Origin of the sequence: Kribbella sp. NPDC003557 (assembly GCF_040610805.1) — a bacterium.
In the GTDB taxonomy this organism is placed as follows: domain Bacteria; phylum Actinomycetota; class Actinomycetes; order Propionibacteriales; family Kribbellaceae; genus Kribbella.
In genome coordinates, this window is record NZ_JBEXMY010000001.1 from 224,548 (window position 1) to 278,231 (window position 53,684).

Below are 53,684 nucleotides of genomic sequence, written 5' to 3' on the forward strand. Positions count from 1 at the left end.
CCTGCCCGGGCCGGGTGACGTGAAGGCCGATGTCGACCGGGACGCGTTCGTCGACGACGTACGGCACGCGCTGTACTCGTCGAAGCTGGTCGCCTACGCGCAGGGCTTCGACGCGATCCGTGCCGCCAGCGACGAGTACGGCTGGAACATCGACCTCGGCGCGATGGCGACGATCTGGCGCGGCGGGTGCATCATCCGGGCGCGGTTCCTGGACCGCATCAAGGAGGCGTACGACCGCAACCCGGACCTGCCGTCGCTGCTGGTCGACGACTACTTCCGGGACGCGGTCGCGAGCGGGCAGGAGGCGTGGCGCCGGGTGGTGGCGACCGCGGCGACCGTCGGCGTACCGGCTCCGGGCTTCTCGGCGGCGCTGTCGTACTACGACGGCCTCCGCGCCGAGCGCCTGCCGGCCGCCCTGATCCAGGGCCTGCGCGACCTGTTCGGCGCCCACACCTACAAGCGGGTCGACCGTGAGGGCAGCTTCCACCTCGAGTGGTCGGGTGACCGCTCCGAGAGCACCCAGTAGACGGCGACCGCAGCAACACAGAGGAAGCCTGCAGCTCCGACGCCGGCCACGTTGAACCCGTGGACGGCGTCGGAGCGGGCCGCCACTGTTCCGGCGACGGTGCTGAGCAACGCCGTGCCGAGCGATGCGCCGACCTGCTGGGACGTCATCACCATGGCGCCGGCCACTGCACTGTCGGGGCCGGCGCCGAGTGTGGCGGTGCTGTTGGCTGTGACCAGGACCCATCCGGTCCCCAGTCCGACCAGCAGGAAGACCGGCATGACCTGCAGCCAGTAGTTGCTGTCCGGGCGCAGAAGACCGATCAGTGCGAGACCTGCTGCGATCGTGAGCAGCCCTGGGCAGATGAGTGCGCGCACGCTCGCTCTGGCCAGCAGCCGGCTCACTGCGCGCACTCCGACCATCAGTCCGACCGTCAGTGGCAGGAAGCTGAGTCCGGCCCTGATCGGTGAGTAGTCGCGGACTGTCTGCAGGTAGAACGCCAGGAAGAACAACGCGGCGAACATGCCGATCGCCAGGCTCAAGACGGCCAAGTACGAGCCGCCTCGCTTGCGGTCTCCCAGGACCCTCAACGGCAGTAGCGGATTTGCAACGCGCGCCTGCGCAGCCAAGAACCCGGCCAGCAGCGCCACGCCGAAACCCAACGATGCATACGTCACCGGCGCACTCCACCCGTCCGACTCCGCCCGGCCGAAGCCGAACACCACCGCCATCAGACCTGTTGTAGCCAGCACCGCACCTAGTACGTCGACGCGCACGCCGCTAGCACGCTGCACGGGAGGTACGGCGTACAGGACACCTGCTGCGGCCAGTGCGGCGATCGGCAGGTTCACATACATGGCCCAGCGCCAGTCGAGGTACTGCGTCAGCACGCCGCCGGCCAGGATGCCCAGTCCGGACGCACTGCCCATGACCGCGCCGTAGATCCCGAACGCCTTGCCACGCTCGGCCGGCGACGGGAACGAGGCTGCGAGCGTCGCCAGCACGGCCGGCGTCAGCAGCGCACCGAAGACGCCCTGGAGTGCACGTCCGGTGAGGAGCATGGCCCCACCGGTCGCTGCGCCGCCCAGCGCGGAGGCCAGTGCGAAGCCGGTCAGTCCGGCCAGGAGCGCTCGCCGGCGACCGATCAGGTCGCTCATCCGGCCGCCGAGCAGCAGCAGACCGCCGTACCCGAGCGCGAACAGCGTGATCACCCACTGCCGCGACGGATCCGAGAGGCCCAGGTCCTGCTGCATGGACGGCAACGCGATGTTCACGATCGTCAGATCGATCCCCACCATCAACTGTGCCGTCGCCACCGCCCCGAGCGCCCACCAGCGGCGCGCTGCCTGCTCATCCACTGTGCTTTCGATCATCGTCATCCTTAAGTGAACAGCTGTAGTGCTACGACTGTAAGGCAACGTGCGTTGCAATACAATCGCCGGTATGGACGCTGGGACGACGCGGAGCCGGAACCGGCGCGGGCAGGGTGAGCTGCTGCGCCGCGAGATCATCGACGCGGCGCTGCGGATGCTCAACGAACTCGGCGACGACGAGGCGCTCTCGCTGCGCGCGGTCGCCCGCGAGGTCGGGATCGCGGCGACCTCGGTGTACATCCACTTCGCCGACCGCGACGAACTCGTGTTCGCCGCGCTCGAGCAGTGCACCGCCGACCTCCTGCGCGACCTCGGGGAAGCCGAGACGAGCGCCGGCGACGATCCGGTCCGGCGGCTACGCGCCCGGCTGCTCTTCCTCGCCGGCTGGACACGCGACTACGCCGGTCTCTACAAGGTGCTGCACGAGAGCACGCTGAACCGGCGGATGCACCTGGTCTTCAAGGAGGAACTGGCGGTCCGCGCGAAGGCGGCCGTCCAGGCCTGCATGGATGCCGGACTCGCGCCGGCCGACGACGCGGCGGCCGTGGCACTCGATCTCCGCGCGGCCGTGCACGGCGCGGTCTCGATCCGGATCAACGAGCCGGAGGCGGAGCTGCCACCACTGGAGGCGCAGATCGATCGCTTCCTGGTCAGGCTTGTTGGTGTGCGAATCGAACATGTGTTCTAATGGTCGCACAGTGCCAGTTCCGAAGGAGATCGCCGCAACGATGACTGTAGACACTCTGGCAGTAGAGACGCCGTCCGACGTCGCCGACACTCCCGACCTGATGAACTCGTCGGCCGCCGCGGCTCCCGAGACCCCCGACGCGTCCGACGCCGCCTCGGCCGAGGTCGCGAAGCCGAAGAAGGCGCCGGCGAAGAAGGCTGCGAGCAAGAAGACCAAGACCCTCGAGCTCACGCTGACCGTCACCGGCACGGCGGACGGCGAGTGGCGGGCCGAGCTGAAGCAGGGCACGACCTACCTGGCCCGCGACCTGGCCGTCGCCGCGGCCGCGGTCTCCCGTGCGGCCAAGGAGTTGCACGAGGACCTGTCGACGCCGATCGACGAGGTGATCGAGGAGGCCCGCGCGCAGCAGGCCGCGAAGGTCGCCGCCCTCGAGGCCGAGCTCGAAGCCGCCCGCAAGGCCCTCGCCGACCTCGACTGAAGACTTCCCGTGGTCGGTCACCTTCCCTGACCACCACGGGCAGAAAAATGCAGAGCCCGTCCGCAACCGTGTGAGGTGGTTGCGGACGGGTTCTGACGTTTCAGGCTGCGGCACAGCCTCGCCGGGCCCGCGACACTTGCCTGCGGCAACCAGGTGGGTCAGCGGTCGGCGGTTGCGGAGGAGGGCGTGGTGGGGCGGTTCTCGGCCGCGGCCAGGGCGTTGGTGACGGTGATGGTCAGCAGGAGTACGGCGGCCAGCACGGCGACCAGCGTCCAGCGGGCTGCGGTGTTGCTCATGTCCCGATCGTCGCGCCGACTCCCGCCGGGCGGAACCTTTGCGGGCCGGTTTCAGGGCTCGCTCCGGGGTCGCCTCCGGCGGACTCCTGAGCAGCGAACGGGACGTGAACCAGGACATGAACCGGGACATGAACACGGTGTGACTGAAACGGCACGCCGTAGTGCTGGGCGGGCGTCGGTCATTGCCCTTACCGTGGGTGCCCTGCGGGATTTGGCCGCTCCGGGGTGAGAAGGGGTCAGATGAGCACTTTCCAGGACTTGGGTTCGCTGCTGCTGGTGCGCGGCGCCGACGAGATCGACCATGCGGGCGGAAGCCTGTACGTCCACCTGCACCGCGTGGCCAAGCGCCTCGGCTCCGTGGGTGCGTCCGACACCCTGGTGCTGGCCGGCCTCGCCCACGCCGCGTACGGCACCGACGGCTTCCCGACCCACCTGTTCGACTGGCAGGCCGAGCGCGCGGTCCTGGAGTCGGTGATCGGGACCGAGGCCGAGCTGATCGTCTATCGGTACGGCGCCTGCGACCGGGAGACCACGTGGCGCGACCTCGCCGAGCACCGGACGGTGACGGACCGCTTCACCGGTACGTCGGAAGAGCTCGGCACCGAGGACCTCCGCGACTTCGTCGACCTGACGATCGTCAACGAGCTCGACGTCCTCGACCACGACGCCGAGCGGGCCGTGCGGTTGCGCCCGTTCCTGCAGGAGCAGATCCCGCGGTGGCAGTCGCTCGCCTCCCCCGCGGTGCTGACCGAGTCCCAGCGGATCCTGCAGCTCTAGCACTGTCAGACTGGGGACCGTGAAACGGTTCCTGTGGCGGGGGTTCCTGGGACTTCTCGGGCTCTGGCTGATCGTCACCGCGGCATCACTCGGCTACAACCTCGCCACCAAGGGAACCGCCGCGCCACCACCCGGCCTCAAGTTCGTGCGGGCGGCCGACGTCAACACCCGCTACGAGACGTGGGGTACGTCGGGTGCGCCCGTCATCCTGGTGCACGGTTCGGCGGAGTCCGTCGACACCTGGTCCCGGCTCGTGCCGCTGCTCGCCACCCACCATCGCGTGTACGCGTACGACATGACCGGCTACGGGTACTCCGAGCGCAAGGCGCCGTACACGGTCGAGCATCTCGCGGCGCAGTTGCTCGGGTTCCTCGACGCGATGCACCTCGGCGGGCCGGGTGAACCGCGGCCGATCCTGGTCGGGCACTCGCTCGGCGCCGGGATCGCGGCCGAGGCGACGCTCGAGGCGCCGGAGCGGATCGGCGGGATCCTGTTCCTCGACGGCGACGGGCTGCCGTTGCCGGGCGGTCAGGCCGGGCCGCCGCGCTGGCTCGTCGTCCCGCCGTACCGGACCTCGCTGTTCCGGCTGGTGCTCGACCAGGGCTGGCTGCTGAAGCGGATCTACAACAGTGTCTGCTCCCCGGGCTGCCCGGAGATGGACGTCGACGAGTGGACGCGCCCGTTCCGGCAGCCCGGCGCCGAGCAGGCGGTCTGGCAGATGACCGCGCACGGCATCCCCGCGGTCTCCCCCGACCGGCTGGCGAAGCTCAGCGCACTGAAACTCCCGAAAGCGGTCGTTTTCGGCGCCGACGACACGAACGGCGGGAACCCGACGGAGACCGCGACGCGCATCGGCGCGCCCCCGCCGACGCTGATCCCGCAGGCCAACCACCTGACGCTGATCTCGAACCCGGGTGAGGTGGCGGCGGCCGTCGACCGACTTCGCTGATCGCAGATTCCTGGAATTCCGGCGACCGGCGGCGGATCATCGGAGCATGGCCCGATACGAAGTGGTAGCGCGCGCGAAGCCGGACCGCCGACTGTCCGACGCCGACTACCTCGACCTCGCACTGAACTCGTGCTCCCTGGACAAGGGCCTGCGGTTCCGGCGGATCGAGGACCTGCCGGACGGGACGATCGCGATCGTCCTGCAGCAGAAGATGTCGCCGCGCAAGCACGACGCCGCCTGCGCGATGGCGAACCGCAGCCTCGCGCAGCTCGGGATCCCGGCCCGGCAGGTCCAGCAGATCGACCTGCACCGGATGACCCGCAAGGGCGGCCGCGCGTTGGTCCGCTCGTGGGTCGGCCCGGACAACCCGCCCGGCCCGGACACCGCCGGCGACCGCGAGCCGCGGCGCCCGAAGCCGACCCCGCCGCACCTGCGCGCCTACCTCACGGAGTGACGACCTCGAACCTCGTGCCGTACTTCGTGCCCAGCTGGGTGCCGGCCGGGCGCGACGTCCCTTCGAGGAACTCCTCGGCGTCGAAGCCGCGGTTCAGCCCGTCGATGTAGGCCTTGTGCGCCTGCAGGGACCGGACGCCGGCCTCGAACGTGCCGGTGGTGTCCACACCGTGCCGCGAGTTCGGTGAGCCGGCCGCCCAGACCTGGCGGACGCCGTCCCACTTGTCGCCGGCGTCCGGGAAGATCCACCGGTTCGCGGCGTCGCGGACCGCGTCGAGCGTGGCCCGGCCGGTGCTGATGTGGTCGGCCTGGTTCAGCAGCACGTCGCCGTCCCAGGTGTCGCGGAAGTTGTTCGTGATGACGATGTCCGGCTGATGCCGGCGGATCGCGGCGGTGATCAGCCGGCGCAGCGCCACGCCGTACTCGATGGTGCCGTCCGGCTGGCCGAGGAACTCGACCACGGACACGCCGACGATCCGGGACGACTCGATCTGCTCGGCCTCGCGCAGCGGGCCGCACTCGGCCGGGTCGACGCCGTCGATCCCCGCCTCGCCGGAGGTCAGCAGGCAGTACACCACCTGCTTGCCCTGCCCGGTCCAGCGCGCGATCGCGGCCGCGGTGCCGAATTCCAGGTCGTCCGGGTGCGCGACGACGGCGAGCGCCTTCTGCCAGTCCTCGGTCACCGGTTCGAGCGGTTGCGGTTCACTCATGTCCGCAGGCTAGCCTCCGAAGACCTGGCGGGTGTAGGGGTTCTCGAACGTTCGCTGCGGATCCAGCCGGTCGCGGACGGCGAGGAAGTCGTCGAAGCGCGGGTACCGGCCGCGCAGGCTGTCGGCCGTCAGCGTGTGCAGCTTGCCCCAGTGCGGCCGCCCGTCGTAGTCGGCGACGATGTCCTCGAAGGCCCGGAAGTACGGGTCGTGCGGCAGCCGGTGGTACTGGTGGATCGCGACGTACGCCGTGTCGCGGCCGGACGCCGTGGACAGCCAGATGTCGTCCGCCGCGGCCACCCGGACCTCGATCGGGAACGGGATCCGCGACCCGGACGCGTCGATCCACTCACGCAGCCGGCGGATCACGTCGACGACGTGCTCGCGCGGCACGGCGTACTCCGACTCGCGGAACACCACGTTGCGCTCGGAACAGAACACCTTGTACGACGCGTCCACGTACTCGCGGGCGGACAGCGCCCTGGACGCGAGCCGGTTGATCCGCGGCACCATGCCGGGCTGCCGCACCGCTAGCCGGTTGGTCAGCTCGAAGACCTTGTTGGACAGCAGCTCGTCGTCGATCCAGCCGCGGACCCGGCCGACCGGCGAGGCGCCGACGCCCGGCCCGACCCGGTTGTTCCGCTTGGTCAGCGCGATATCGGTGTGCGGGAACCAGTAGAACTCGAAGTGGTCGTTGCCGTCGGCAAGCTCATTGAACCCGTCCAGCACCTCGGGCAGCGGCAGCGGCATCTCCTGGGCGCGCAGCAGGAAGGCCGGCACGCACTGCAGGGTGAGCGAGCTGATCACGCCGAGCGCGCCGACCGAGACCCGGGCGGCGGCGAAGACGTCCGGGTTCTCGTCGGCCGAGCAGTGCAGCACCGACCCGTCCGCGGTGACCAGGTCGAGCGCGACGATTTGCGTGGCCAGGCCGCCGAGCCGCGCGCCGGTCCCGTGGGTGCCGGTGGAGATCGCGCCGGAGATCGTCTGCTTGTCGATGTCGCCGAGGTTCGCCATCGCGAGGTCGAACGCCGCGAGGCCCGCGTTCAGCTTCCGCAGCCCGGTGCCCGCGCCGACGGTCACCCGGCCGGACTCCCGGTCGGCGTGGGTGATCGAGGACAGCCCGTCGAGGCGGATCATCGCCTCCTGCGGCACCGAGCAGCCGGTGAACGAGTGCCCGGAGCCGACCGCCTTGAGCTTCTTGCCCTGCTCGGCCGCGGACTTGACCGCCGCCGCGAGCTCGTCGACGGAGCCCGGACGCAGGGCCTCGACCCCGGTCGCGGACTCGGTGCCCGCCCAGTTCCGCCAGGTGCTCATCCGAAGTTCTTCCCTTCGCCGCGGTAGGTGACCAACTCGCTCACCTGCTCGCCGTCAATCGCGTGCACGACGTCGAACCGCTCCAGCATCTCGCCGGCCTTCGCGTAGCGCATCCACACTCTGTCTCCGAGACGCAGCCGATCGGCCGATTGTCCCTGGACCGGGGTCTGCACCTCGCCGGCGCCTTCGGTGCCCAGGAGCTTCAGTCCGGACGGCGCGGCGGGCAGCGGCAGGCGCGACTTCTTCGCCGGCCCCGACGCGACGTACCCACCGCCGAAGAGCGTGGCGATCCGCGGCGCGGGCCGTCGTACGACGTCCAGCGCGTACGCCATCGCGTGCTCCGGCTGGAACACGTCGTACTTGTCGAAGAGGGTCGGGCCGTAGAGACCGGAGCCCGCGGTGACCTCGGTGACGACAGGATCGGCGCTGCTGATCTCCAGGCTGCCCGTACCGCCGCTGTTGACGATCCGGAGCGGCGCGACCTGCTTGACCGCGTCGACAACGGCGCCGCGCCGCTCGGCGAGCTCGGCGGCCGAACGGCGCTTCACCCAGCGGACGGCCGGCGACGTGTCCGGGAGACCGGCGATCTGCGCCTCGTAGAACATCACACCGGTCAGCTCGAACGCGTCGTCGGCGGCGACCGTGCGCGCGAGCGCCGCGACCTCGGCCGGGGTGCGCAGCGGGGACCTCCGGACGCCGAGGTGCCGGCCGAGAACCCGCAGCGAGGCGTCGACGTCGAGGCAGACCTGGATCCGGGCAGGGCCGGTCGCGACGGCCTTGATGTACCCGAGGTGCTCCGGAGAGTCGATCATCAGCGTGATCCGTGCGGCCGCCGCCGTGTCCTGCGAGAGCTCGCGGAGCGCGGCCCGGTGGGTCGTCGGGTAGCCGATCAGGATGTCGTCGACCCCGTTGCGCGCCAGCCAGAGCGCCTCCGGCAGCGCGTAGCTCATCAACCCGTGGAAGCCGGGCCGCTCGAGCGCGGCCGAGATCAGCGCGCGGCAGCGGACCGACTTGGAGGCGATCCGGATCGGCGTCCCGGCGGCGCGCCGGACCAGGTCGTCGGCGTTGCGCCGGAACGCGGCGAGGTCGATCACCGCGTACGGCGCGTCCAGCCGCGCGGTCAGTCGGGCATACCGGTCGAAGTCACCCATAACCGGAGTGTAGGACACGAAATACTGAAAGGTAATACAACTTCTGCGGTGGTGTGTGGACCGACCAGTGGATCTCACGGGTTCGACCGGGTTCCCACCCGGGCGAATCTGAGGGCGTACCGAACCTCGCCCGACCAGAAAGGTCCCTCATGAACGTCAGCCGCCGCACCCTCCTCCGGACCACCGGCGCCGCCGCCCTCGCGGCCGGTGTCGTCCCGCTCGTCACCGGCGGGGCGGCCGCGACACCCAAGCTCCCCTTCGGCCCGGTGAAGCAGATCGACGCCGGCGTCCTCAACGTCGGGTACGTCGAACTCGGGCCCGCGCACGGCACGCCGGTGCTGCTGCTGCACGGATTCCCGTACGACATCCACAGCTTCGAGGAGGTCGCCCCGCTGCTCGCCCGCCGCGGCTACCGCGTCGTCGTGCCCTACCTGCGCGGCCACGGCAGTACGACGTTCCGCTCGGCCGGTACGCCCCGCAACGTGGACCAGGCGGCGTTCGCGCTCGACATCCTCGCGCTGATGGACGCACTCGGGATCCAGCGTGCCGTGCTGGCCGGCTACGACTGGGGCTCGCGCACCGCGGACATCATCGCGGCGCTGTGGCCGGAGCGCGTGCAGGCGCTCGTCTCGGTCACCGGGTACCTGATCACCAACCTCGAAGCGAACAAGGGCCCGCTGCCGCCCGCGGCCGAGAACGCCTGGTGGTACCAGTACTACTTCGCCACCGAGCGCGGCGTGCAGGGCCTGCACCAGTACAAGCAGGAGCTCGGCGAGTTCATCTGGAAGTTCAACTCGCCGACCTGGAAGTTCAGCGCCGCGACGTACGCCCGGACCGCGGCGGCCTTCGGCAACCCGGACTGGGAGGCCATCGTGATCGGCAACTACCGGTGGCGGCAGAGCCTGATCCCCGCCGAGCCGGAGTACGCCGAGCTCGAGGCGAATCTGCAGAACGCGCCGAAGATCGCGGTGCCGACGATCACGATCGACGGACGCCACGACCCGTTCACGCCGGCCGGCGACGGGTCGTCGTACCGGGATCACTTCATCGGGCGCTACGAGCACCGCACGTTCGACGTGGGGCACAACGTGCCGCAGGAGGCGCCGCGGGAGTTCGCGCGGGCGGTGGTCGACGCTAGCCGATGACGGCTTCCAGGGCTGGTACGACGGTGTGCGCCCAGTCGGACTGCTTGTCCGCCTGGGGGGAGCTTGTCGCAAGCAGGGCCACCGTCGCGCCCTTCACTACCGACACGTCTACGTAAGACTCGGCTCCGGCGTACGAACGCACTGCGGTGGCGGCTGTGGCGTCGGCCCAGAGCCCTTTGACGCCCAGGTCGCCGCCGGTGCCGCAAGCCTTCATACGGGCTTGGTAACCGGCGTAGTAGGCGCCGGCCTGCGTCGAGTTGGTGAAGCGGAGCAGGAGCGCGGTGGCAGGTAACGCGTCCGCGGTGCGGTAGCTGCCGGTCAGCGCGTAGGCCGGGATGGGCAGTGAGCCGTTGACCGTGCGGCCGGCGCAGCCGGAGGGCAGGGCTTCGTAGGCGGCCTGGTGTGGGTCACGGCGACGGGTCCAGGTGTTGTTGCCGATGAAGCCGGCCTCGGCCCCACCTGGGTCGGTGTAGGTCTTCCAGCCCGCGCCGAGCTTCTCCGGCGCCGGGAGGTTGGCTGCTGTGAGTGGACCGGCGTTGGGCGGCGGCGGTGCGGTCGCCTGCTCGGGCAGCTCGGGTGGGAGCGCGGCGTCGGTCGGCTTGGTGCTGGGCAGCGTGGTCGGTGGCACCGGCACCGTCCCGCTGACCGTGGAAGGAATCACCGGCGTCGGTCTGGGCGTTGAGCTCGGGGCCGGTTGCTCCGCAGCCGAGTTGGAGCTGCAGCCGACGAGGACTGCGGCCAGGACACCTGCGACTACTGCGGTTCTCACTTGGGCTCGAAGTGCTGGTAGTCGGGCTTGGACCAGCCGGCGCCCCAGAAGTACCCCTGTCCGACCAGGGCCTTCGTGGCGACGCTGCTGGAGAACAGCATGCCGGGGCGCACCACGGACCGGTTGCGGTAGGCCAGCCCGTTCGACGGGTACCAGACGCCGTTCGCGGCCAGGTACGGGTTCTCGACGGTGTTGATGTCGATCGCCCAGCCGTAGGAGTGCGGCGACAACGAGTACGGATCGCCGGTGACGCGGCGGCAGTTGAACGCCGACGTGTTGTCGGCCGCCATCGACTTGATGTCGCTGCCGCCGAACACGTCCACCCGGCGCATCTGCCGGATCGGGAACTTGGAGGCGAACGTCGAGGTCCACACGGTGATCATCTTCGCCACCGCCGCGTCACGCAGGATCAGCTCGCCGCGGTGCACACGGCCGTCGAAGCCCCAGTAGTTCAGCTGCAGCAGCCGCAGCGACGAGGGCCGCACCGGGCAGCCGCTGCGGTACGTGTACGGAACCATCGCGGCGGACACGGCGTACACCTTGGGGTTCAGGGCCGCCTTGATCACGATCGTCGCGAGGCCCGAGTACTCCATCGCGGCCTGGGTGACGTAGCGCGTGACCACGCGGACGGTCCGGGTCTTGGGCAGGTCGTCGGGGACCCTCAACCGGAAGTTGCCCGCCGCATCCATCTTGGCGATGTTGAGTAGTCCCCACCGGCCGCTGCCGAGGTACTCCTGCAGCGCGAGCTCCTTGCCCGGCTCGGCCGGGACCATCCGGCCGGTGACCGACACGCCGGTCAGCGTCGCGTACCAGGACGCCGGGGTGTTGAGCAGGATCTTCCGGTCCTGGATCGGCACGGTCCGGTAGTCCGAGATCGCGAGCGCCGTCTCGGCCTTGACGCCGATCATCGTGCGGAACGCCCAGGTCCCCGTGTACGCCGAGACGTAGCTGAAGCGGTACGCGCCGCCGGTCGTGGTGCGGGTCGACGCGCGCAGCACCCAGGCGCCGGGAACGCGCTGCCACAGCGTGATGTACGACCCGGTGATCGGCTGGCTGATCTTGCCGGTGAAGATCGTCGGCTTGTCCTCCCACGAGGCAGCCGGCTGGTCCAGCGTGATCGACCAGGCCGCCGCGGGAGTCACAGCAGCCGACTGCGTGGGCGTCGGCTTTGGCGTCGGAGTCGACGTCGGTGTTGGAGTCGGTGTAAGGCTCGGAGCCGGTGTAGGCGTCTCGGTCGGAGTCGCAGACGGCGTGACGCTCGGCGAAGGAGAGTCCTCCGCGTGCGCTACGCCGACAGAGCCGAGACTCAGCACAACAGCGACTGCTACCCCCACGAAGCGCTTCATCCGCCCCACCCTCCCTGGACATCACGTACCCCTTATAAGAGGCAGTCACACAGGAAGACGTCACACGAAGACGGGAAGTTCTTTCATTCCTGCAGTCGTTTCACCGCGGCGTCGACGCGCTCGTCGGTCCCGGTGAGCGCGACACGGACGTGCCGCTCGCCCGCGGCGCCGTAGAACGCACCGGGTGCGACCAGGATGCCCCGGTCCGCCAGTGCGCCGACGGAGCCGTACGCGTCGTACTCCGGGTGCGACGCCCACAGGTACAGCCCGCCGTTCGACAGGGTGATCTCCCAGCCCGCGTCGGTCAGCGCGTCCCGCAGGACGGCGCGGCGACGCAGGTAGCGGGCACGCTGCTCCTCCACGTGCGCGTCGTCGGCGAACGCGGCGGCCATCGCTGCCTGGATCGGCGACGGCACCATCAGCCCGGCGTGCTTGCGGACGGCGAGCAGCTCCGCCACGACCGTCTCGTCGCCGGCCACGAAGCCACCGCGGTACCCGGCCAGGTTGGAGCGCTTCGACAGCGAGTGCACCGCCAGCAGGTTGTCGAAGCTGCCGCCGGACACGTCCGGGTGCAGCACGGAGACCGGCTTCTCGTCCCAGCCGAACTCGGTGTAGCACTCGTCGCTGACCAGCAGGACGTCGTTCGCCCGGGCCCACTCGACGGCGCGCCGCAGGTCGTCGGGCGAGGTGATCTCACCGGACGGGTTGCGCGGCGAGTTCAAGTACGCGACCCGGACCGGGCCGTCGTACGTCGTCGGGTCCACGACCGGCACGCTGGCCGCCCGGGCGAGCGCGGCGCCCGCCTCGTACGTCGGGTAGGCCAGGTCCGGGATCAGGACGGTGTCGCCGGCCCCGATGCCGAGCAGCGTCGGGAGCATCATGATCAGCTCCTTGGTGCCGATCACGGGCAGGACGCCGCGCTGCGGGTCCACGCCGGTCACGCCGAGCCGTCGCGCCATCCAGTCCACGGCCGCCTGCCGCGCCGCCGACGTGCCGATCGTGGTCGGGTAGGCCGGGGCGTCCGCGGCGTCGGCCAGCGCCTGCTTCACCAGCGCCGGCACCGGGTCCACCGGACTGCCGACAGACAGGTCGACGATGCCGTCCGGGTGGGCGGCCGCCTGCTGCTTGAAGGGGTCGAGCTTGTCCCACGGGAAGTCGGGCAACCGGCTGGAGGTCTCGAAGATCACCCGCCTATTCTCCCCTACCCGCTCGGCAGGTGAGATCGACTGTCCACTTCACTACGATCTGTGCGGACAGGGGGTGACCGGATGACGTACGACGTGGCGGTGGTCGGGGCCGGCGCGATGGGGTCGGCCGCGGCACGCGCACTGGCCGGGGCGGGACGAGAGGTCGTCGTCCTGGAGCAGTTCACGCTGGGGCACGAGCGGGGCGGGTCACACGGCGCCACACGGCTGTTCCGGCCGGCTGCGGACAACGCGGAGATCGCTGAGCTGACCGAGAGGGCCCGGCCGCTGTGGCGGGAGCTGGAGGCGGAGTCGGGCGAGACACTGCTCGAGGAGACCGGCGGGATCGACCACGGGATGAGTGAGGCGGCCGTCGACACCTTCCGCTCGTTGCACGCGGCAACCGGCGCGGTGCTGACCGCGGCGGAGGCCACGGAGCGCTGGCCGGGGTTCCGGTTCGAGACCGCGGTGCTGTACCAGCCGGGGTCGGGCCGGTTGTACGCCGACCGGACCGTGCACGCGCTACAGGTCGTGGCTGCTCGACTGGGTGCCGAGTTCCGCGTGCAGTCGCCGGTCCGAGCGCTACGGCCGTACGACGGGATGGTCGAGCTCGACGTACCGGGGGGTGCGGTGCGCGCGCGGCACGTCGTACTGACGGCCGGTCCGTGGACTCCGAGGCTGGCCGACGGACTGGTGTCGCTGCCGCCGTTCAGGGTGACGCAGGAGCAGCCGCGGTTCTTCACGCCCGTGTCGGCCGGACTGGAATGGCCCAGCTTCGTGCACCACGGCCCTGAGAGCTACGGCCTCTACGAGCCCGGCTCCGGCGTCAAGGTCGGTCTGCACGCGAGCGGGCCTGAGGTCGACCCGGACACGCGGGACTTCCAGCCGGAGCCGGAGCGCGACGCGGCCCTGCTGCGGTACGTCGAGGAGTGGTATCCGGGGCTCGACTCCGGCAGGTCCACGGCGATCAGCTGCCTCTACGACAACACCCCGACGTCCGACTTCGTCATCGACCGCGCGGGGCCGGTCACGGTCGCGGCTGGATTCTCCGGCCAGGGCTTCAAGTTCGTGCCGCTGGTCGGCGCCTTCGTCCGCGACCTGGTCACCGGGGCGGGAAAGGCGCCGACGCGCTTCGGCTTCCAGAAGTAACTCAGAGGTAGTTCAGAGGTAGAGGCCGGTCTGGCCGTCCTCCAGGCGGCCGGCGGCCACCGCGTGCAGGTCCCGCTCGCGCAGCAGGATGTAGTCGTCGCCGCGCACCTCCACCTCGGCCCGGTCCTCCGGGTCGAACAGCACCCGGTCGTCGACCTCGACCGTGCGCACGTTGGCGCCGATCGCGACGACCTTGGCCCAGGCCAGCCGACGGCCCATCTGCGCGGTGGCGGGGATCAGGATGCCCGCCGACGACTTGCGCTCGCCCTCCTGCTCGAGGGAGACCAGGACGCGGTCGTGCAGCATCCGGATCGGCAGCTTGTCGTCGGAGAGCCGCTTGCGTGGAGTCACCGGCGACCCACCAGGCGGCGGATCACCAGCAGCACACCGACGACACCGGCGACGGCCCCCGCGACCGCGAGGATCTTCTGGGTCCGCAACTGCCCCTGCTCGTCGAAGACCTGGGACTTCGCCTGCTCGACCTGGCGCAGTGCGAGGTTCTTCGGGCTGGCCCGGTCGACCAGCTCGTCCACGGTCGAGGCCAGGCGCGCACGGGTGGCGGCGATATCCGCCTCGATCTGCTCGGCGGTCCGAGCGTTCGGGTCCGACACGAGTCGGCGCTCCCTTCCATCGCGGGGCAGCTCGGGGCATGGCCCGGTCTGCCCTTCGTCATCCACCATCCTCGCAGGTCATCGCCGCAAGTCCACGACCACCTTGATGTCATCCGGTTCCCGCACCAATGCGGCCGGCCAGTCGGACAGCGGCACGCTCCGGGTGACCAGCCCCTCCAGCCAGGCCCGGTCCGCCGCCAGCAGCACGTCGACCGCGCTCGCATAGTGGCGCTTCCCCGCGTTCACCGTCCCGACCAGTGCGGCGTTGCGGACGACCAGCTGCCGCACCAGCGCGTCGAGCTGCACGTTGACCGTTGCGGGGCCGGGGTGGATGCCGGCCAGGCACATGACACCAGCCGGCGGCAGCAGGGATGCGCAGTCGAACACCAGCTGCCCGGCACCGGTCGCCTCGATCACCACGTCCGGTACGACGTCCAGCTGCCCCAGGTCAGTCAGGTACGTCCCGCCGAGCGCCCGGACCAGCTCGGGCTTCGGCCCGTCCATGACCCGGTCCAGCACGTGTACGTCGTACCCGCGCTGCTTGGCGATCAGTGCGGCGAGCAGCCCGATCGGACCGGCGCCCGTCACGAGCACGTGCCGCGGGGCGAACCACGACCGGGCGCCGACCTGGTCCACCTGCTCCCACGCCTTGGTGAGGATGCTGGCCGGCTCCACGAGAACCCCGAGCTCTCCCAGCTCAGCCGGCACCGGTACGGCGAAGTAGGGGTCCACGCGCCAGCGCTCGGCGCCGTACCCGTCCATCTCCTTGATGCCGCGCTCGGTGTACTGCCCGTTGCGGCAGAAGTCCCACTCGCCACGCGCACACGCCACGCAGGGCACCGGGTCGGGCCGGCGTACCACTCCGGCGACCAGGTCGCCGGGTGCGAAGCCCGAGCCCAGCGGCGCCTCCAGCACCTGCCCGACCGACTCGTGTCCGATAACGAGCCGGTCCGCGCCCGGGCGGCCGCTGCCGAACGCGCCGGAAACCAGCTCGAGGTCGGTCCCGCAGATGCCTGTCAGCAGGCCCTGCACCAGGATCGATCCGTCGGCGACGGGTGGCTCCGGGACGTCACCCACTGTCGCCGAGTCAGACTTCCCCGGCGTGACTGTCATGGCCCGCATCGGCTCAGGCTAGCCGGGTCATGTCGACGGTCACCTCGATGGCTGTCGCCGCGCCGCCGGAGTAGATGCCCTTCAGCGGCGACACGTCCGCGTAGTCCCGGCCGGTCGCCACCCACACGTGCCGGTGCCCGATCGAGATGTCGTTGGTCGGGTCGAAGCCCCACCACTGCCCGGTCCAGGCCTCGATCCACGCATGGCTCTCGCCGACGACCTTCTCGCCCACCGCGGCGTCCGGCTTGGTGTGCAGGTAGCCCGACACGTAGCGGGCCGGGACACCGACCGCGCGGAGCATGGCCAGCGTCAGGTGCGCGTAGTCCTGGCAGACGCCCTCACCGGCCTGCCAGGCGTCGACGGCGGACGAGTGCACACCGGTCGTGCCGCGCTGGTACTTCAGCTTGTCGTGGACCCACTTGGAGACCGCCAGGACGGTCTCCTCCGGCGTACGGCCCTTGCGCAACGAGCGGGCGACCGCAGACAGCTCCCGATGCTTGGGGACGTAGCTGGTCCATTCGAGGAACTCGGCGTACGTGTCCAGGACCTCAGGTGACTTCAGCTGGACCCAGGTCACCTCGGCGGTCGGTGCGGCCTGGTCGGTCGTCTCGACGACCGAGGCCGCAACCACCTTCAGCTCGGTGTGCGGCGTCTGCAGGTCGAACGCGTTGACCTCAGTACCCCAGTAGTCCGTGTACTTGTAGGCACGGGCCGCCGGAACGGTCTCCAGACGAGCAACCATAAGGTTCTGCCGGTTGTCGTGCCGCGGGGTCAGTCTGGCCTCGTTGTACGACTGCGTGACCGCCGTCGCGTACCTGTAGCCCGTCGTGTGGACAACGCGCAGACGCCAGTTCACAGGTTCACCTCCGCGTTGTTCCACTCGATCCACGGCACCGCGTGGAAGTACTGCCGCGACACTGCCTCGCCCACCTCGCGGACCGTCGTCTGCAGGGCCTGGAGTCTGCCGGTCAGGTCGTCCAGCAGGTCAGCCGGCCGCAGGAACTCCAGATCGCTCCGCGCCTTGCCCAGCAACCGCGACGCCTCCGCCCCGGCGCCTATCCGGGCCGAAGGCCCGTGGTCCAGGTGGTCGAGACAGGACTCCGCCTGCTGCAACGCGTGAAACACGGACCGCGGGAACAGCCGGTCCAGCAGCAGGAACTGCACCACCCGAGACGCGTCGAGCGCACCGCGGTACGTCCGCAGGTACGTGTCGTGAGCGCCCGCGGAGCGCAGTACCGTCACCCAGCCCGGCGAGGTCGGCCGGTCGCCGACCCGGGACATCAGCAGCCGGACGATCATGTCGACCCGCTCCACCGACCGCCCGAGGACCAGGAACCGCCAGCCGTCGTCCCGGCTCATCGTGGAGTCGGCCAGCCCGGCGAACATCGCGGCCCGGTCCTCCACGAACGTGAAGAACTCGTGCGGCCCCACCCGCCGCGCGGCGCGCTGCCGCTCGGGGACGGCGTTCCACATCGCGTTGATGCACTGCCACAGCTCGCTCGACACCACCTCCCGCGCGACCCGGGTGTTCTCCCGTGCGCTGGCGATCGAGGACACGATCGACCCGGTCTCCGGTGACATCGCGACCAGCTCGGTCAGGCCCCACACGTCCAGCTCGCTGCCGTCGGGCGGAGTGATGCCGAGGACCGAGAGCAGCCGGCGGCTGGCCGTGTCGGCGTCGACGGTGGCGTCCTCGAGCAGCTGGTGCACCGAGACGTCCAGGATCCGCGCGGTGTCGTCCGCGCGTTCGACGTACCGGCCGATCCAGTACAGCGACTCGGCGTTGCGTGCGAGCATCGTCAGCACCTCCCCATCACTGTTGCTGCTGCTGTTGGGCGACGTTCAGCTCCGGCCCCTGCTCCGGCGTACTGTCCGACTTCACCGAGGGCGTTCCCAGACCCGGACCGCGCAGCTCGGCGTCCTCCCCGGAGGCCCTGGGCGCCAGCACCCAGGTGTCCTTGGAGCCGCCGCCCTGTGACGAGTTGACGACCAGACTGCCTTCCGGAATCGCCACCCTGGTCAGGCCGCCCGGCAGAACGAACACGTCCTCGCCGTCGTTGACCGCGAACGGCCGCAGGTCCACGTGGCGCGGCTGCAGCCGTTCACCGACCTTCGTCGGCACAGTGGACAGCTGGACGACGGGCTGCGCGATCCAGCCGCGTGGATTGGCCCTGATCCGGCGTCGCTGCGCCTGCAGCTCCTTCGGCGACGCGTCCGGGCCGAAGACGATGCCGTACCCGCCGGAGCCTTCCACCGGCTTCGTGACCAGCTCGTCGAGGCGGTCCAGTACTTCTGCCTGCTCCGCGGGCAGCCAGCACCGGTAGGTGTCGACGTTCGGCAGCAGCGGCGTCTCACCGAGGTAGTACTTCAGGATCTCCGGCAGGTACGTGTAGATCAGCTTGTCGTCGCCGACACCGTTGCCGATCGCATTGGCGATCACCACGTTGCCCGCGCGCGCCGCGTTCACCAGACCGGCGACACCGAGCACGGAGTCCGGTACGAACTGCACAGGGTCCAGGAAGTCGTCGTCGATCCGCCGGTAGATCACGTCGACCCGCTGCTCACCCTCCGTGGTCCGCAGGTAGATGACGTTGTTGCGGGCGAACAGGTCCCGCCCCTCGACCAGTTCCACGCCCATCTGACGGGCCAGCAGCGAGTGCTCGAAGTACGCCGAGTTGTAGACGCCCGGCGTCAGCACGACGACGTTCGGATCGGTGGCGCTCGGTGGAGCGGCAGCCCGGAGCGCCCGGAGCAGATGGACGGCGTAGTCACCGACCGCGCGGACCCGGTGCTTGGCGAACAGGTCCGGGAACACCCGCGCCATCGTCCGGCGGTTCTCCATCACGTACGACACCCCCGACGGGCTGCGCAGGTTGTCCTCCAGCACCCGGAAGTCGCCCTGCTCGTCACGCACCACGTCGATCCCCGCCACGTGGATCCGGACGCCGTTCGGAGGTGCGATCCCGGCGGCCTGCCGGTGGAAGTGCTCACAGGAGGTGATCAGCCGGCGCGGCAGGACGCCGTCCGCGACGATCTGCTGGTCCCCGTAGATGTCGGCGAGGAACGCCTCCAGCGCCCGCACCCGCTGCACGACACCACGCTCCAGCCGCGACCACTCCGACGCCGTGATCACCCGCGGCACCAGGTCCAGCGGGAACGGCCGCTCCTCGCCGGACAGGCTGAACGTGATCCCCTGGTCCACGAGCGCCCGGTCGAGCGCCTCCGACCTGGCCGTCAGGTCGGCGGGCTGCAACGGCTCCAGCGAGTCGTGCAGCCGCTTGTACGCCGTCCGCACGCCGTCGACCGGATCGAACATCTCGTCGTACGCCCCGGCATGCGGGCGGCGCGGGTCCAGATAGCCGTCGAACAGCCGGCGGGACGGTATGCGGCTCATCTGCGCATCTTCACCCACCGCGGCGCCGCTCGCACCTCCAACCGGCGGCAGTTTTCGCGCACGTAACATTGCGCGCAGCAGCCCAACCCGTGGAGGACCTGATGTCCGATCGTCTGTCCGTCGGCGACACCGCACCCGACTTCACCCTGCCCGATGCCGACGGCAACGACGTGGCACTGGCCGGTCTGCGCGGCAAGAACGTGATCGTCTACTTCTACCCGGCCGCGATGACCCCGGGCTGCACCAAGCAGGCCTGCGACTTCCGCGACTCGCTCGACTCGCTGCAGGCCGCCGGGTACGCCGTCCTCGGCATCTCCCCCGACAAGCCGGCCAAGCTGGCCAAGTTCCGCGACCGCGACGGCGTGACGTTCCCGCTGCTCAGCGACCCGGACAAGGAGGTGCTGACCGCGTACGGCGCGTTCGGCGAGAAGACCATGTACGGGAAGAAGGTGACCGGCGTGATCCGGTCCACGTTCGTCGTCGACCCGGACGGGAAGATCGCGGTCGCGCAGTACAACGTGAAGGCGACCGGCCACGTCGCCAAGCTGCGTCGCGACCTCGGCCTGTGAGAAGCCCTGTGGAACGGCTGTGAAAAGGCACCTCCTTGCGAGCGTTACCGGAGGGAAACCTTCGACCGTTTCATGAGGGTGGTCCATGGAACGGTCGTTTGAGCAAAGTCCTGCTGTGATTTGGGTCACACGAAAGTCTCAGCGCATCGCAGCGGAGTCGATACGCAGGGTGAGTTTTTAAGCGTTCCTGTGAAAGAGCCGTACTCCGGGGACGGTTCCGGTTCAGCGACGGGTGTGTCACGACAGTTCGCGGCCTTCGCCGTGACGTGCGGAAACCGGGTAATCTGCGCGCGCAGTCAGCCTCTGGGAGGGAGGAACCTGCCGCGATGGGAAAACATTCCTCTGCGGTGACGCGTAGTAACAACAACCGTCGCTCGGTGTACATCACCGCGGTCGGGCTATTGGTGCTTTCGCTCGGTGCCGTCTTCGTGGTCCGCTCGTTCGGATCCGAGTCGGGCGCCGACGGGTTCCTCGGTTCCGGCAAGGCCTGCGCCGACCCGACGCAGATCCAGCTGTCCACCACGCCCGAGATGCAGGCCCCGCTCGAGGCGGCGGCCAAGTCGCTCACCGCCAAGGGCGGTAAGGACGGCACGCCGTGCCTGCAGATCACCATCAGCGCGGCACCGTCGGCCCAGGTCGCACGGGACGTCGCGCACGGCAGCGACAACCGGCCCGACCTGTGGGTCCCGGACTCCTCGCTGTGGGTGGCCCAGGCCGACGACGGGCAGAGCGTCCCGAACATCGCGGTCGCCTCGATCGCCACGTCGCCGATGGTCATCGTCGGCCGGCGGGACAACTTCGGCGACACCTCGTCCTGGCTGCGCATCCTGGGCGCGAGCGAGCCGGCCCTGCTCGACCCGCTGAACACCTCCCCCGGCGCGCTGACGCTGCTGGCGGTGCAGATGGAGCGGCAGAAGACGTCCGCGTCCGACGGCCAGGTGTCGCAGCTCGTCGTACCGCTCGCGCAGCACCTCGGATCGATGGCCAAGCCGTACTCCGACGTGAACGCGCTGTTCGGGCGTGCCGACCAGGACGGCAGCAAGACCGTCGTGCCGGCGACCGAGCAGAGCTTCGTGAAGTACCAGGAGTCGCACCCGGACACCCAGCTGCGGGCGATCCAGCCGGGCACCGGCACGCTGTACCTGGACTACCCGATCGTGGTCACCGCGAAGTCCGACACCGACGCGGCGAACGAGGCCGCGCAGGCGCTGGCCGGTGAGCTGCTGACCGACAGCGCCGGACAGGCCCGTGACACGGCCGGCTTCCGGGACACCACGTTCAGCCCGCTGAGCGGCGGCCGCGGCGTCGGCGACGTGAACCAGCTGACCAAGCCGACCAGCGAGGCGATCAACACCACGCTGCAGAACTGGACCCGGCTGTCGCTGTCCACGCACTCGCTCGCCGTCATCGACGTCTCCGGCTCGATGGCCGAGAAGGTCGGCAGCAAGACCCGCATGCAGCTCACGATCGAGGCGGCGATCGGCGGTCTGACGCTGTTCCCGGACAGCGCCCAGCTCGGCCTGTGGACGTTCTCGACCAAGATCGGCAAGCTCGGCGCCGACTACAAGCCGCTGGTGCCGATCGCGCCGCTGTCGAAGGTCCAGCGCGGCAAGATCACCGCCCAGCTGAAGATCCAGGGCCCGATCCCGAACGGCGGCACCGGGCTGTACGACACCGCGATCGCCGCCGTCACGCAGGTCCGGCAGGAGTACAAGTCGAACGCGGTCAACACGGTCCTGCTGTTCACCGACGGCAAGAACGACGACCCCGGCAGCCCGACGCTGGCCCAGGCCGTGCAGGCGCTCCGCAGCCTGCAGGACCCGGCCCGCCCGGTCCGCATCATCGCCCTGGGCATGGGCCCCGAGGCGAACGCCGACGAACTCAGCGCCCTCGCCGGAGCCACCGGCGGCGCGGCCTACGTCGCCCGCAACCCCGGCGACCTGAAGAGCGTCTTCATCGACGCCCTCCAGAGCCGCTGACAGACCGCGCCTCCCCTAGGATGTCCACCTAGGGGAGGCGACCCTCCCCCCAGCCAGAGTGGTGGAACGGCAGACACACCGGCTTTAGGTGCCGGCGCCCCCGGGCGTGCGGGTTCAACTCCCGCCTCTGGCACAAGCATTGGGTTCTACGGCCGGTCATAGGGCGCCGGCGGTACGGCGTACGTGCCGGGTAGTTGCTGCGTGGTGTTTCGGGCGATGGCGAGCAGGGCCGACAGGGTGTGCTCGAACCAGCCGAACAGGACCCATACGAACAGGCACCAGACGACACAGCTGACCACGGTCAGCGTCGCCACCGTGGCGCTGTAGTCGGTTGTGTCGTTCACCAGCGCGAGCAGGACGGTCACTCCAGCGGTGACCATCGCCAGGCCGATCAGTACCCACTTGATGACGCCGATGGCGACCGCCACTCGGCTGGCGGCCGCAATGGAATTCGACATGATCCCCTCCGGTCAGCCGATCTTGGTCCAGGCGCCGCAGTACCTGGTTTCGAAGGCTTTGTCGGACTTCTTGATGGTGACCACCTGGTTGCCGCCGTTGTGGTTGGCGATGATGCTGTCCAGGTCGCCGTTGGTGTTCCTGAGGCGCGCCCAGTAGCAGTCGCCTTCGTTGCCGTTGCGGTACGTTCCGGGCTTGATGTCGACGCCCACCAGATAGACCCCGTCCTCCGAGATCGCGGCCTTCGGACCGGGCGGCGGTGCGGTCACCGTCCTGGCCGGACCAGGAACCGTCTTCGTGACAGTCGGGCCTGGGACCGTGGCGCCGGCCGGACCGGGAACTGTCTTCGTCACCGTCGGTTGCGGCGCTCCAGCGGCTGCGTTGGGCGAGGTGCTGGTGCCGTTGCCTGCGGAGCCGATGATCAGGCCGAGCAGGAACGTGCCGGCGGCAACCGCCCAGGGAACCCAGCGCCGCCGCTTCTTCGGCGGCTGCAACGGCGGCAACTGCGGCGAATTCGGTGGATTCTGCGGTTGGAGCTGCGGACTGAACTGCTGGTTCAGCCCACCGTCGGGCGACGGCTGATTCGTGTACTGCGGATACTGCTGAGACATGACTTTTCTCCCCCCGGTCCCCGAGCCCCCCTCGGGATCCGAGAAGACAGTAACGGAGAGTCATATTTTCTGACTAGTCCGAAAGCCCCGCTCTCTAGGGCCGAAGGTCCCTGCTCGCCCTCACAGGTGCACCACACCCGTGGTGCCGTTGATCGTGATTCTGGCGCCGTTGGGTATTGCCCGGGTGGCGGCCTGGAGGGCAAGAACCGCGGGGATTTGGTGTTCTCGGGCGACTATTGCGGCGTGGGAGAGTGTGCCGCCGGTTTCGGTGACTACGCCTGCTGCTATGGACAGGAGCGGGGTCCAGGCGGGGTCGGTGTGGGGGCAGATGAGGATGTCGCCGGGGTGGACGTTCGGGAAGTCGGCTGGGCCTCGGACGATTCTGGCGGGGCCTGTTGCGGTGCCGTGGCTGCCGGGGATGCCCATCAGGGGTGCTTCGTGGGTGGTGGGAGTCGGTGGTTCGGCTGTGATGGGGCGGGATTGCAGGAGCCACGGGGTGCCTTCGGTCAAGGCCCACTCGATGTCTTGTGGCGCGCCCAGCAGCTCGGCGACGGTTCGCGCGAGGGTGGCGAGTTGTCGGGCGGTCGCGTCGGTGAGGGTCGCCGTACGGCGTTGGGCGGGCGCGACCTGGCGTACGACGAGGCTCGGGCCGTTGCGGTCGAGGGATACCCGCTTGTCGGCGATCGTGCGGGTCACGGCGCCGTCAGCGGCGACCTGGTACGAGTCTGGTGTCACTCGTCCCTCGACGACGCTCGGGCCGAGGCCCCATGAGGATTCGATGAGCGTGGAGCCGTCCGCGCGGGTGAACATCACGCCGGCCACGTCGGCGTCCAGGTGACGCTGGACGATCACCGCCATCGCCGGAGCCTCGGCCCCGCCCCGGTACGCCGTCGCACGCGCCGACCACACCGACGCCTGACAGGCCCGTACGGCGTCCATCACCGCAGCAAACCCTTGTACGCCGAGGAAGCTGTCGTGCTGCCCAGCTGCCGAGGCGAGCGGGGTGTCCTCGTTCGCAGCGGACGACCGCACCGCCACCGGCGCCCCGCCGGCGCCGTCGAGCCACCGCGCGAGCTCCGGGACGAGTTCCTCCGGCAGGTCACGCCCGAACCGCTCGCCGAACGGAACGACGACGCCCTCCGGCACCGGGAAACCCGAGCGGATGAGCGTGCCGAGCGTGGCCGCCTTGGCACCGCACTCCTCGACCATCGCGGCGGCGAGTGGCACCAGCATCTCGCATCTCCTATCAACGAAACGTTGACAACAAAACATTGACAACGTTCTGTTGATGATCCACTGTGGGCGGATGCGACGCAAGCACGACGCGGACCAGGAACAGGCCGAACGTCAGCACGAGGCCCGCGAGCAACTGCTCGAGAAAGGCGCAAAGGACCTGCCGCGCCGGCCGTGGCGCCCGGCGCCGATCCCGTTGTCCGCGGTGGATCTCACCCAGTTCGCCGCCTGGCGCGCGGCCGACCTGACCAACGACGAGCTGCTGGCAGCGCTCGCGTTGTTGCCGGCCGCCCGGGCCGAGGTCGACGAGGTCGAGGCCGGCCTGCTGTTCATGGCGAGGAGTTCGGGGCTGACCTGGGCGGACATGGCCGACGCGATGGGGTTCAGCTCCCCGCAGGCCTGCCAGCAGCGGTTCAACCGGCTGGCCGCGCGGCAGGAGTCATGATGCACCTGGTTCTGCACGCCGTACGGCTGCTCGGCTTCGCGGACGCGCCCGCGATCGCTCGACGCTTCGACCAGCACGACGTCGAGGAGGCGTTGCGGGATGCCGAGGCGCGCGGCTGGGCGACGTACAGCAGCTTCGCGGGCACCTCGGGCTGGTCGCTCACCGAAGCCGGCCGCGCCGAGAACGAGCGCCTCCTGAAGGCCGAGCTCACAGACGTCGATGCGGTGCGCGCGGTGTACGCCGACTTCCTGCCGCTCAACGGTCTCCTGCAACAGGCCTGCACCGACTGGCAGCTACGGCCGACGCCGACCGACCCGCTCGCGGCCAATGACCACACGGACGCCGAGTGGGACGCCGGCGTCCTGCACGAACTCAAGGTGATCGACGGCGCGCTCGGCGGCATCGTCGAGCGGCTCGTGCAAGTCCTGCCACGGTTCCAGGGGTACGACATCCGCTTCTCCGCCGCACTCGCCCGGCAGGACGTCGACCGCAGCGACGTCGACTCCTGCCACCGCGTCTGGTTCGAGCTGCACGAGGACCTGCTGGCGACCCTCAACCTGCGCCGCTAGTTGCCCTCAGCATCCAAGTACGCCGCACCCCGGGGCGAGAGCCGGTAGCCGACCTCGAGGCTGTAGGTGAGCCCAAGGTTCTTGAGCTTGCGGACGTCCAGCTTGAACGGCGCCGTCTCGCGCCCCACGGCGGCCGCCAGGTCGGCGGCCCGGGTCGCGGGCCGGGTCTGGATCAGCCGCAGCGTCTCCAGCGTCCAGGCCCCGTGGTGGCTGAGCTCGTCGAAGTGGCCCAGGCGCGCCCGCAGGTCGTCCAGGTCGTCCGGCGACAGCTCGGTCTGCGCGGCCAGCTCCTCGCGCGGATCCGGCCCCTCGACGAGGTGGAAGCGGATCAGGAACGTCGGCAACGACTCGTCGCCGCGCAACCGGCGGCGGACGTCCCGCGCATTCCGGCGATCGGCCGGCTCCAGGTCGGCGTCGCCGTCCGCGATCAGGTCCGGGTTCACCTGGCGGATGCTGTCGATCTCGATCCGCCCGGCGTTCGTCCGGTAGATCCGCCCCTCGACCACCCGCGGCTCGGCCCACCGCCGGTACGCCACCGTGATCTGCCCACTGGCCACGCCGTCCCGATCCGATCCCGCGAACAACATGTCTAGCTCCCCAACGCCTTCGCCACGATCGGGGCCAGTTCGCGCAACGCCTTGCCGCGGTGGCTGATCGCGTCCTTCTCCTCGACCGACAGTTCGGCCGTCGTGCGATCGTAGCCCTCGGCCCGGAACAGCACGTCGTACCCGAAGCCGCCGGTCCCGCGCAGCTCCCGGATGACCGAGCCGCGCATCTCGCCGAGCACCAGCTCGTCCGGCCCGTCCGGACGGACGAACGCGACCGCCGCCACGAACGACGCGCCGCGCCGCTCGTCCGGCACGTCCTCCAGCTGCCCGAGCAGCAGCAGGTTGTTCGCGTGGTTGTCCTTCGCCGGCCCGGACCACCGCGCGGACAGCACGCCGGGCATACCGTTCAGCGCGTCGACACAGATCCCGCTGTCGTCCGCGATCGACGGCAGACCGGTCGCGGCGAGCGCGGCGTGCGCCTTCAGCAACGCGTTCCCCTCGAACGTCGGCTCGGTCTCGGCCGGTTCGTCGTACGGCGGGACGTCGCCGAGCCCGAGCACCTCGATGCCCGGCACGATCGGGGTCAGGATCCGGCGCAGTTCCTCGAGCTTCTTCGTGTTGTTGGAGGCCAGCAGGACCCGGGTCACGCGAGGGCCTCCTGCTGGATCTTGGCCAGCTCCGCGCACCCGGCGACGCCGAGCTCCAGCAGGCTGTCCAGCTCGGTGCGGTCGAACGGCGCGCCCTCCGCCGTGCCCTGCACCTCGATGAACCTGCCGTCGCCGGTGATCACCAGATTCATGTCGGTCTCGGCCCGGACGTCCTCCTCGTAGCAGAGGTCGAGCATCGGCGTCCCGTCGATGATGCCGACCGAGACCGCCGACACCGTGCCGGTCAGCGGCTCGCTCTTCAGCAGCTTCCGCTCGCGCAGCCAGGAGACCGCGTCGGCGAGCGCGACGTACGCACCGGTGATGGCCGCGGTCCGGGTGCCGCCGTCGGCCTGCAGGACGTCGCAGTCGAGCAGGATCGTGTTCTCGCCGAGCGCCTTGTAGTCGATCACGGCCCGCAACGACCGGCCGATCAGCCGGGAGATCTCGTGGGTGCGGCCACCGATCCGGCCCTTCACCGACTCGCGGTCCGAGCGGGTGTTGGTGGACCGCGGGAGCATCGCGTACTCCGCGCTCACCCAGCCGAGACCGGACCCCTTGCGCCAGCGCGGCACGCCCTCGGTCACACTCGCCGCACACAGCACCCGGGTCCGCCCGAACTCGACCAGCACCGAGCCCTCGGCGTGGTCCAGCCAGTTCCGGGTCACCTTCACCGGGCGGAGCTGGTCAGCATTACGTCCATCGATACGGGCCATGCCCTGACCCTATGCCTCCAGCCGCCGGACCTCCGCATCGAGCGGACCCGACCGGACCTGGCTGATCGCCATCCGGGCCGCCCACGGCAACAGGTCGTGCGCGCGCCGCCCGACCCAGGGCGCACCCTCCTTCACCAGCCACACCGTGTCCGCCCACTTGCTCGGTGGCCGGTAGGCGCAGTCCAGGTCGGGCGGTACGCCGATGGGCACGCCGCGGACCGCCAGCTCGTCGGCGAACACCCGCGCCAGCTTGCGGTGCCCGCGCTCGCCCGGATGCAGCCGGTCGACGCTCCAGAAGTCCCGCCGGTACACCTCCGGGTAGTCGGCCATGTCCAGCCGGATCCCGCCGAACCGCGCGTGCAGGTCGTCGAACGCCACGTTCACCTGCTCGATCCGCCGCCACAGCGGGCGGCGCAACCACTTCGGCAGGCCGAAGACCTGCCCGTGGTCGTGGAAGCGGACCGTGAGCAGCAGCGCGCCGCGCGACGTCAGCCGGCCGGCGATCAGCTCGAGGTGATCACGGATCCGGCCCGCGTCGAACGTGGACCGCAGGGTGTCGTTGACGCCGACGATCAGCGAGGCGAGGTCGATCGGGCCGTCGCCGGTCGAGGGCAGTTGCTCGGTCGCGACGACCGGCACGGTGGCGCCGCTGGTCGCGAAGTTGGAGAACGTCACACGGTGGGTGCTGCCCAGGGAGTCGGCGAGCAGCGAGGCCCAGCCCCGCCACCCCTCCCCCGGCCGCGCACCGGCACCGGACAGGTCCGTCGTACTGCTGCCGTTCAGCGGGTCCCCGACCCCTACTGTGGTCGAGTCCCCCAGTGCCACGTAATGGAGGCTCACATTCCGCCATGGTGACGGCACGGAGCGAGACCCCGATGTGCGGTGGATGACGGGTAGCCCAATTCCACGGGGAGGATCGGTGATTGCTAGCCAGAATTGCTCGGAGTTAGGCTGTTGCAAACAACTATGTGCAGGAGTTGCCTCGTATGAGTGATCTTCGGTTTGGCGTCGTGGGTCTCGGCGCCCGCAGCCGCATCGCGCAGTACGCGCACCGTCCCGGCGAGGGGTCCGAGGTCGTGGCCCTGGCCGACCCGTCCGCACCGCAGCGGGACGCGGCGCTCGAGCTGTACCCGCAGGCCACCGGGTACGCCGACCACACCGAACTGCTCGACGCCAAGCTCGACGGGGTGTTCCTGACCACGCCCGACGACCTGCACGAGGGTCCGGCGATCGACTTCCTCGAGGCCGGTGTCCCGGTGTTCGTCGAGAAGCCGCTGGCGATCACCACCGAGGGCTGCGACCGGGTCCTGCGGGCGGCGTACGACTCCGGCGCCCGGCTGTACGTCGGCCACAACATGCGCCACATGCCCGTCGTACTCACGATGCGCCAGCTGATCCAGGACGGCGCGATCGGCGACGTGAAGGCGATCTGGTGCCGGCACTTCGTCGGCCACGGCGGCGACTTCTACTTCAAGGACTGGCACGCGGACCGCAGCCGGACCACCGGGCTGCTGCTGCAGAAGGGCGCCCACGACATCGACGTGATGCACTGGCTGGCGGGCGGCTACACGACCCGGGTGAACGCGATGGGCGCGCTCACGCTGTACGGCGGGATCACCGACCGGCTGGACCGCACCGGCCAGCGGTTCAAGGACTTCGTGTCCAGCGACAACTGGCCGCCGCTGGAGCAGAAGGGCCTGGCGCCGGTGATGGACGTCGAGGACATCTCGATGGCGAACCTGCTGCTGGACAACGGGGTCTTCCTCACCTACGAGCAGTGCCACTACACACCGGACTACTGGCGCAACTACACCGTGATCGGCACCCACGGCCGGCTGGAGAACTTCGGCGACGGGCCGGGCGGCGTCGTCAAGGTGTGGAACAGCCGCCGCTCCGGGTACCGCGAGGACGCCGACCAGGTCGTCGAGATCGGCGGCGACAACGAGAACCACGGCGGCGCCGACCCGCATCTGGTGGCGGAGTTCGTGAACTTCGTCCGCAACGGCGGCGCGACGCTCACCTCCCCGATCGCCGCCCGCGCCGCGGTCGCCGCCGGCTACGCCGCGACCCAGTCCCTGCGCGCGAACGGCGTACCGCAGGACATCCCGACGCTCGACCCGGCCCTGGTCGAATATTTCGACAACGGGCAGGCGCGGTGAGGGTGCTACGCTCTTGATCGTGACCAGGTACGCCGCGATGCGAATGCTGAGCCCTCGATGCGGGAGGACTTCAGCGGCGTAGGCACGTGTGCTTGCAGCGAGAGGCCCCCGATGTCGGGGGCCTCTTTCGTTTCCACGACCCGCTGCACAGCACAGGAGCCTTTGTCATGGACCCGATCACCTACATCACCGACTGTTTCGACGGTAATGCCCGCGCCAGACTCAGCACCCGGATCGGTGCCCTGTTCGGTCAGTCGCCCACGATCGTCGCCGCCGACGGACCCGATCCGGAGTCGTTCGCCGCACTCACCCTGCTCGACTGCCTCCAGTCGCTGGACCTGCTGGGCGAGGACGGCCACCCGACCATCACCCTGCTGAACATCGCGCCGCGCGACGGCCTCTGGCCGAACGGCGTACCGTTCTGCTTCTTCCACTACGGCAAGCACCTGGTCGCGAGCACCTTCAACCCCCGCGTCCTCTCACTGGTACGGCGTGAGCTGGGCATCGAGCACGTCCACGTCACCGATATCCGCGAGGCGGTCACGGCCGCCGGGTTCGCGCCGGACGACGTCGAGAAGATCGCCGGTACGCAGTTCCGCAGCCTGTGGTACCTGCCGCTGCTGGCGAAATGGGTCGCCGACGGCCACCCGGTCCCGGCGACCGAGACCGCAGTACCCGAGCTCGCCGACGAGGAGCCGACCGTGACCGTCGTCGACAACTTCGGCAACTGCAAACTCGACCGGCGACTCGACCTCGTCCCCGGCACCGCGCTCGCCGTTGCCCAGCGCAACGAAGACGGCAGCACCACGACCGTCGACGTCACCTGCTACCCGCACCTCACCGCCGTGCCGCGCAACCACCCGGGCATCATCCCCGGCAGCTCCGGCACCGGCTTCACCGAACTCGTCATCCGCGGCGGCTCGGCCGCCGAGCACTTCGGCCTGCAGCCCGGGGACGCCCCGCTGCGGACCTGCCTGACGTCCGTGGCGTGAGCATCACGAAACCCAGCGACGTCGTCGCCTTGCCGCGGTGGCACCGGGCTGGCAGTCTCGGGAGACCGGCTAACGCGAGGGAGGGCGTCATGGCAGTCGTCGCGAAGCTGTCCGGCGACGACGTCGACGCGGTCATCGCCGCGGCAGCCGAGGTCGGCATCACGCTGCGTCCACTGCACCCCGGCGCACAGGACGCGGAGCTGTGCAGCTGGTACACGGCCGGCGAGGGTGACGCCGAGGACACCATCATGGTCCGCACACTGCGTGCGCTTCCCGGCGTCCTCAGCGCGTACGCCAAACCGCCCGGCCACGCCGCGGCCGGGGGCTAGGTCAGCGGAAGGCCTTCGGCCAGCAGTTCGAACGCGTGGTCCACCGTCGCGACGTAGTCCTGCAGGGGTGCATCCAGAGCCGCCTCGTACGTCGCCATCACGACGCCGACGACCGCGCCTGCCCAGGCGCGGATCGCGAAGTCGTCCGGCGACCGGCCGATCCGCTCGGCCGCGAGCCGGGCGAGCAGGTCGATGCCTTCGTACAGCTGGTCGAGCATCCGGACCCGGAGCTCGGGCGCGTTCATCACCAGGCGCTGGCGTTCGGACTCCAGCTCCCACTCCTGCGGGGTCAGCGTGTCGAGGCTCTGCCGAAGCGCCACGCGCAGGGCCTCGGTCGGGTGCAGCTCGGAGGGTTGCTTGCGGAACAGGTCGATGATGACCGGGTCGAGGCGGTCGAGGACGACGGTGTCCTCCTTGGTCGGGAAGTACCGGAAGAACGTCGCCGGCGACACCTCGGCCGCGGCGGCGATCTCCTGGACGGTGGTCTCGGCGTACCCCTGGTCCCGGAACAGCCGCAGCGCGTGCTCCTGGATCGCCGCCCTGGTCTTCGCCTTCTTCCGCTCCCGCAGCCCACTCATGCACTGATTGTGGCAAGGTCTCGCGACGCATCGCGGGTACGGCGTGGCAGGAAGACCAGCGCGAGCACGATCGACACCACCGCGAGGCCGCTGCACACCCACAGCGTCACGTCCATCCCGTGGACGAACGCCGCGCGCGCCGAGCGGGTCAGCTCGGGGGAACCGATCGCGATCGCGGCCGACGCGCTGTCGCGGGCGGCACGGGCGGCCGCAGGCGGGAGGCCGGTGACGTCGAGCTGGTCGCGGTACGCCGCGTTCAGGACCGTGCCGAGGATCGCGACACCGAGCGTCCCGCCGACCTGACGCGACGCCTGGATCAGCGCGGACCCGGACCCGCTCCGGTCGAGCGGCAGCGCGGCGAGCGCCAGCCCGTTCATCGGCGGCAGCGTGAACCCGATGCTGACGCCGGCCAGGCCGACCCAGATCGCGGTGAACCCGTAGCCGTCGCCGACGTCGGTGAACGCCCCGAGCGCCAGTCCGGCCAGCATCAGCGCGAACCCGATCACCACCGAGATCCGCGCACCGGCCGCCTCGACCAGCCGCTCGGCGACCTTCGCGCCGACCAGCATCCCGCCGATGATCGGGAGCAGCCGCAGCCCGGCCTGGAACGCGTCCGCGCCCTGCACCGCCTGGAACAGCTGCGGCAGCACGAACAGCAAGCCCACCAGCGCGAACGACGCCAGCGTCGCGAGCACCGTGCCCCAGGTGAAGCCGGGCGACCGGAACAGCGACAGGTCGACCAACGGGTCCGCCGTACGCCGGGCCCAGGCCCAGAACGCGGTCAGGAGCGCGACCCCGGCCGCGATCCCGCCGAGCGCCCACGCCGAGCCCCAGCCGTGCTCACCCGCAGCGATGAAGCCGTACGTCAGGCAGACCAGTCCCGCCGCGGTCAGCAGGATGCCGGGGACGTCGATCCGCCTCGCCCGGTGACCGGCGGTGTTCGGGATCAGCAGCGCGACGGCCACCAGCCCGACGGCGACCAGCGGCAGGTTGATGAGGAAGACCGAACCCCAGCGGTAGTGGTCCAGCAGCCAGCCGCCGAGCACCGGACCGAGCGGGATGCCGAGCGAGTTCGCCATCAGCCAGATCGTCATCGCGCGCTGCCGCTCCTGCGGCGCGAACAGCAGGTTGAGCAACGACATCGACAGCGGGATCAGGAACGCCGACCCGACACCCAGCGCCGCGCGGCCGGCGATCAGCTGACCGGGGGTCTCCGCGAACGCGCACGCCGCCGACGCCAGCCCGAACACGACCAGCGCCCCGAGCATCAGCCGCTTCGGCCCGAACCGGTCGCCGAGCAGCCCGGCCGGGAGAAGCAACGAGGCGAGCACCAGCGTGTAGGCGTTGGCGAACCACTGCAGCTGACTCGTCGACGCCTGCAGGTCGGTGGCCAGCGTCGGCAGCGCGACGTTCAGCACCGTGAGGTCCAGCCCGATCACGATCAGGCTGACCGACATCGCCCCGAGGGCCCACCACCGCCGCGGATCCGGCATCACCCACCACCTTTCTGAGATCAACTCTAATTTGAGAGTAGATCTCAGAATCGCTGGGTGACCAGTGTTCAGATGTCGAAGACGGCGTGCGGGGTGGCGAGCTCGACAGGACCGGGGAAGGTGCGGCGGGCGTTCTCGGCCTGCGTCACGCGGTCGTACCAGGGCGGCACGTGGGTGATGACGAGCCGCTTCACGCCGGCCTTCTTCGCATGCTCGCCGGCGTCGGACGGCGTCATGTGCAGGTCGACCGGATTGCTGGGTTCGTTGTCCGGCAGCGCGGCCTCGGACAACAGCATGTCGGCGCCGCGGGCGAGCTCGACCAGCGCGTCGTTCGGCCCGGTGTCGCCGGTGTAGACCAGCGACTTGCCGCCGTGCTCGACCCGGATCGCGTACGCCGGCACCGGGTGCACCATCGGCGCGGTGCGGATCGTGAACGGCCCGACCTGCTGGACGTCCTGCCAGGCATGGAATTCCAGCTCCTCCTCCATCCCGGGCTCGAGCGGCAGGTCGTACGCCAGCGCCATGCGTTCCGATGTACCGGGCGGCCCGAACACAGGGATCCGCGGGATCGGCGCCCCCGGCGCGTAGCGCGCCGCGACGTACAACCCGCACAGATCCATGCAGTGGTCAGGATGCAGGTGGGACAGGCCGATCGCCCCGATCTCCGGGACGGCGATGTGCCGTTGGAGCGAACCGAGCGCGCCACTGCCGAGGTCCAGGATCAGGTTGAACCCGTCGGCGGTGACCAGATAGCTCGAGGCGGCCGAGTCCGGCCCGGGCACAGACCCGGAGCAACCGATCACGGTGAGCTTCATACCTGGAACCCTACCGGCGAGTGTGCGCCTTCGCAGGACGACCGGAGGCGTCGATTCGGTTACTGCACAGGCATCCCGGTCGCATCCGGTGCCTTGGACAACGGCCGGGTGCGACCCAGGTCACAGGTCAGCGGATCCAGGCGAACTGGTCGACGTTCGCCAGCGCGGGGCCGAGAAAGCGGGAGCCGATCGCCGCGAACTCCGCCGGGTCGCCGGTGGTGACGAAACGGTGCTCGGGCGTCGGCAGGTTGTCGGGGCGGAGCAGACCGGTCTTCGTCAGCACGCCGTACACGTCCTTCGCGCACTCCTCCGCGCTGCTGACCAGCGTGACGTTGTCGCCCATCACGTACGAGATGACGCCGGTGAGCAACGGGTAGTGGGTGCAGCCGAGGATCAACGTGTCGACGCCGGCCTCGACCAGCGGGTCCAGGTACTCGTGGGCGGCCTCGAGCAGCTCCGGCCCGGACGTCACGCCGGACTCGACGAAGTCCACGAACTTCGGGCACGCGCGGGTGAACAGCTCCACCTGCGGCGCGGCCGCGAAACCGTCCTCGTAGGCGAGCGACTGCGCGGTCGCCTTCGTGCAGATCACGCCGACGCGCTGGTTCCGGGTCGCGGCGACGGCCCGGCGCGCGGCCGGCAGGATCACCTCGACGACCGGTACGTCGTACCGCTCGCGGGCGTCGCGCAGCATCGCCGCACTCGCGGAGTTGCAGGCGATCACCAGCATCTTCACGCCGGCCTCGACGAGATGGTCGAGACACTCCAGCGCGTACTCCCGCACCTCGGCGATCGGCTTCGGACCGTACGGCTGGCGGGCGGTGTCGCCCAGATACAGGATCGGCTCGTGCGGCAACTGGTCGAGAACCGCGCGGGCGACGGTGAGTCCCCCGAAGCCTGAATCGAAGATCCCCACCGGTGCGTCAGCCACGGGAAGAGCTTATACAGGTCCGCAGGCGGGCAGACCCGAAGTACAGGCTTACCTAACCGGCGGGAACGACACGCCGAGGTTATCCACATCTTTACGTTATGGAATTGCCTTTTCGCGTGATGCGCGCCACTCTGGAGCGATGTTTGTACGACCGCCCTTAGTGATGCCATGGACCTGACGCATCACCTCGCGGTGGTGATCGGCACCACCGCGGCACCAACTCCACAGCCCGACCACGTGCAGGCCGCAGGCCAGGCCGCGAGTCAGGCCACGGAGTCCACGCCGGGCACGGCAGCGGACATCGCGACGGCCATCGGGCCGACGGGATTGATGTTGCTCGTCCTCATGGCGGCGTTCGCTGCGTACGTCGTCTCGCTGTCGCTGCACCCGAATGCCAAGTGCAACCGGTGCAAGGGTGCCGGCCGGCACCGCGGCAGCATCTTCAGTTACGCCCAGCGCCCGTGCAACAGCTGCAAGGGCCGCGGCGTCCATCCCCGACTCGGCCGTAAGGTCCTGTTCAAACAACCGTAGGCGGACATGACGTAGAACCCCTGCAAAAGGTGCCTAAGGCAACAAAAGGCACGTGACGGCCACGGTCCGGCCCTCCGCCCGCCGGCCCGGCCACCCGTCTCCCCCTGCCCCGCTCGCCCGTCAGCGGCCGGTCCGGCCGTCGAGCTGCTCGCGCAGGATGTCGGCATGCCCCGCATGCCGGGCGGTCTCCTCGACCAGATGCACCAACGTCCACCGCCGCGACGGCCCGCCACGCGCACCCGGCTCGCCCGCGGCGCCGGGCTTCCCCGCGGCGCCGGGCTTCCCCGCGGCGCCGGGCTTCCCCGCGGCGTCCGGCCTGCTCGCGGCGTCCGGCCTGCTCGCGGCGTCCGGCCTGCTCGCGGCGCCCGGCCTGCTCGCGGCGCCCGGTCTGCTCGCGGCGTCCGGCTTCTTTCCCGGTTCGGCCGGCTTCGGGCCTGGTGCCTCCAGGTCGTCCCAGGCGGCGATCGCCGCGTTGGCCGCGGCGCTGGTCTCGCGGTACGCCGCGAGCACGTCCGCCGCGGACTCGCGCGCTCCGGCGCGGAACGTCGCCGGCCAACTCGGCACCGACTGCCCGAGCAGCCAGTGCCGCTCGACCGCGGTCAGGTGTTTGATCAACCCGAGCACGTTGGTGCCCGACGGAACACCCGGCTGCCGCACAAGCTCGTCCGACAGGCCTTCCGCCTTCGCCGCGATCGACGTCCGGAGATAGTCGAGGAAGCCCACCAGCACCTCACGCTCCCCGGGCTCGGTCGCCGGCGGCCCTGCGTCACGTCTGCGTCCGGTCATCCGCCGAGCCTGCCAGCAACTCGCCGGAACAGCACGCGAAGTTGCCGGACCAGCAAGCCCTTACGGCCAGGCGACTAGGCCCAGAGCTGACCTTCCAGCCGGTCCTCCGCCTCGTCGATCGTGCCCTCGTACGCACCGGTCGACAGGTACTTCCAGCCGCCGTCGGGCACCACGAACGCGATGTCGGCCGCTTCCCCCTCGCGCACACACCTGGCCGCCTGGCCGAGCGCGGCGTGCAGGATCGCGCCGGTCGAGACGCCGGCGAAGATGCCTTCGTTGTCGAGCAGCTCCCGGACCCGGCGGACGGCGTCGCGCGGACCGACCGAGAACCGCGCGTCGATCAGCGTCTCGTCGTACAGCTCGGGGACGAACCCCTCGTCGAGGTTGCGCAGGCCGTACACGAGCTCGCCGTAGCGTGGCTCGGCGGCGACGATCTTCACCGCGGGCTTGTGCTCGCGGAAGAACCGGCCGGCGCCCATCAGCGTGCCGGTGGTGCCGAGGCCGGCGACGAAATGCGTCACCGAGGGGAGGTCGTCGAGGATCTCCCGCGCGGTGCCGTCGTAGTGCGCGAGCGCGTTCGACGGGTTGCCGTACTGGTACAGCATCACCCAGTCCGGGTGGTCCTCCGCGACCTGCTTCGCGACCCGGACCGCCTCGTTCGAGCCGCCCGCGGCCGGGGACGAGATGATCTCGACGCCCCACATCCGCAGGATCTGCCGACGCTCCTCGGAGGTGTTCTCCGGCATCACGCAGACCATCCGGTACCCGCGCAGCTTGGCCGCCATCGCCAGCGAGATGCCGGTGTTGCCGGACGTCGGCTCGAGGATCGTCGTACCCGGGCGCAGCCGGCCGTCCTTCTCGGCGTCCAGCAGCATCCGCAGCGCGGCCCGGTCCTTGATCGACCCGGTCGGGTTGCGGTCCTCGAGCTTCGCCCAGAGCCGGACGTCGGCCGACGGCGACAACCGCGGCAGCCCGACCAGCGGGGTGCCGCCGACCGAGTCGAGCAGGCTGTCGAAGCGCATCGGGATCAGCCGCCGGCGACGGCCGGCAGCACGACGACGACGTCGCCGTCCTTGACCTCGGTCTTCAGGCCGCCGGTGAACCGGACGTCCTCGTCGTTCACGTACACGTTCACGAACCGGCGCAGTTCCTCAGGCTCGCCCTCGACGATGCGCTCCTTGAGGCCCGCGTGGGTGCCGTTCACGTCGTCGATGAACTCGGCCAGGGTCGCGCCGTCACCGGTGACCGCCTTGGCCCCGCCGGTGTAGGTGCGCAGGATCGTCGGCACGCGCAGCTCGATCGCCATATTCAGTGCTCTCCTTCGGTTTCTCTATAGGAACCAACCACGCGTACTTCTTCTTCCGTGACCTCGCCGTCGACGATCCGGTACGAGCGGAACTCGACCGGCCCGTGGTACGCCGGGGAGTCGGCGCCGTCCCGCGTCGAGACCAGCACGTAGTGGGCGCCCGGCTCCTGGGCCAGGTTGATGTCGGTCCGCGACGGGTACGCCTCGGTCGCGGTGTGCGAGTGGTAGATCACCACCGGCTCCTCGTCCCGCTCGTCGAGCTCCTTGTAGAGCCGGAGCAGGTCGCCGGAGTCGAACTCGTAGAACGTCGGCGACATCGCGGCGTTCAGCATCGGGACGAACCGGGTCGCCCGGTCCGACCCCTCCGCACCCGCGACCACCCCACACGCCTCGTCAGGATGATCCCGCCGCGCGTGCGCCACGATCGCGTCATACGTCGCCTTCTCGATGACCAGCACGCCTCCACGGTACGGCGAGCGCCGCGCCGACCCCGCCAACCGCGGAGTCGGTCCAGAATGCGGACAGACGCCTACCAGCGGTCGTGGAGCTGGGGGCGGATCAGGGTGTCGTAGGTCTCCTGGACGGCGGTGAGCTGGTCGGGGGTGAGTGGGGGCAGGGTGGCGGCGGAGATGTTGCCGGCTACCTGGGCGGGGTTGCGGGCGCCGGGGATGACGACCGAGACGCCGGGCTGGTCGAGGATCCAGCGGAGGGCGAACTGGGCCATCGTGGTGCCGGCCGGGAGCCAGGGCATCAGGCGGCGAACGGCTTCCAGCCCGGTGCCGAAGTCGACGCCGGAGAAGGTCTCGCCGACGTCGAACGCCTCGCCGTGGCGGTTGTACGTGCGGTGGTCGTCGGCGGAGAACGTGGTGTGTTCGTCGTACTTGCCGGACAGCAGACCGCTGGCGAGCGGGACGCGCGCGATGATCCCGACGCCTGCCTCCCGGGCCGCGGGCAGCACCTCGTCGAGCGGCTTGAGGCGGAAGGCGTTCAGGATGATCTGCACCGACGCCACGTTCGGCCGCGCGATCGCGGTCAGCGCCTCCGCGCAGGTCTCGACACTGACGCCGTACGCCGCGATGCGGCCCTCGTCGACGAGCGTGTCGAGCGCGTCGAAGACCTCGTCGTCGGAGTACACCGGCGTCGGCGGGCAGTGCAGCTGGACCAGGTCGATCGTGTCGACGCCGAGGTTGCGCCGGGAGCGGTCGTTCCACGCGCGGAAGTTCGCGAGCGTGTAGTTCTCCGGCACCTGCTCGACGCGGCGCCCCATCTTGGTCGCCACGGTCAGACCGTCGTGCGATTTCAGCACCTGCCCGACCAGCCGCTCGCTACGCCCGTCGCCGTACACGTCCGCGGTGTCGATGAACGTCACACCACCGTCGACCGCCGCCTGCAGCACCGCGAGCGCGTCCCCCTCGTCCACCGCCCCCCAGTCCGCCCCGAGCTGCCAGGCCCCGAGCCCGACCACACCAACATCCCGCCCAGTCCGCCCGAGCCGCCGCGTCTCCATAGGGAGCAGGTTAGTGCGCGCAGCGAACCTCCATCACTCACCAAGTCCCCCAGCAGCGCTCCCACGAAGGCAGCTTGAGTCTGGAACCCACCCGTCGACGACGGTTACTGAGTGATGGGCGTCCGCGGCCCGGCGACCGCTGCCCCTTACGGCCGCATGTTGTGGAGTAACGCGGACTGGAGGTAGCCGAGCCAGTCGTAGAGGTCGTAGGTCAGGCGCCGTGGGTCGTCGTCCGGGAGTTTCTCCCAGGTGGTGTAGTCGTCCTCGTCCTTGATGTCGAGGCGGGTCCCGATGGCCAGGCGGAGGTCATTGAGCGCGCGCAGCCAGGAGAGTTGTTCGTCGGGCTCGAGCGCGATCTCGTCGGCGCCGGACTGCTCCAGCGCGGACAGCACCCGCTTGGCGTCGGTGACCTTGCCCTCGCGCAGCCCGCGCTCGGTGAACCGCCGGAACTCGGCCGCGGCCATGTCGTCCTGCTGGTATGCGTCCGGCAGCAGCCGCTGCAGTACGACGTCCTCGGGCGGCGACGTCGGGCCGTCGGAGTCGAGCAGCGCCGCGAGCGGGTCGCTGGACTCGGTGGCGCGCGGCGGCAGCCCGTCGTACAGCAGCTCGACCAGGTTGCGCAGCAGGTTCGCCAGGATGTCCGCCTCGTGTTCGGCGAAACTGACGACGACGGTCTTGCGGCGCTTGCGGAACCGGGTCACGACTTCTCGCAGGTGGCCCACAGGCCGTAGGTGTGCATCGCTTCCACGTCGCGTTCCATCGCTTCCCGGTTCCCGTTCGAGACCGCCGACTTGCCTTCCTGGTGCACCTGCAGCATCAGCTTCTCCGCCTTGGACTTGGAGTAGCCGAAGTAGGTCTGGAAGACGAACGTGACGTAGTCCATCAGGTTGACCGGGTCGTTCCAGACGACGGTCACCCAGGGTGGGCTCAGCTCGATCGCCTCATCGACCTCGGGGCTCTCGAGTTCGCTCGGTGCGGTGGTCACCTGTCCATTCTCTCCATCATCGGTTCCGCTCTCGCAATAGGCTGCACCTGTGACGCACACAGAGGCCAACTCCACGGCACTCCTGACCGACCACTACGAGCTGACCATGCTGCAGGCCGCGCTGGCCGACGGTACGGCGCAGCGCCGCTCGGTGTTCGAGCTGTTCGCGCGCCGGCTGCCGGACGGCCGCCGGTACGGCGTGGTCGCGGGCGTCAACCGCCTGCTGGACGCGCTCGAGCGGTTCCGGTTCGACGAGCAGACGATCGCCTTCCTGGCCGATCGCGGCGTCGTCGACCAGGCTACCCGGGACTGGCTGGCGGAGTACCGGTTCTCCGGCGACATCTCCGGGTACGCCGACGGGGAGATCTTCTTCCCGGGCTCGCCGGTGCTCGTGGTGGAGTCGTCGTTCGCCGAGGCGGTGCTGCTGGAAACCGTATTCCTGTCGATCCTGAACCACGACTCGGCGGTCGCGTCGGCCGCGTCCCGGATGACGTGGTGGGCCGGTGGGCGGCCCTGTATCGAGATGGGCTCGCGGCGGACCCACGAGGGCGCCGCGGTCGGCGCGGCCCTGGCGGCGTACATCGCGGGGTTCAGCGCGACCTCGAATCTGGAGGCGGCCCGCCGGTTCGGCATCCCGAGTACCGGGACGGCGGCGCACGCGTTCACGCTGCTGCACGACCGCGAGCAGGACGCGTTCCGCTCGCAGGTCGACGCGCTCGGGAAGGGGACGACGCTGCTCGTCGACACGTACGACGTGGCCGAGGCGGTCCGGACCGCGATCGAGCTGACCGGTCCGGAGCTGGGCGCGGTCCGGCTCGACTCGGGTGACCTGCCGTCGCTGGCCGGGCAGGTCCGCGAGCAGCTGGACTCGCTGGGCGCGACGAAGACCCGGATCATCGTCACGAGCGACCTGGACGAGTACCAGATCGCCGCGCTCGCGCCCGCGCCGGTCGACGGGTACGGCGTCGGGACGTCGCTGGTCACCGGGTCCGGGTACCCGACCTGCGGGTTCGTGTACAAGCTGGTCGCCCGCGAGGACGCGACCGGTGACCTGGTACCGGTGGCGAAGAAGAGCCCGGACAAGATCTCGATCGGCGGCCGGAAGTGGGCGCTGCGGCGGCGCTCGGCGGCCGGGGTCGCGGAGGTCGAGCTGATCGGTGTCGGTGAGCAGCCGACCGACGACGGCGACGACCGGGTGCTGCTGAAGCCGCTGGTGGAGTCCGGCAAGATCATCGGCCGGACCACCCCGGCGGAGTCGCAGGCGCACCACCAGAAGGTCCGCGACGAGCTCCCCCGCTCGGCCAGCCAGCTCAGCCGCGGCGAGCCGGCCATCCCGACCGACTACATCGGCGACTACAACTCCCGCAACCCGTTCCTGCCCCGGAGCCACACGTGAGCACCACGCAGGATTCCAGCCACCAGGACTCCGGCCACCGAGACTCCGGCCGCCAGACCGGCTGGTCGCCGGACGCGCCGGCCGACGAGGCGGACGTGCTGGTCGCCTTGCGGTTCGCGGAGCGGGCAGCGCGCAAAGCGGTGGCCGAGGAGCTGGCGGGGACTGTTCTGCACACGGGCCAGGAGCTCGTACTGGCCAAGCTGCTGCACCACGGTTCGCTGCCGGTGGCGCGGCTGGCGAAGGTGCTCGACGTCGAGGTGCCGACCGCGACCAAGACCACGCAGCGGATGGAGGCCGCCGGGCTGGTACGGCGGGTGAAGAGCACGACCGACGCCCGGCAGGTCGGCATCGAGCTCACCGAGCACGGCGTCGAGCTGGCCCACACCGTGCAGGAGATCTACGACCGCGCCGGCCGCCGCGCCCTCGCCCAGCTCACCCCCGAGGACCGCCGCGTGCTCCGCAACCTGCTCTGGACCATCACCGGCACCCTCGAGGACCTCACCCAGCTCTGATCCACCCTCCCGCGCGCCGCCCACCACACACGAGGGGATATCCGCTCGTGTTGGGGGTTGTCCGTGCGCACACCAGCGGAGAACCCCCAAATCGGGCGGATATCCCCTCGTGGAGTGTCAGCCGGCGGGCAGGTAGGTGTCGAGGTACGGGTTGCGGAACTTGCCGGACGGGTCGTACTTCGCCGCCAGCGCGATGAAGTCCGGGACGCGCGGGTAGCGTTCGGCGAGGACGGTTGCGTCGGCGGCGAAGACCTTGCCCCAGTGCGGCCGGGCGTCCAACGGCGCGAGCCGCTCCTCCAGCGCCGCGACGACCGGGCGTACGGCGGTCTCGTCCTGGATCCAGGTGAAGTGCAGGGCGACCGTGTCGCGGCCCTGGCTCGGGCTCAGCCACAGGTCGTCGGCGGCGATCGTGCGGACCTCCGACACCTGGATCACCGGCGCAAACTGGTTGCCCAGGGCCCGCAGTACGTCGAACGCCTCGGCGGCCCGGTCGCGCGGGACGAAGTACTCCGACTGCAACTCGTCGCCGTTGCTCGGCGTGAACTCGAGCCGGAAGTGCGGCAGCCGCTCGTTCCACGGGCCCGGTACGCCGCCCTGCTGGGTCGCGTAGTCGGCCGGCATCACCTTGATCGGGTGCCGCGGCCCGTCGGCGAGCGTCGCGCCCAGCCACTGCGGCTCCGGCGCGGTCAGCTCCCGGCGCTTGCGCCAGACCATCACCTCGGGGTCCACCCAGTCGGTGAACGCGCTCACGCTGTACGCGCTCCCCATCACCGCGGTGAGGTCCGACCCGAGCCGCTCGACCGGCAGCCCGTCGTACACCACCTGGCTGATCTGGTACGACGGTTGCACGTCGAGCGTCAGGCTCACGATCACGCCGAGCGCGCCGAGCGAGATGACCGAACCGGCGAAGTCCGGGTCGTCGCGGGTGAGCGTCACGAGCTCACCGCCCGCGTCGACGAACGTGATCGCGCTGACCGCGTCCGCGAGCGGGCCGTTGGTGTCGCCGGAGCCGTGCGTACCGGTCGAGCACGCACCCGCGACCGAGATGTGCGGCAGCGACCCCAGGTTGTGCAGCGCCAGTCCCTGAGCCTGCAAAGAGGCCGTGATCTCGCCGTACCGCAGCCCGGCCGAGACCGTGACACTACGCTCGCCGACCTCGATCACCTCGGGCAGATCGGCGACGCTGACCAACGTGCCGGCGCTGTCCGCGATCCAGTTGAACGAATGCCCGGTCCCGAGCACCCGCACCTTCTCCGAGCCGGCTACGAGCTCCTGCAGCTCCCCGACCGTCTGCGGCCGCCGGAGCTCGCTCGCGAACCTGATGTTTCCCGCCCAGTTCGTCAGCTGCGTCATGGCCCGACTGTCGCACATCGTCCGCAGCGCGACACCGGGTCGTCTTATCCCTTGGAGTACGGCGAAATGTTTCGCGCTCCACCCCGGTCCGCGCGGCGCCGACGTGATCGCGTTAGCGTGGCGACGACAGCGAAATCTCGACCGAGAGGAAGCTATGTCATGCATAACACCACGCCGATGGGGTGCCATCGCACCTCGTCCGGCCGGCGTCCTGGCCGTTGGCACCGCGGCGACTCTCGCGGTCACGGGTCTCGTACCCGCGCAGGCCGCAACCAGCTCGCCCGCCTCGGCAACGGCGGCGACGCGGAAGATCAAGTGTGACGACAAGCCCGGCGGCAAGCCCTTCTACGACCCGCCGTCGGCATCGAAGAAGTACGACAAACGGTTCCGCAGGAGCGCCGCACTGCCCAAGCTGGGTTCCTACATCCCGCAGGGCATCGGCACCTGGTGGAACTGGTCCGGGTCGAAGAACCTGCTGCTGGTGACGATGTACCACCCAGGCAAGCGGTCGCTCATCGTCGGCATCGATCCGGCCACCAACAAGGTCGTCGGCGATGTGTCGATCGCGCCGACGCACGGCGGCGGGATCACCACCGCCTACGGCTGGGCCTTCGTGCAGGGCGGCACACATGGGATCCGCAAGTACAAGTTGTCCACGCTGGCCAAGGCGATGAAGAAGTCGGGTACGCCGTACGTGAAGGCGACCGGCAAGGAACGCAAGGTGTACTGGGCGTCGTTCGTGACCAGCTACGGGGACTCGCTGTTCGCGGGCCGGTTCAACCCCGAGGGCCGCGGCAAGATGTATCAGTACAAGATCAAACCCGACGGATCGCTCACCACGATCAAGAAGGCGTGGGAGATCCCGACCAAGACCCAGGGGCTGCTGGTGACGAAGTCGCACTTCGTCTACAGCACGTCCTCGGGCCGCAAGTATCTGAGTAACCTGTACGTCGTACGCCGCGGGCAGCGGGATCTCGACAAGGCGAAGCTGACCTGCTTCCGGGCGCCGAGCATGTCCGAGGGGATGACCGACTTCGGCGGTTACGCGTACCTGGTGTTCGAGTCCGGTGCCTACAAGTACCGCTCCGACCCGAACACGAAGAACGTGATCAAGCATTTGCACAGGGCAAAGGTCTCGTCGCTGACCAGTTTGTCGTGACCGGCTGACCGGCCTGTCGGGAGCTCATCGGGCGGCATCAGATGGTTTGATGTCGCCCGATGGTCATCTGCTTCGGGATCGCCGGGTTCTGGTTCCTCGTCTTCGGTGTCAGCTTCCTGCGCGATCGGCGCCTGTTCAAGAACGGGATCTTCCTGGTCCTCGCGCTGATGTTCGCCGGCCTCGGCCTGATCTTCGCGGTCGAGAGCGTGAACGCGACCGCCGGGCGGGTGCTGGCGGTCGCGGTGCTGGCCGCGATCCCGCTCTCGATCGCGGTGCTCGCCGTGTTCCTGGTGATCAACGGCGTCACGATGCTGCGCCGCGAGCGCCGCCGGCTGTCCAACCTGCTGTCGCTGCTGGTCGGCCTCGGGATCATCGGTTTCGTCGTGTTCAGCCTCCTGGTCGAGAAGATCGGCTGGGAGCCGCTGGCCGCCGTCCGGTCGGTGCTGCTCGGTGTGCTGACCTACATCTCGTTCCTGTTCCTCTGCTTCCTGGTGTACGCGTTCGTCTACAGCCGGGTCCGCTCGTCCCGCAAGGTCGACTTCGTCGTCGTGCTCGGCTCGGGCCTGATCGGCTCGCGGGTCCCGCCCCTGCTGGCCAGCCGCCTCGACCGGGCCCAGCAGGTGTACGAGCGCGCGCTCCGCCGGGGCCGCTCACCGCTGCTGGTCACGTCCGGCGGCCAGGGCCCGAACGAGGACCTGCCCGAGTCGCACGCGATGGCGGCGTATCTGGTCGAGCGCGGCGTCGCGGACCAGCAGATCATCCGCGAGGACAAGTCGACGACCACGTGGGAGAACCTGACCTTCAGCCGCGACCTGATGGCCGGGCTGCGGCCGGAGTACCGCTGCCTGATCGTCACGAACAACTTCCACGCGTTCCGCGCCGCGCTGACCGCCCGCAAGGCGAAGGTGAACGGCCAGGTGGTCGGCTCGCCGACGGCGGCGTACTACTGGCCGACGGCAACCATCCGCGAGTTCGTCGCGATCCTGGTCAGCCACCCGTACGTCAACGGCGGCGTCTGCCTGCTGATCGCACTCAGCGCGATCCTCCCGCACTTCTAGCGCCGCCGCGGCTGCACCAGGCCGGACTCGTACGCGGCGATCACCAGCTGGGCCCGGTCGCGGGCGTGCAGCTTGGCGAGCAGGTGCCCGATGTGGGTCTTCACGGTGCCCCGGCCGACGTGGAGATGGTCGCAGATCTCCTCGTTCGACAGCCCGCGCGCGATCAGCGACAGCACCTCGCGCTCGCGATCGGTGACCCCGTCGAGTCCGGTCAGCGGCGTCTGCCCGGGCTCGGCCAGCCGGGCGAACTCCGCGATCAGCCGGCGGGTGATCGACGGCGCCAGCAGCCCCTCGCCCGCCGCGACGACCTTGATTGCCTGCAGCAACTCCACGGGCGGGACGTCCTTCAGCAGGAAGCCGCTCGCGCCGGCCCGCAGACCGGCGTACACGGCGTCGTCGAGGTCGAACATCGTCAGGATCAGCACCTTCGTCCCGGCGGTTTCCGGCGCGGAGCAGATCTGCCGGGTCGCCGCGATCCCGTCCAGCGTCGGCATCCGGACGTCCATCAGGACGACGTCGGGCCGTTCGCGGCGCGCGAGCTCGACCGCCTCGGCCCCGTCCGCCGCCTCGCCGACCGTGGTCAGGCCCGGTGTGGTGTCGATCAGCACGCGGAAGCTGCCGCGCAGCAACGCCTGGTCGTCCGCGACCAGCACCCGGATCTCACTCATGCGGCAGCCGTACGACGACCTCGAAGCCGCCGCCCGCGCGCGGCCCGGCCCGGTACGAGCCGCCGTACACACTGACACGTTCGCGGATCCCGATCAGGCCGTGTCCTTCGACCACCGCACCGCCGGCCCCGTCGTCAATCACCTCGAGCTGTACGGCGTCGGCGCCGCCGCTGATCGTGATCGCGCATCGGCTCGCGCGGGCGTGTTTCGTCACGTTGGTCAGACACTCCTGGACGATCCGGTGGACGGTGAGCGCGACGGCCTCCGGAAGCGGCTCGGGTACGTCGACCCGCAGGTCGACGCGGACACCGGTCGACTCGACGCGCGCGACCAGCTCCGGCAGTGCGGCCAGCCCGGCGGGCGGCGTGAGGTCGATCGGCTCGTCGGGGTCCCGCAGCAGGCCGAGCATGTGCCGGAGTTCGACCAGCGCGTCGCGGCTCGTGGACTCGATCACCGACAACGCGTCGGACACCTCCTCGGGACGGACCCGCAGGACATGGTTCGCGACACCGGCCTTGACCGCGATCAATCCCATGCTGTGGGCAACGATGTCGTGCAGCTCGCGGGCGATCCGCAACCGTTCCGCGGCGACTGCCCGCTCGGCCAGCACCTGCGCCGCGCGGGCGGCGGCGGCCCGCCGGTCGCGGACGACCTGTCCCAGCACCCAGGCGCCGTACAGGGCGGCGATCCCGGTGAGCACGAGCGCGGCGCGGGACTGACCAGCGGGTGCACCGGCTACGACGCCGAGGACCAGAACGATGAAGCCGACCCCACCTGCCAGACCGATCAGTCGGCGGCTCGACAGTGGGCGGCTCGACGAGCGGGTCAGCGCGACGACGTACAGGACGTAGGCAGCGGCGAGCAGCGGGTCCCGCAACGCGTCCACGGCGTACGCGATCACAGACATCAGGACGACCACGGCGAGCGCCGGCAGCGGCCAGATCCTGCGCACGGCGATCGGCAGCGCGAGCCCGACCGCGACGAGCCCCGGACCGGTGGATGACGTGAACAGGACGAGGACGGCGTACCCGGCCGCGACCAGACAGTCCGCGACGATCAACTGCCGCCGGCTCAGGCCGTACTCCCCTGTCACGCGTCGAACCTAGCCGAGCCAACGGACCACCACCTCGGACCGTGGGCCGTCGGCCTCCGGTCCGATGTGCCGACAGCGGATCCGCGAAACCGTGGCCGGCATGCTGAAACTACTCTCCCTCGCGGCGAGCGGCGTGCTGACGGCCAACGTCCTCACCCCGCCCGCCCCGACACTCTCGTGGGGCGAATGTCCCGGCGGACCGGGACCGGTCGGCATCGAATGCGCGAGCCTGCAGGTGCCGGTCGACTGGAGCCGCCCCGACGGTCGCCGGATCACCCTGATGGTGGGACGTCTGCCGTCGACCGGGCCGAAACAGGGATCCGTGCAGGTCAACCTGGGCGGACCGATGGGGATGAACATCGACCTGCTGCGCTCGTACGGCGGCGCGGACGCCTTCGCCGGGCTGCGCCAGAGGATGGACATCATCACCTGGGACCTCCGCGGCGGCCCCAACCTCGCCGGTATGAGCACCAACCTGCCGTGCGAATGGACCGGCGCCCGCCAGCCGCGGGTGCCGCGCGACCAGGCCGCGTTCGACGTACTCGCGGCCGGCAACCGAGCGGTCGCGGAGAAGTGCCAGGCGAAGGACCCCGAGCTGTTCGCGGTGATGGATTCGGCCAGCCACGCCCGCGACCTGGACGCCGTCCGGCGCGCGCTCGGCGAGTCCGCGGTCAACTTCTACGGCGCGTCGTACGGCGGCTTCATCGGGCAGACATACGCGAATCTCTTCCCTGAGCACGTGCGATCGATGGTGCTGGACGGCACCTGGAACCACAGCACCGACAACTGGGATCGCGAACTCACCCGGCTCGCGCGCGACGTACAGACCTACCTCACCCGCTTCCTCGACTGGTGCGACTGCGCGGCGTCGTGGCGACAGGTGGTCGCCCGCGCGCAGCGCCAACCGCTGCCGGCCGGGAGCACGACGTACGACGGCAACGAGATCCGGTCGACCGGGCTGCAGCTCGCGCGCCAGGGCGAGGCGTCGTACCCGAAACTCCTGGCTGCGTTGAGGAAGGCCGCGGCGACCGGTGACGCGTCGGGGTTCGTACCGGAGCCGCCGAACGCGCCGTTCCCGGCCGCGCCGTCGCCGGGCGTCGTCGAGTGCACGGACTGGCCGCATCCGACCAGCCAACGACAACTCCAGCAGCAGGTACGGCGGATGGAGGCCGCCGCGCCCTACACCGGGGCCGCGGGCACGATCCAGCTGGCGATGCTGTCCTGCGTCGGCTGGCCGGTGCCGGTCCGCAACCCACCGGCCGCGCTGCCCGACGGTCTGCCGCCGCTGCTGATGGCGGGCAACTGGAGCGAGTACGACACCGCGTCCCGGGTGATCGACCAGGTCCCGGGCAGCGGTTCGATCTACCACGACGGCCCGGGGCACACGCTCTACCAGTCCAACGCGTGCGCGCGGACGAAGATCGACGACTACCTCGTCGGCCTCGTCGTACCTCCGCGCGGCACCCGCTGCTGAGTCACCGGACGCGAACGGAAACCGCCGGACTCCTGCGGACGTTCCGGCCGTCGCTGACCTCGACGTGATACGACACCGTGCGGCCACTGGTCAGACCGGAGTCGGTCACCGAGGTGACGGTCGGCTTCGTCCAGGAGTACGACGTCCGCGACCAGCTGCCGATCCGCGTGCTGCCGCGGTACAGCAGGTAGGTGAGCGTGATGTTGTCGCGGTCGAGCACGGTCGGGAAAGCGACCGTCACCTTGTTCGCCCGCGCGCTGGCGACCTTCGGCGCGGCCGGTCGCGCGGGCGCCGCACCGCCCGGCACGTCGGTGAACCGCGTCAGCCCTTCCTGCGGTACGCCGTTGACGGTGGTGAAGTCACCGCCCGCCCACAGGTCGTTGCCGCCGGACGCGAAGGCGAGCGGACCGACCAGCGTCGTACCGCCCGCCTTGGTGTTCGGGAACCAGGGTCCGAGCTTGCCGGTGATCGTGCTGTACACGAGCAGATGGTGCATACCGGTCTTGTCGGGGAACGCCCCGTCCGCACTGCAGTCGTGCGCGTGGGAACCCTTGTACAACCAGTTCCCGATCGCCTTGATCGCCTCGGTCGCACCCAGGCATTTGCTCTGCCAGAGCAGCTTGCCGGTCGTGGCGTTCGCGGCCAGCACGCCGTCGTAGCAGGTCATGCTGTTGGTGCCGGCGTTGGACGCGAAGACCTTGTCGCCCTGGACTTCGAGGTCCTTGACCCGGCTGTCGCACTCCTCGGACCGCGGCGGGATCGCGGCGGCGGCCGGCATCGAGAGCAAGGCGCCGGTGGTGCTGTTGAGCATCGCCAGCGCATGCTGGTCCCGGCCGGCGATCCGCGTGAAACCACCGCCCACGAAGACCCGCGCACCGTCGGCCGACACCTCGATCGCGTGCACGTCGTCGTTCGCGCCGGGGTTCCACGGCAGCACCGCGCCCGTACTCAGGCCGACCGCGGCGACCCGGCTGCGGGCGATCTTGTCCACGCTGCCGAACGAACCGCCCAGGTAGACCGTGCTGCCCGTGACCTTCAACGCCGCGACCCGGTAGTTGACCACCGGGTCCCAACCCGCCACCAGCTTGCCGGTGCCGACGTCGAACATCGCCACCCGGGACCGCGGCACCCCGTCGACGACGGTGAAGTCACCGCCGATCACGACCCGCCGGCCGTCCGGGGAGGTCGCGACGCTCCACACCGGTCCGTTGACCTTCGGCGCGAACCGCGTCGGTACGCCGGTGGTCCGGTCGAACACCGCGAAGTACTTCCGCGCCGCGTCCCCCACCCCACGGGCCTTTCCCGGCGGCCGGACCCGGGTGAACAGCCCGCCCGCGAACACCAGGTTCCCCGCGACGGCGACCGCGTTCACGCTCGCGTTCGTCTGCCAGGACGACTGCTGCACCGACGACAACGCCGACCCGAACCCCGGCGGCGAACTCGCGGCCGCAGCCTCGGTCGCGGCCTGCACCGCCGGCCCCGACGGGACCAGCGCCGCGGCGACCACGGCCGCAGCCGTCACAGCACCCAGGACAACCTTCTTCATGAGCGAACCCCCAAGGGCCCGCTCCGGCGGAAGATGCCGACCCATGACTCGATGACAATGCGCACTCAAACGATAACTGTCAGCACCTGATCATTCGAGTCGGGGTGCGCGTAGCTCAGTCCTGCGGCACCCGCGGCCGCTCCGCCCGGCGGGCCAGGGCGCCGCGGACGAAGTTGACCACCAGGAGCGCGGGCAGGATGAACGCCTGGAAGAACATCCAGTAACTCTCGCCCTGGAAGATGAAGGCGAGATAGATGCCGTACCCAAGGAAGCCCACGCCCGCCAAGGCGCTGACCGCCCTGGCGCCGGCCGACTGCTCGAAGCCCTTCGAGGCCGCGATGGCCAGCATCGCCACACCGCTGACACACAGCAGCACGACGTACCACGAGAACGTCGGGTCCAGCCCGAAGTCGATGTTCATCGATCCCCACCAAGCACTCAGTTGAATGAAACTGCCGCAACGTACCCGACGGACCGTCACCGTGGATACGAAATTGCAGCAACGTGCAACGGGCCAAGTGCCTTGCGTTCGGGTAGTTAGTCGGCTAAATTTTCTGCTTAGCCGACTAACTATATGTCTGGAGGACGGGTCGTGGACCTGGGTTTCAAGGATGTGGCGGTACTGGTGACGGGTGGGTCGTCCGGGATCGGGCGGGCCACGGCGGTCGCGTACGGGCGGGAAGGGGCCCGCGTCGCGATCACCTACAACTCCCGGAAGGACGCGGCCGAGGCCGTCGCCGAGGAGATCGAGGCGGCGGGCGGTACGGCGTACGTCGTACCGATGGACCTCAGTGCGCCCGAGACGATCGCGGCGGCCGTCGGGTCGGTCGTCGAGCACTGGGGCGGGCTGGACGCCGTCGTCGCGAACGCGGTCGACTGGGGACCGCACGACGGGCGGACGGCGAAGATCGAGGACGCCTCACCTGAATGGTGGACGGGGATCGTGCGAGCGAATCTCGAGGGCAACATGCACCTCGCACAGCAGGTCGCGCCCGCGCTGCGGCGGTCCGCGCACGGGCGGCTGGTCCTGGTCTCGACGGACCTGGCCGAGCGCGGCATGAGCGGCGGCGCCTGGGCGTACGGCGCGGCGAAGGCCGGACTGCACGGCCTGGCCGCGAGCTTGCAGCACGACTTCGGCGCGGACGGTGTCCTGGTCAACGTCGTCCTGCCCGGCATCACACTCGAGAACGGCGCGCACCGGATCATCCCGCGCGAAGCCCTGGACCGGATCACCGCCGGCTTCACCGCCCGGCACCTCCCGGACGTCTCCGAACTCGCCGACGCGATCCTGTTCCTCACGTCGCCGCGCACCAAAGCCGTCCAGGGCGAACATTTGCACGTCACCGGAGGCCAGCTGATGACCTCGTAATGCGGCGCTGACACTGCCGACGCTTGTACGGTGGGCTCAGGAGTACCACGGAGAAGGAGCGTCGCGATGGCCCGGGCACTGATCGTGGTTGATGTGCAGAACGACTTCTGCGAGGGCGGGAGCCTGGCCGTCGCCGGTGGTGCCGACGTCGCGTTCCGGATCGGCGAACTGCTGCACAAGTGGCACGAGGCCGAGCCCCAGGACCGCCGCTACGACTACGTGGTGGCCACCCGCGACCATCACATCGACCCCGGCGACCACTTCTCCCGCGAGCCCGACTTCGTGAACTCCTGGCCCCCACACTGCCTCGCCGGAACCGACGGCGTCGGCTTCCACCCGAACCTCGACCCCCAGCCCTTCGACGCGATCTTCGACAAGGGCGAGTACGCGGCCGCCTACTCGGGTTTCGAAGGCAAGTCCCACGAAGGCGGCCACGCTCTGGCCGACTGGCTCCGCGCCAAGGCAGTCACGGACGTGGACGTCTGCGGCATAGCCACCGACTACTGCGTCCGAGCCACCGCCCTGGACGCCCGCAAAGAGGGCTTCACCACCCGAGTCCTAACCACCCTCACCGCCGGCGTAGCCGAACCCACCACCCAACAGGCCCTAACAGACCTCCGCAACGCCGGCGTCACCCTCACCTAAAGGACGCCGCTCCGCGGCGACTGCCTTATTGCCGCCTTCGGCGGAGAGCGCATCTCGCGGGTGACCAACTCCGTGGCAGGTGTGTTGATAGGGACTCACAAAGGACACCGCTGCGCGGCAACTGCCTCGCAGCCGCCTTCGGCGGAGCGCACGTCACTCCCACCGACAACAGCTGTCGCGCCCAACGAGTGCGCATCTCGCGGCAACAGCAACCGCCCGGCGGATGTGTTGAGAAAGACTCAAAGGACGCCGCTCCGCGGCGATGCCTTGTAGCCGCCTTCGGCGGAGCGCATCACTCCAACCGACGACAACTGTCACGGCGCAACGCCCCCGGGGGATGTAGGGACGCGGCTCGTGGTGACTGACTTGTTGCCGTCCTCAGCGGACGCGCATCTCGGGGTAGAGCTGCTGTCCGGCGCCCGGGCTGAGAAGGACTCAGAAACAACGGCATTTCGTGGAGACGGCAAGAGAAGGATCACAGGGACACCGCGGCCGGGCGTAGGTTCTCGGCAGCTCGACAGTACGTATAGGTCCACTGCGGGCTGTTGGGCGGAAGGCTGAGCGTGAGGCCTGGTGGTCTTGGGCGACACCTCCTGTCGAGCTGCTGCGTGTGGCTGACGGACGGCATCGGACCACGGAGCACTGCAGGGACAGTCACCCGCCACGCCAGCCACAGCACACCGGCCGCCATCGCAGCACGACGGCGGCGGCGCCGATGTGAGTCACGCCCACTGCAGCCGGTACGGGTAGTGCGGCACACCAAGGCGGCCGGGGGCGGCCGGGGGCGGCCGGGGGCGACCGGGGGCGACCGGGGGCGACCGGGGGCGCAAGGCAACGACGAAGGAGCCGGGCGCGGCGGCGCGCGGGCGGCCGGGGCAGCCGGAGGCGACCGGAGGCGCAAGGCAACGACGAAGGAGCCGGGCGCGGCGGCGCGCGGGCGGCCGGGGCAGCCGGAGGCGACCGGAGGCGACCGGAGGCGACCGGAGGCGCAAGGCAACGACGAAGGAGCCGGGCGCGGCGGCGCGCGGGGCCGCACCACATCTCACATCACGCGCTCCTCATCTCATTGGCGTCCCCCGGGCTGAGCGACGCCACACCCCGGACCGGCCCGCCAGCACACTCGGCGATACGAGGGGGCGGTCGCAGCCGGCAGCAAGTGCATCGGCGGTAGCCCGGGGCGGGTGGGGCGGCGCATAGCACGGCGACGGACGAGCCGTGCGTCGCACCGCGTGGGCTGGCTCTACTTCAACCGTCCAGCCTCCCCACCCGATCCCTCACGTCACCCGCGGTAGCTCACCTCTCCAGCTGGCTTATCTGACCGGTGCGCCCGGGCCGAGTGGGATGCCTAGGGCCCACCAGGCCAGGAACAACAGGGTCCAGGCGATGGTCATCGCGACGGCCAGTGGGACCGTGTACGACGCGAGCGTGCCGACGCCGGCGTCTTTGCGGTAGCGCTGGAGGAAGCCGAGGGCCATCACGAAGTACGGGCTCATGGGGGTGATGGCCGTCGAGCCCGAGTCGGCGATGCGGAACAGGGCCTGGGTGGTCTCGGCGGGGACGTTCAGGAGGAGCATCATCGGGACCAGGATCGGCGCGGTCAGCGACCACATGGCCGAGCCGCTCGTGACGAGCACGTTGATGACGGTCAGCAGCGCGAGGATGCCGAGGAAGATCACCACCTTCGGCGCCCCGAGATCACCGAGTACCCGGGCCGACTCCGCCGACAGCAGATCGCCGAGGTTGCTCCAGTCGAAGTATGCGAGGAACTGCGCGATCGCGAAGAACAGCACCAGGACCGGCGCCATCTGTTTGATGCCCTCGGCCATC

Annotated in this window: 61 protein-coding genes and 1 tRNA gene (2 of these 62 only partly in view); 24 read left to right on the forward strand and 38 right to left on the reverse strand. The window is 70.0% G+C overall.

Annotation, left to right across the window (positions count from 1 at the left end):
- Positions 1 to 526, forward strand: the end of a protein-coding gene (gene gndA, locus ABZW60_RS01055) for an NADP-dependent phosphogluconate dehydrogenase (RefSeq protein WP_355472709.1). 914 nt of this gene lie to the left of the window's left edge; 526 of the gene's 1,440 nt are visible here — the last part of the coding sequence; the start codon falls outside the window, past its left edge; it ends in the stop codon at positions 524 to 526.
- On the opposite strand, the gene ABZW60_RS01060 is transcribed toward gndA, so the two are convergent.
- Entirely contained in the window at positions 454 to 1,878 is a 1,425-nt protein-coding gene (locus tag ABZW60_RS01060; RefSeq protein WP_355472711.1) for an MFS transporter, read from the reverse strand. The genes gndA and ABZW60_RS01060 overlap by 73 nt on opposite strands.
- A gap of 70 nt (positions 1,879 to 1,948) precedes the next feature.
- Between ABZW60_RS01060 and ABZW60_RS01065 the strand changes: the two genes are divergently transcribed.
- On the forward strand, positions 1,949 to 2,566 hold the full coding sequence (locus tag ABZW60_RS01065) for a TetR/AcrR family transcriptional regulator (protein WP_355472713.1): 618 nt from the start codon (positions 1,949 to 1,951) through the stop codon (positions 2,564 to 2,566).
- A 40-nt stretch (positions 2,567 to 2,606) separates the two neighbouring features.
- Complete coding sequence (locus tag ABZW60_RS01070; protein WP_355472715.1) at positions 2,607 to 3,044, forward strand: DUF6319 family protein; 438 nt, start codon at positions 2,607 to 2,609, stop codon at positions 3,042 to 3,044.
- Between the two features lie 158 nt (positions 3,045 to 3,202).
- On the opposite strand, the gene ABZW60_RS01075 is transcribed toward ABZW60_RS01070, so the two are convergent.
- Positions 3,203 to 3,340 carry a hypothetical protein gene (locus ABZW60_RS01075; protein ID WP_355472717.1) on the reverse strand — a complete coding sequence of 46 codons (138 nt, stop codon included), beginning with the start codon at positions 3,338 to 3,340 and terminating at the stop codon, positions 3,203 to 3,205.
- Positions 3,341 to 3,580: 240 nt separating this feature from the next.
- On the opposite strand from ABZW60_RS01075, the gene ABZW60_RS01080 reads away from it, so the two are divergent.
- Genes ABZW60_RS01080 through ABZW60_RS01090 form a run of 3 tightly spaced genes read left to right on the forward strand, consistent with a single transcriptional unit; the run spans position 3,581 to position 5,520 of the window.
- Positions 3,581 to 4,117 (forward strand): DUF6817 domain-containing protein, encoded by a 537-nt coding sequence (locus ABZW60_RS01080; protein ID WP_355472718.1) that lies wholly within the window; start codon positions 3,581 to 3,583, stop codon positions 4,115 to 4,117.
- A 19-nt stretch (positions 4,118 to 4,136) separates the two neighbouring features.
- Complete coding sequence (locus tag ABZW60_RS01085) at positions 4,137 to 5,066, forward strand: alpha/beta hydrolase (RefSeq protein WP_355472720.1); 930 nt, start codon at positions 4,137 to 4,139, stop codon at positions 5,064 to 5,066.
- 46 nt (positions 5,067 to 5,112) lie between these two features.
- Entirely contained in the window at positions 5,113 to 5,520 is a 408-nt protein-coding gene (locus ABZW60_RS01090; protein ID WP_355472722.1) for a hypothetical protein, read from the forward strand.
- Here ABZW60_RS01090 and ABZW60_RS01095 read toward each other — a convergent pair.
- From ABZW60_RS01095 to ABZW60_RS01105, 3 genes are read right to left on the reverse strand one after another with little or no spacing between them, the layout of a single operon-like run.
- Positions 5,510 to 6,229 (reverse strand): PIG-L deacetylase family protein, encoded by a 720-nt coding sequence (locus ABZW60_RS01095; protein WP_355472724.1) that lies wholly within the window; start codon positions 6,227 to 6,229, stop codon positions 5,510 to 5,512. The two genes, ABZW60_RS01090 and ABZW60_RS01095, sit on opposite strands and share 11 nt — an antisense overlap.
- 9 nt (positions 6,230 to 6,238) lie before the next feature.
- Complete coding sequence (locus tag ABZW60_RS01100; protein WP_355472726.1) at positions 6,239 to 7,540, reverse strand: D-arabinono-1,4-lactone oxidase; 1,302 nt, start codon at positions 7,538 to 7,540, stop codon at positions 6,239 to 6,241.
- Positions 7,537 to 8,691, reverse strand: coding sequence for an amino acid deaminase/aldolase (locus ABZW60_RS01105; RefSeq protein ID WP_355472728.1), 1,155 nt, complete (start codon positions 8,689 to 8,691; stop codon positions 7,537 to 7,539). The genes ABZW60_RS01100 and ABZW60_RS01105 overlap by 4 nt, the downstream gene beginning before the upstream one ends.
- A 149-nt stretch (positions 8,692 to 8,840) precedes the next feature.
- On the opposite strand from ABZW60_RS01105, the gene ABZW60_RS01110 reads away from it, so the two are divergent.
- Entirely contained in the window at positions 8,841 to 9,836 is a 996-nt protein-coding gene (locus ABZW60_RS01110) for an alpha/beta hydrolase (RefSeq protein ID WP_355472730.1), read from the forward strand.
- Here the strand turns inward: ABZW60_RS01110 and ABZW60_RS01115 are convergent.
- The 3 genes from ABZW60_RS01115 to dapC all read right to left on the reverse strand — a co-directional run bounded on the left by ABZW60_RS01115 (position 9,826) and on the right by dapC (position 13,135).
- On the reverse strand, positions 9,826 to 10,497 hold the full coding sequence (locus ABZW60_RS01115) for a hypothetical protein (protein WP_355472732.1): 672 nt from the start codon (positions 10,495 to 10,497) through the stop codon (positions 9,826 to 9,828). The genes ABZW60_RS01110 and ABZW60_RS01115 overlap by 11 nt on opposite strands.
- Before the next feature lie 104 nt (positions 10,498 to 10,601).
- Positions 10,602 to 11,747, reverse strand: coding sequence for a M15 family metallopeptidase (locus tag ABZW60_RS01120; RefSeq protein WP_355472734.1), 1,146 nt, complete (start codon positions 11,745 to 11,747; stop codon positions 10,602 to 10,604).
- A gap of 287 nt (positions 11,748 to 12,034) precedes the next feature.
- Positions 12,035 to 13,135 carry a succinyldiaminopimelate transaminase gene (dapC, locus tag ABZW60_RS01125; RefSeq protein WP_355474473.1) on the reverse strand — a complete coding sequence of 367 codons (1,101 nt, stop codon included), beginning with the start codon at positions 13,133 to 13,135 and terminating at the stop codon, positions 12,035 to 12,037.
- 84 nt (positions 13,136 to 13,219) lie between these two features.
- Here dapC and ABZW60_RS01130 point away from each other — a divergent pair, with 84 nt between their 5' ends.
- The gene (locus ABZW60_RS01130) at positions 13,220 to 14,284 is read left to right on the forward strand and encodes an FAD-dependent oxidoreductase (protein WP_355472736.1); all 1,065 of its coding nucleotides are present in this window, start codon (positions 13,220 to 13,222) and stop codon (positions 14,282 to 14,284) included.
- Positions 14,285 to 14,296: 12 nt separating this feature from the next.
- Here ABZW60_RS01130 and ABZW60_RS01135 read toward each other — a convergent pair whose 3' ends face one another.
- From ABZW60_RS01135 to ABZW60_RS01160, 6 genes are all read right to left on the reverse strand, one after another.
- Complete coding sequence (locus ABZW60_RS01135; protein WP_131362142.1) at positions 14,297 to 14,590, reverse strand: co-chaperone GroES; 294 nt, start codon at positions 14,588 to 14,590, stop codon at positions 14,297 to 14,299.
- 41 nt (positions 14,591 to 14,631) lie between these two features.
- On the reverse strand, positions 14,632 to 14,895 hold the full coding sequence (locus tag ABZW60_RS01140) for a DUF3618 domain-containing protein (protein WP_355472738.1): 264 nt from the start codon (positions 14,893 to 14,895) through the stop codon (positions 14,632 to 14,634).
- 78 nt (positions 14,896 to 14,973) lie between these two features.
- Positions 14,974 to 16,017, reverse strand: coding sequence for a glucose 1-dehydrogenase (locus ABZW60_RS01145; RefSeq protein WP_355472740.1), 1,044 nt, complete (start codon positions 16,015 to 16,017; stop codon positions 14,974 to 14,976).
- A gap of 4 nt (positions 16,018 to 16,021) precedes the next feature.
- On the reverse strand, positions 16,022 to 16,864 hold the full coding sequence (locus ABZW60_RS01150) for a transglutaminase family protein (RefSeq protein ID WP_355472741.1): 843 nt from the start codon (positions 16,862 to 16,864) through the stop codon (positions 16,022 to 16,024).
- On the reverse strand, positions 16,861 to 17,805 hold the full coding sequence (locus tag ABZW60_RS01155; RefSeq protein WP_355472743.1) for an alpha-E domain-containing protein: 945 nt from the start codon (positions 17,803 to 17,805) through the stop codon (positions 16,861 to 16,863). Before ABZW60_RS01155 ends, ABZW60_RS01150 begins: the two co-directional genes overlap by 4 nt.
- Before the next feature lie 16 nt (positions 17,806 to 17,821).
- On the reverse strand, positions 17,822 to 19,402 hold the full coding sequence (locus tag ABZW60_RS01160; RefSeq protein WP_355472745.1) for a circularly permuted type 2 ATP-grasp protein: 1,581 nt from the start codon (positions 19,400 to 19,402) through the stop codon (positions 17,822 to 17,824).
- Between the two features lie 101 nt (positions 19,403 to 19,503).
- Here ABZW60_RS01160 and bcp point away from each other — a divergent pair, with 101 nt between their 5' ends.
- The 3 genes from bcp (at position 19,504) to ABZW60_RS01175 (ending at position 22,083) form a co-directional block, all read left to right on the forward strand.
- Entirely contained in the window at positions 19,504 to 19,971 is a 468-nt protein-coding gene (gene bcp, locus ABZW60_RS01165) for a thioredoxin-dependent thiol peroxidase (protein WP_355472747.1), read from the forward strand.
- A gap of 347 nt (positions 19,972 to 20,318) precedes the next feature.
- Complete coding sequence (locus ABZW60_RS01170) at positions 20,319 to 21,950, forward strand: substrate-binding domain-containing protein (RefSeq protein WP_355472749.1); 1,632 nt, start codon at positions 20,319 to 20,321, stop codon at positions 21,948 to 21,950.
- A gap of 52 nt (positions 21,951 to 22,002) precedes the next feature.
- Positions 22,003 to 22,083, forward strand: a tRNA-Leu gene (locus ABZW60_RS01175).
- 13 nt (positions 22,084 to 22,096) lie between these two features.
- Here ABZW60_RS01175 and ABZW60_RS01180 read toward each other — a convergent pair.
- The 3 genes from ABZW60_RS01180 to ABZW60_RS01190 form a co-directional block, all read right to left on the reverse strand.
- Positions 22,097 to 22,408, reverse strand: coding sequence for a hypothetical protein (locus tag ABZW60_RS01180; protein WP_355472750.1), 312 nt, complete (start codon positions 22,406 to 22,408; stop codon positions 22,097 to 22,099).
- A gap of 12 nt (positions 22,409 to 22,420) precedes the next feature.
- A complete protein-coding gene (locus ABZW60_RS01185) occupies positions 22,421 to 23,017 on the reverse strand; it encodes a hypothetical protein (protein WP_355472752.1) in 597 nt (198 codons plus the stop codon).
- A 120-nt stretch (positions 23,018 to 23,137) separates the two neighbouring features.
- Entirely contained in the window at positions 23,138 to 24,250 is a 1,113-nt protein-coding gene (locus tag ABZW60_RS01190; protein WP_355472754.1) for a PEP/pyruvate-binding domain-containing protein, read from the reverse strand.
- A gap of 73 nt (positions 24,251 to 24,323) precedes the next feature.
- Here ABZW60_RS01190 and ABZW60_RS01195 point away from each other — a divergent pair, with 73 nt between their 5' ends.
- A complete protein-coding gene (locus ABZW60_RS01195; RefSeq protein ID WP_355472756.1) occupies positions 24,324 to 24,695 on the forward strand; it encodes a hypothetical protein in 372 nt (123 codons plus the stop codon).
- Positions 24,692 to 25,264, forward strand: a complete 573-nt coding sequence (locus ABZW60_RS01200) for a transcriptional regulator (protein ID WP_355472757.1) — start codon at positions 24,692 to 24,694, stop codon at positions 25,262 to 25,264. Before ABZW60_RS01195 ends, ABZW60_RS01200 begins: the two co-directional genes overlap by 4 nt.
- Here the strand turns inward: ABZW60_RS01200 and ABZW60_RS01205 are convergent.
- Genes ABZW60_RS01205 through ABZW60_RS01220 form a run of 4 tightly spaced genes read right to left on the reverse strand, consistent with a single transcriptional unit; the run spans position 25,261 to position 28,012 of the window.
- Positions 25,261 to 25,851, reverse strand: a complete 591-nt coding sequence (locus tag ABZW60_RS01205) for a hypothetical protein (RefSeq protein WP_355472759.1) — start codon at positions 25,849 to 25,851, stop codon at positions 25,261 to 25,263. The genes ABZW60_RS01200 and ABZW60_RS01205 overlap by 4 nt on opposite strands.
- A 2-nt stretch (positions 25,852 to 25,853) precedes the next feature.
- The gene (gene rdgB, locus ABZW60_RS01210; protein ID WP_355472761.1) at positions 25,854 to 26,459 is read right to left on the reverse strand and encodes an RdgB/HAM1 family non-canonical purine NTP pyrophosphatase; all 606 of its coding nucleotides are present in this window, start codon (positions 26,457 to 26,459) and stop codon (positions 25,854 to 25,856) included.
- Entirely contained in the window at positions 26,456 to 27,172 is a 717-nt protein-coding gene (gene rph / locus ABZW60_RS01215) for a ribonuclease PH (protein ID WP_355472763.1), read from the reverse strand. The genes rdgB and rph overlap by 4 nt, the downstream gene beginning before the upstream one ends.
- Before the next feature lie 9 nt (positions 27,173 to 27,181).
- A complete protein-coding gene (locus ABZW60_RS01220) occupies positions 27,182 to 28,012 on the reverse strand; it encodes an SGNH/GDSL hydrolase family protein (protein ID WP_355472765.1) in 831 nt (276 codons plus the stop codon).
- A 146-nt stretch (positions 28,013 to 28,158) separates the two neighbouring features.
- Between ABZW60_RS01220 and ABZW60_RS01225 the strand changes: the two genes are divergently transcribed.
- The 3 genes from ABZW60_RS01225 to ABZW60_RS01235 all read left to right on the forward strand — a co-directional run bounded on the left by ABZW60_RS01225 (position 28,159) and on the right by ABZW60_RS01235 (position 30,652).
- Complete coding sequence (locus ABZW60_RS01225; protein WP_355472767.1) at positions 28,159 to 29,331, forward strand: Gfo/Idh/MocA family oxidoreductase; 1,173 nt, start codon at positions 28,159 to 28,161, stop codon at positions 29,329 to 29,331.
- A 167-nt stretch (positions 29,332 to 29,498) separates the two neighbouring features.
- Positions 29,499 to 30,323, forward strand: coding sequence for an SAM hydroxide adenosyltransferase (locus ABZW60_RS01230; protein ID WP_355472769.1), 825 nt, complete (start codon positions 29,499 to 29,501; stop codon positions 30,321 to 30,323).
- Between the two features lie 89 nt (positions 30,324 to 30,412).
- Positions 30,413 to 30,652: a hypothetical protein gene (locus ABZW60_RS01235; RefSeq protein WP_355472771.1), complete on the forward strand. Its 240-nt coding sequence runs from the start codon at positions 30,413 to 30,415 to the stop codon at positions 30,650 to 30,652.
- On the opposite strand, the gene ABZW60_RS01240 is transcribed toward ABZW60_RS01235, so the two are convergent.
- The 4 genes from ABZW60_RS01240 to murI form a co-directional block, all read right to left on the reverse strand.
- Positions 30,649 to 31,230: a TetR family transcriptional regulator gene (locus ABZW60_RS01240; protein ID WP_355472773.1), complete on the reverse strand. Its 582-nt coding sequence runs from the start codon at positions 31,228 to 31,230 to the stop codon at positions 30,649 to 30,651. The genes ABZW60_RS01235 and ABZW60_RS01240 overlap by 4 nt on opposite strands.
- On the reverse strand, positions 31,227 to 32,723 hold the full coding sequence (locus ABZW60_RS01245) for a DHA2 family efflux MFS transporter permease subunit (protein WP_355472775.1): 1,497 nt from the start codon (positions 32,721 to 32,723) through the stop codon (positions 31,227 to 31,229). Before ABZW60_RS01245 ends, ABZW60_RS01240 begins: the two co-directional genes overlap by 4 nt.
- Positions 32,724 to 32,791: 68 nt before the next feature.
- The gene (locus ABZW60_RS01250) at positions 32,792 to 33,538 is read right to left on the reverse strand and encodes an MBL fold metallo-hydrolase (protein WP_355472777.1); all 747 of its coding nucleotides are present in this window, start codon (positions 33,536 to 33,538) and stop codon (positions 32,792 to 32,794) included.
- Between the two features lie 127 nt (positions 33,539 to 33,665).
- Positions 33,666 to 34,469: a glutamate racemase gene (gene murI, locus ABZW60_RS01255; RefSeq protein ID WP_355472779.1), complete on the reverse strand. Its 804-nt coding sequence runs from the start codon at positions 34,467 to 34,469 to the stop codon at positions 33,666 to 33,668.
- A 168-nt stretch (positions 34,470 to 34,637) separates the two neighbouring features.
- Here murI and ABZW60_RS01260 point away from each other — a divergent pair, with 168 nt between their 5' ends.
- Positions 34,638 to 35,000 carry a hypothetical protein gene (locus ABZW60_RS01260; RefSeq protein ID WP_355472781.1) on the forward strand — a complete coding sequence of 121 codons (363 nt, stop codon included), beginning with the start codon at positions 34,638 to 34,640 and terminating at the stop codon, positions 34,998 to 35,000.
- Positions 35,001 to 35,120: 120 nt separating this feature from the next.
- Here ABZW60_RS01260 and ABZW60_RS01265 read toward each other — a convergent pair whose 3' ends face one another.
- The 7 genes from ABZW60_RS01265 to clpS form a co-directional block, all read right to left on the reverse strand.
- Positions 35,121 to 35,786, reverse strand: coding sequence for a DUF664 domain-containing protein (locus tag ABZW60_RS01265; protein ID WP_355472783.1), 666 nt, complete (start codon positions 35,784 to 35,786; stop codon positions 35,121 to 35,123).
- Between the two features lie 74 nt (positions 35,787 to 35,860).
- A complete protein-coding gene (locus ABZW60_RS01270) occupies positions 35,861 to 36,808 on the reverse strand; it encodes a pyridoxal-phosphate dependent enzyme (protein WP_355472784.1) in 948 nt (315 codons plus the stop codon).
- A 5-nt stretch (positions 36,809 to 36,813) separates the two neighbouring features.
- Positions 36,814 to 37,092, reverse strand: coding sequence for a MoaD/ThiS family protein (locus ABZW60_RS01275; RefSeq protein WP_355472786.1), 279 nt, complete (start codon positions 37,090 to 37,092; stop codon positions 36,814 to 36,816).
- A gap of 2 nt (positions 37,093 to 37,094) precedes the next feature.
- Positions 37,095 to 37,550 carry a M67 family metallopeptidase gene (locus ABZW60_RS01280; RefSeq protein WP_355472787.1) on the reverse strand — a complete coding sequence of 152 codons (456 nt, stop codon included), beginning with the start codon at positions 37,548 to 37,550 and terminating at the stop codon, positions 37,095 to 37,097.
- 71 nt (positions 37,551 to 37,621) lie between these two features.
- Positions 37,622 to 38,599 (reverse strand): aldo/keto reductase, encoded by a 978-nt coding sequence (locus ABZW60_RS01285; RefSeq protein ID WP_355472789.1) that lies wholly within the window; start codon positions 38,597 to 38,599, stop codon positions 37,622 to 37,624.
- Positions 38,600 to 38,745: 146 nt separating this feature from the next.
- Entirely contained in the window at positions 38,746 to 39,300 is a 555-nt protein-coding gene (locus ABZW60_RS01290; RefSeq protein WP_355472790.1) for a DUF2017 domain-containing protein, read from the reverse strand.
- Positions 39,297 to 39,584 carry an ATP-dependent Clp protease adapter ClpS gene (gene clpS, locus ABZW60_RS01295; protein ID WP_355472792.1) on the reverse strand — a complete coding sequence of 96 codons (288 nt, stop codon included), beginning with the start codon at positions 39,582 to 39,584 and terminating at the stop codon, positions 39,297 to 39,299. Before clpS ends, ABZW60_RS01290 begins: the two co-directional genes overlap by 4 nt.
- A 49-nt stretch (positions 39,585 to 39,633) precedes the next feature.
- Here clpS and ABZW60_RS01300 point away from each other — a divergent pair, with 49 nt between their 5' ends.
- Positions 39,634 to 40,980, forward strand: coding sequence for a nicotinate phosphoribosyltransferase (locus tag ABZW60_RS01300; RefSeq protein WP_355472794.1), 1,347 nt, complete (start codon positions 39,634 to 39,636; stop codon positions 40,978 to 40,980).
- Positions 40,977 to 41,492, forward strand: a complete 516-nt coding sequence (locus ABZW60_RS01305) for a MarR family transcriptional regulator (protein WP_355472796.1) — start codon at positions 40,977 to 40,979, stop codon at positions 41,490 to 41,492. Before ABZW60_RS01300 ends, ABZW60_RS01305 begins: the two co-directional genes overlap by 4 nt.
- 117 nt (positions 41,493 to 41,609) lie before the next feature.
- Here the strand turns inward: ABZW60_RS01305 and ABZW60_RS01310 are convergent, their stop codons facing one another.
- Positions 41,610 to 42,845, reverse strand: coding sequence for a D-arabinono-1,4-lactone oxidase (locus ABZW60_RS01310; RefSeq protein ID WP_355472798.1), 1,236 nt, complete (start codon positions 42,843 to 42,845; stop codon positions 41,610 to 41,612).
- Positions 42,846 to 42,999: 154 nt separating this feature from the next.
- Here ABZW60_RS01310 and ABZW60_RS01315 point away from each other — a divergent pair, with 154 nt between their 5' ends.
- Both ABZW60_RS01315 and ABZW60_RS01320 read left to right on the forward strand, forming a co-directional pair.
- Positions 43,000 to 44,004, forward strand: coding sequence for a hypothetical protein (locus tag ABZW60_RS01315; protein WP_355472800.1), 1,005 nt, complete (start codon positions 43,000 to 43,002; stop codon positions 44,002 to 44,004).
- Between the two features lie 59 nt (positions 44,005 to 44,063).
- Entirely contained in the window at positions 44,064 to 45,062 is a 999-nt protein-coding gene (locus tag ABZW60_RS01320) for a YdcF family protein (protein ID WP_355472802.1), read from the forward strand.
- Here ABZW60_RS01320 and ABZW60_RS01325 read toward each other — a convergent pair.
- Both ABZW60_RS01325 and ABZW60_RS01330 read right to left on the reverse strand, forming a co-directional pair.
- Positions 45,059 to 45,730 (reverse strand): response regulator transcription factor, encoded by a 672-nt coding sequence (locus tag ABZW60_RS01325; RefSeq protein WP_355472804.1) that lies wholly within the window; start codon positions 45,728 to 45,730, stop codon positions 45,059 to 45,061. The two genes, ABZW60_RS01320 and ABZW60_RS01325, sit on opposite strands and share 4 nt — an antisense overlap.
- Entirely contained in the window at positions 45,723 to 46,823 is a 1,101-nt protein-coding gene (locus ABZW60_RS01330) for a sensor histidine kinase (protein ID WP_355472806.1), read from the reverse strand. The genes ABZW60_RS01325 and ABZW60_RS01330 overlap by 8 nt, the downstream gene beginning before the upstream one ends.
- A 100-nt stretch (positions 46,824 to 46,923) precedes the next feature.
- On the opposite strand from ABZW60_RS01330, the gene ABZW60_RS01335 reads away from it, so the two are divergent.
- A complete protein-coding gene (locus ABZW60_RS01335; RefSeq protein ID WP_355472808.1) occupies positions 46,924 to 48,297 on the forward strand; it encodes an alpha/beta fold hydrolase in 1,374 nt (457 codons plus the stop codon).
- A 1-nt stretch (position 48,298) separates the two neighbouring features.
- Here the strand turns inward: ABZW60_RS01335 and ABZW60_RS01340 are convergent, their stop codons facing one another.
- Together ABZW60_RS01340 and ABZW60_RS01345 are read right to left on the reverse strand one after the other, a co-directional pair.
- Entirely contained in the window at positions 48,299 to 49,843 is a 1,545-nt protein-coding gene (locus tag ABZW60_RS01340; RefSeq protein ID WP_355472810.1) for a fibronectin type III domain-containing protein, read from the reverse strand.
- Between the two features lie 115 nt (positions 49,844 to 49,958).
- Positions 49,959 to 50,264, reverse strand: coding sequence for a hypothetical protein (locus ABZW60_RS01345; protein ID WP_355472812.1), 306 nt, complete (start codon positions 50,262 to 50,264; stop codon positions 49,959 to 49,961).
- 171 nt (positions 50,265 to 50,435) lie between these two features.
- Here ABZW60_RS01345 and ABZW60_RS01350 point away from each other — a divergent pair, with 171 nt between their 5' ends.
- Both ABZW60_RS01350 and ABZW60_RS01355 read left to right on the forward strand, forming a co-directional pair.
- A complete protein-coding gene (locus tag ABZW60_RS01350; RefSeq protein ID WP_355472814.1) occupies positions 50,436 to 51,212 on the forward strand; it encodes an SDR family oxidoreductase in 777 nt (258 codons plus the stop codon).
- Positions 51,213 to 51,278: 66 nt separating this feature from the next.
- Positions 51,279 to 51,857 (forward strand): isochorismatase family protein, encoded by a 579-nt coding sequence (locus ABZW60_RS01355; RefSeq protein WP_355472816.1) that lies wholly within the window; start codon positions 51,279 to 51,281, stop codon positions 51,855 to 51,857.
- A gap of 1,310 nt (positions 51,858 to 53,167) precedes the next feature.
- On the opposite strand, the gene ABZW60_RS01360 is transcribed toward ABZW60_RS01355, so the two are convergent.
- Positions 53,168 to 53,684, reverse strand: the final stretch of a protein-coding gene (locus ABZW60_RS01360) for an AbgT family transporter (protein ID WP_355472818.1). It continues 1,016 nt past the right edge of the window; only the last 517 of its 1,533 coding nucleotides appear in the window; its start codon lies off the right edge, out of view; it ends in the stop codon at positions 53,168 to 53,170.

Excerpts from the sequence above, each read along its gene's own strand:
- ABZW60_RS01340 (WP_355472810.1), bottom strand. The coding sequence starts at position 49,843 with ATGAAGAAGGTTGTCCTGGGTGCTGTGACGGCTGCGGCCGTGGTCGCC.
- ABZW60_RS01250 (WP_355472777.1), bottom strand. The coding sequence starts at position 33,538 with ATGAAGCTCACCGTGATCGGTTGCTCCGGGTCTGTGCCCGGGCCGGAC.
- ABZW60_RS01095 (WP_355472724.1), bottom strand. The coding sequence starts at position 6,229 with ATGAGTGAACCGCAACCGCTCGAACCGGTGACCGAGGACTGGCAGAAG.
- ABZW60_RS01185 (WP_355472752.1), bottom strand. The coding sequence starts at position 23,017 with ATGTCTCAGCAGTATCCGCAGTACACGAATCAGCCGTCGCCCGACGGT.
- ABZW60_RS01355 (WP_355472816.1), top strand. The coding sequence starts at position 51,279 with ATGGCCCGGGCACTGATCGTGGTTGATGTGCAGAACGACTTCTGCGAG.
- ABZW60_RS01070 (WP_355472715.1), top strand. The coding sequence starts at position 2,607 with ATGACTGTAGACACTCTGGCAGTAGAGACGCCGTCCGACGTCGCCGAC.
- ABZW60_RS01060 (WP_355472711.1), bottom strand. The coding sequence starts at position 1,878 with ATGATCGAAAGCACAGTGGATGAGCAGGCAGCGCGCCGCTGGTGGGCG.
- ABZW60_RS01145 (WP_355472740.1), bottom strand. The coding sequence starts at position 16,017 with ATGCGGGCCATGACAGTCACGCCGGGGAAGTCTGACTCGGCGACAGTG.
- ABZW60_RS01195 (WP_355472756.1), top strand. The coding sequence starts at position 24,324 with ATGCGACGCAAGCACGACGCGGACCAGGAACAGGCCGAACGTCAGCAC.
- ABZW60_RS01325 (WP_355472804.1), bottom strand. The coding sequence starts at position 45,730 with ATGAGTGAGATCCGGGTGCTGGTCGCGGACGACCAGGCGTTGCTGCGC.
- bcp (WP_355472747.1), top strand. The coding sequence starts at position 19,504 with ATGTCCGATCGTCTGTCCGTCGGCGACACCGCACCCGACTTCACCCTG.
- ABZW60_RS01110 (WP_355472730.1), top strand. The coding sequence starts at position 8,841 with ATGAACGTCAGCCGCCGCACCCTCCTCCGGACCACCGGCGCCGCCGCC.
- ABZW60_RS01345 (WP_355472812.1), bottom strand. The coding sequence starts at position 50,264 with ATGAACATCGACTTCGGGCTGGACCCGACGTTCTCGTGGTACGTCGTG.
- ABZW60_RS01230 (WP_355472769.1), top strand. The coding sequence starts at position 29,499 with ATGGACCCGATCACCTACATCACCGACTGTTTCGACGGTAATGCCCGC.
- ABZW60_RS01205 (WP_355472759.1), bottom strand. The coding sequence starts at position 25,851 with ATGTTGTTCGCGGGATCGGATCGGGACGGCGTGGCCAGTGGGCAGATC.
- ABZW60_RS01180 (WP_355472750.1), bottom strand. The coding sequence starts at position 22,408 with ATGTCGAATTCCATTGCGGCCGCCAGCCGAGTGGCGGTCGCCATCGGC.
- ABZW60_RS01155 (WP_355472743.1), bottom strand. The coding sequence starts at position 17,805 with ATGCTCGCACGCAACGCCGAGTCGCTGTACTGGATCGGCCGGTACGTC.
- ABZW60_RS01275 (WP_355472786.1), bottom strand. The coding sequence starts at position 37,092 with ATGGCGATCGAGCTGCGCGTGCCGACGATCCTGCGCACCTACACCGGC.
- ABZW60_RS01225 (WP_355472767.1), top strand. The coding sequence starts at position 28,159 with ATGAGTGATCTTCGGTTTGGCGTCGTGGGTCTCGGCGCCCGCAGCCGC.
- ABZW60_RS01310 (WP_355472798.1), bottom strand. The coding sequence starts at position 42,845 with ATGACGCAGCTGACGAACTGGGCGGGAAACATCAGGTTCGCGAGCGAG.
- ABZW60_RS01240 (WP_355472773.1), bottom strand. The coding sequence starts at position 31,230 with ATGAGTGGGCTGCGGGAGCGGAAGAAGGCGAAGACCAGGGCGGCGATC.
- ABZW60_RS01265 (WP_355472783.1), bottom strand. The coding sequence starts at position 35,786 with ATGACCGGACGCAGACGTGACGCAGGGCCGCCGGCGACCGAGCCCGGG.
- ABZW60_RS01260 (WP_355472781.1), top strand. The coding sequence starts at position 34,638 with ATGGACCTGACGCATCACCTCGCGGTGGTGATCGGCACCACCGCGGCA.
- ABZW60_RS01335 (WP_355472808.1), top strand. The coding sequence starts at position 46,924 with ATGCTGAAACTACTCTCCCTCGCGGCGAGCGGCGTGCTGACGGCCAAC.
- ABZW60_RS01245 (WP_355472775.1), bottom strand. The coding sequence starts at position 32,723 with ATGCCGGATCCGCGGCGGTGGTGGGCCCTCGGGGCGATGTCGGTCAGC.
- ABZW60_RS01315 (WP_355472800.1), top strand. The coding sequence starts at position 43,000 with ATGTCATGCATAACACCACGCCGATGGGGTGCCATCGCACCTCGTCCG.
- ABZW60_RS01130 (WP_355472736.1), top strand. The coding sequence starts at position 13,220 with ATGACGTACGACGTGGCGGTGGTCGGGGCCGGCGCGATGGGGTCGGCC.
- ABZW60_RS01285 (WP_355472789.1), bottom strand. The coding sequence starts at position 38,599 with ATGGAGACGCGGCGGCTCGGGCGGACTGGGCGGGATGTTGGTGTGGTC.
- ABZW60_RS01190 (WP_355472754.1), bottom strand. The coding sequence starts at position 24,250 with ATGCTGGTGCCACTCGCCGCCGCGATGGTCGAGGAGTGCGGTGCCAAG.
- ABZW60_RS01090 (WP_355472722.1), top strand. The coding sequence starts at position 5,113 with ATGGCCCGATACGAAGTGGTAGCGCGCGCGAAGCCGGACCGCCGACTG.
- ABZW60_RS01235 (WP_355472771.1), top strand. The coding sequence starts at position 30,413 with ATGGCAGTCGTCGCGAAGCTGTCCGGCGACGACGTCGACGCGGTCATC.
- ABZW60_RS01160 (WP_355472745.1), bottom strand. The coding sequence starts at position 19,402 with ATGAGCCGCATACCGTCCCGCCGGCTGTTCGACGGCTATCTGGACCCG.
- ABZW60_RS01270 (WP_355472784.1), bottom strand. The coding sequence starts at position 36,808 with ATGCGCTTCGACAGCCTGCTCGACTCGGTCGGCGGCACCCCGCTGGTC.
- ABZW60_RS01320 (WP_355472802.1), top strand. The coding sequence starts at position 44,064 with ATGGTCATCTGCTTCGGGATCGCCGGGTTCTGGTTCCTCGTCTTCGGT.
- ABZW60_RS01135 (WP_131362142.1), bottom strand. The coding sequence starts at position 14,590 with ATGCTGCACGACCGCGTCCTGGTCTCCCTCGAGCAGGAGGGCGAGCGC.
- ABZW60_RS01105 (WP_355472728.1), bottom strand. The coding sequence starts at position 8,691 with ATGGGTGACTTCGACCGGTATGCCCGACTGACCGCGCGGCTGGACGCG.
- rph (WP_355472763.1), bottom strand. The coding sequence starts at position 27,172 with ATGGCCCGTATCGATGGACGTAATGCTGACCAGCTCCGCCCGGTGAAG.
- ABZW60_RS01080 (WP_355472718.1), top strand. The coding sequence starts at position 3,581 with ATGAGCACTTTCCAGGACTTGGGTTCGCTGCTGCTGGTGCGCGGCGCC.
- ABZW60_RS01065 (WP_355472713.1), top strand. The coding sequence starts at position 1,949 with ATGGACGCTGGGACGACGCGGAGCCGGAACCGGCGCGGGCAGGGTGAG.
- ABZW60_RS01075 (WP_355472717.1), bottom strand. The coding sequence starts at position 3,340 with ATGAGCAACACCGCAGCCCGCTGGACGCTGGTCGCCGTGCTGGCCGCC.
- ABZW60_RS01100 (WP_355472726.1), bottom strand. The coding sequence starts at position 7,540 with ATGAGCACCTGGCGGAACTGGGCGGGCACCGAGTCCGCGACCGGGGTC.
- ABZW60_RS01200 (WP_355472757.1), top strand. The coding sequence starts at position 24,692 with ATGATGCACCTGGTTCTGCACGCCGTACGGCTGCTCGGCTTCGCGGAC.